This is a genomic window from Alkalisalibacterium limincola (assembly GCF_008017755.1).
Lineage (GTDB): Bacteria > Pseudomonadota > Gammaproteobacteria > Xanthomonadales > Xanthomonadaceae > Alkalisalibacterium > Alkalisalibacterium limincola.
Map to the genome: position 1 here is coordinate 1 of NZ_VRTS01000002.1, position 56,109 is coordinate 56,109.

Annotated in this window: 50 protein-coding genes and 4 pseudogenes (1 of these 54 only partly in view); 31 read left to right on the forward strand and 23 right to left on the reverse strand. The window is 69.4% G+C overall.

The window, feature by feature from the left end; all coding sequences use genetic code 11:
• Window positions 1-237: 237 nt before the first annotated feature.
• Together FU658_RS02970 and FU658_RS02975 are read right to left on the reverse strand one after the other, a co-directional pair.
• Entirely contained in the window at window positions 238-588 is a 351-nt protein-coding gene (locus FU658_RS02970; RefSeq protein ID WP_147890741.1) for a hypothetical protein, read from the reverse strand.
• A 334-nt stretch (window positions 589-922) separates the two neighbouring features.
• Complete coding sequence (locus FU658_RS02975; RefSeq protein WP_147890742.1) at window positions 923-1,336, reverse strand: hypothetical protein; 414 nt, start codon at window positions 1,334-1,336, stop codon at window positions 923-925.
• Between the two features lie 730 nt (window positions 1,337-2,066).
• Between FU658_RS02975 and FU658_RS02980 the strand changes: the two genes are divergently transcribed.
• The gene (locus FU658_RS02980; protein WP_147890743.1) at window positions 2,067-3,230 is read left to right on the forward strand and encodes a glycosyltransferase family 61 protein; all 1,164 of its coding nucleotides are present in this window, start codon (window positions 2,067-2,069) and stop codon (window positions 3,228-3,230) included.
• A 37-nt stretch (window positions 3,231-3,267) separates the two neighbouring features.
• Here the strand turns inward: FU658_RS02980 and FU658_RS02985 are convergent, their stop codons facing one another.
• Both FU658_RS02985 and FU658_RS02990 read right to left on the reverse strand, forming a co-directional pair.
• Window positions 3,268-4,272, reverse strand: coding sequence for a hypothetical protein (locus FU658_RS02985; RefSeq protein ID WP_147890744.1), 1,005 nt, complete (start codon window positions 4,270-4,272; stop codon window positions 3,268-3,270).
• The gene (locus FU658_RS02990) at window positions 4,269-4,574 is read right to left on the reverse strand and encodes an acyltransferase (RefSeq protein ID WP_147890745.1); all 306 of its coding nucleotides are present in this window, start codon (window positions 4,572-4,574) and stop codon (window positions 4,269-4,271) included. Before FU658_RS02990 ends, FU658_RS02985 begins: the two co-directional genes overlap by 4 nt.
• A 202-nt stretch (window positions 4,575-4,776) precedes the next feature.
• Here FU658_RS02990 and FU658_RS14645 point away from each other — a divergent pair, with 202 nt between their 5' ends.
• Together FU658_RS14645 and pyrC are read left to right on the forward strand one after the other, a co-directional pair.
• Window positions 4,777-7,062, forward strand: a complete 2,286-nt coding sequence (locus tag FU658_RS14645) for an aldo/keto reductase (protein ID WP_222708342.1) — start codon at window positions 4,777-4,779, stop codon at window positions 7,060-7,062.
• An 85-nt stretch (window positions 7,063-7,147) separates the two neighbouring features.
• Window positions 7,148-8,185: a dihydroorotase gene (gene pyrC / locus FU658_RS03005; protein WP_147890747.1), complete on the forward strand. Its 1,038-nt coding sequence runs from the start codon at window positions 7,148-7,150 to the stop codon at window positions 8,183-8,185.
• Window positions 8,186-8,206: 21 nt separating this feature from the next.
• Here pyrC and FU658_RS03010 read toward each other — a convergent pair whose 3' ends face one another.
• Together FU658_RS03010 and FU658_RS03015 are read right to left on the reverse strand one after the other, a co-directional pair.
• Complete coding sequence (locus tag FU658_RS03010; RefSeq protein ID WP_147890748.1) at window positions 8,207-8,410, reverse strand: dodecin family protein; 204 nt, start codon at window positions 8,408-8,410, stop codon at window positions 8,207-8,209.
• Window positions 8,411-8,532: 122 nt separating this feature from the next.
• The gene (locus FU658_RS03015) at window positions 8,533-10,482 is read right to left on the reverse strand and encodes an SLC13 family permease (RefSeq protein WP_147890749.1); all 1,950 of its coding nucleotides are present in this window, start codon (window positions 10,480-10,482) and stop codon (window positions 8,533-8,535) included.
• 116 nt (window positions 10,483-10,598) lie between these two features.
• On the opposite strand from FU658_RS03015, the gene FU658_RS03020 reads away from it, so the two are divergent.
• The 3 genes from FU658_RS03020 (at window position 10,599) to hemC (ending at window position 13,028) form a co-directional block, all read left to right on the forward strand.
• Window positions 10,599-11,270 (forward strand): alpha/beta hydrolase, encoded by a 672-nt coding sequence (locus tag FU658_RS03020; RefSeq protein ID WP_147890750.1) that lies wholly within the window; start codon window positions 10,599-10,601, stop codon window positions 11,268-11,270.
• Between the two features lie 81 nt (window positions 11,271-11,351).
• Window positions 11,352-12,074 carry a LytR/AlgR family response regulator transcription factor gene (locus tag FU658_RS03025; RefSeq protein WP_147890751.1) on the forward strand — a complete coding sequence of 241 codons (723 nt, stop codon included), beginning with the start codon at window positions 11,352-11,354 and terminating at the stop codon, window positions 12,072-12,074.
• 42 nt (window positions 12,075-12,116) lie between these two features.
• The gene (gene hemC, locus FU658_RS03030) at window positions 12,117-13,028 is read left to right on the forward strand and encodes a hydroxymethylbilane synthase (protein WP_147890752.1); all 912 of its coding nucleotides are present in this window, start codon (window positions 12,117-12,119) and stop codon (window positions 13,026-13,028) included.
• A 45-nt stretch (window positions 13,029-13,073) separates the two neighbouring features.
• Here hemC and FU658_RS03035 read toward each other — a convergent pair whose 3' ends face one another.
• The 6 genes and pseudogenes from FU658_RS03035 to FU658_RS15915 all read right to left on the reverse strand — a co-directional run.
• On the reverse strand, window positions 13,074-13,835 hold the full coding sequence (locus tag FU658_RS03035) for a DUF481 domain-containing protein (RefSeq protein WP_147890753.1): 762 nt from the start codon (window positions 13,833-13,835) through the stop codon (window positions 13,074-13,076).
• Between the two features lie 81 nt (window positions 13,836-13,916).
• Complete coding sequence (locus tag FU658_RS03040) at window positions 13,917-14,867, reverse strand: dimethyl sulfoxide reductase anchor subunit family protein (RefSeq protein WP_147890754.1); 951 nt, start codon at window positions 14,865-14,867, stop codon at window positions 13,917-13,919.
• The gene (locus FU658_RS03045) at window positions 14,864-15,625 is read right to left on the reverse strand and encodes a 4Fe-4S dicluster domain-containing protein (protein WP_147890755.1); all 762 of its coding nucleotides are present in this window, start codon (window positions 15,623-15,625) and stop codon (window positions 14,864-14,866) included. The genes FU658_RS03040 and FU658_RS03045 overlap by 4 nt, the downstream gene beginning before the upstream one ends.
• A gap of 4 nt (window positions 15,626-15,629) precedes the next feature.
• Window positions 15,630-17,396 carry an SLC13 family permease gene (locus tag FU658_RS03050; RefSeq protein ID WP_147890756.1) on the reverse strand — a complete coding sequence of 589 codons (1,767 nt, stop codon included), beginning with the start codon at window positions 17,394-17,396 and terminating at the stop codon, window positions 15,630-15,632.
• Window positions 17,397-17,426: 30 nt separating this feature from the next.
• Window positions 17,427-18,176 carry a molybdopterin dinucleotide binding domain-containing protein gene (locus FU658_RS15910; RefSeq protein ID WP_425477577.1) on the reverse strand — a complete coding sequence of 250 codons (750 nt, stop codon included), beginning with the start codon at window positions 18,174-18,176 and terminating at the stop codon, window positions 17,427-17,429.
• A gap of 352 nt (window positions 18,177-18,528) precedes the next feature.
• A pseudogene (locus tag FU658_RS15915) lies at window positions 18,529-20,262 on the reverse strand (molybdopterin-dependent oxidoreductase); the annotation flags it as partial.
• Between the two features lie 131 nt (window positions 20,263-20,393).
• Between FU658_RS15915 and FU658_RS03060 the strand changes: the two are divergent.
• From FU658_RS03060 to FU658_RS14655, 4 genes and pseudogenes are all read left to right on the forward strand, one after another.
• Complete coding sequence (locus FU658_RS03060) at window positions 20,394-20,861, forward strand: acyloxyacyl hydrolase (RefSeq protein WP_187265878.1); 468 nt, start codon at window positions 20,394-20,396, stop codon at window positions 20,859-20,861.
• A 54-nt stretch (window positions 20,862-20,915) separates the two neighbouring features.
• A pseudogene (locus FU658_RS03065) lies at window positions 20,916-21,888 on the forward strand (helix-turn-helix transcriptional regulator).
• Complete coding sequence (locus FU658_RS14650) at window positions 21,881-22,465, forward strand: patatin-like phospholipase family protein (RefSeq protein ID WP_222708344.1); 585 nt, start codon at window positions 21,881-21,883, stop codon at window positions 22,463-22,465. Before FU658_RS03065 ends, FU658_RS14650 begins: the two are co-directional and overlap by 8 nt.
• A complete protein-coding gene (locus FU658_RS14655) occupies window positions 22,414-22,827 on the forward strand; it encodes a patatin-like phospholipase domain-containing protein (RefSeq protein ID WP_222708345.1) in 414 nt (137 codons plus the stop codon). Before FU658_RS14650 ends, FU658_RS14655 begins: the two co-directional genes overlap by 52 nt.
• Window positions 22,828-23,245: 418 nt before the next feature.
• On the opposite strand, the gene FU658_RS03080 is transcribed toward FU658_RS14655, so the two are convergent.
• Window positions 23,246-24,721: a RimK family protein gene (locus FU658_RS03080; RefSeq protein ID WP_147890758.1), complete on the reverse strand. Its 1,476-nt coding sequence runs from the start codon at window positions 24,719-24,721 to the stop codon at window positions 23,246-23,248.
• Between the two features lie 114 nt (window positions 24,722-24,835).
• Here FU658_RS03080 and FU658_RS03085 point away from each other — a divergent pair, with 114 nt between their 5' ends.
• The 4 genes and pseudogenes from FU658_RS03085 (at window position 24,836) to FU658_RS03100 (ending at window position 31,546) form a co-directional block, all read left to right on the forward strand.
• Window positions 24,836-25,363, forward strand: coding sequence for a GNAT family N-acetyltransferase (locus tag FU658_RS03085; protein ID WP_147890759.1), 528 nt, complete (start codon window positions 24,836-24,838; stop codon window positions 25,361-25,363).
• An 82-nt stretch (window positions 25,364-25,445) separates the two neighbouring features.
• A pseudogene (locus FU658_RS03090) lies at window positions 25,446-27,594 on the forward strand (prolyl oligopeptidase family serine peptidase).
• A gap of 185 nt (window positions 27,595-27,779) precedes the next feature.
• Complete coding sequence (locus FU658_RS03095) at window positions 27,780-29,849, forward strand: S9 family peptidase (RefSeq protein ID WP_255505420.1); 2,070 nt, start codon at window positions 27,780-27,782, stop codon at window positions 29,847-29,849.
• A 119-nt stretch (window positions 29,850-29,968) separates the two neighbouring features.
• Window positions 29,969-31,546: a tetratricopeptide repeat protein gene (locus FU658_RS03100; RefSeq protein WP_187265879.1), complete on the forward strand. Its 1,578-nt coding sequence runs from the start codon at window positions 29,969-29,971 to the stop codon at window positions 31,544-31,546.
• 33 nt (window positions 31,547-31,579) lie between these two features.
• On the opposite strand, the gene FU658_RS03105 is transcribed toward FU658_RS03100, so the two are convergent.
• Window positions 31,580-32,227: a hypothetical protein gene (locus tag FU658_RS03105; protein ID WP_147890762.1), complete on the reverse strand. Its 648-nt coding sequence runs from the start codon at window positions 32,225-32,227 to the stop codon at window positions 31,580-31,582.
• Between the two features lie 39 nt (window positions 32,228-32,266).
• On the opposite strand from FU658_RS03105, the gene lptM reads away from it, so the two are divergent.
• From lptM to FU658_RS03160, 12 genes are all read left to right on the forward strand, one after another.
• A complete protein-coding gene (gene lptM / locus FU658_RS03110; RefSeq protein WP_147890763.1) occupies window positions 32,267-32,470 on the forward strand; it encodes an LPS translocon maturation chaperone LptM in 204 nt (67 codons plus the stop codon).
• Window positions 32,470-33,318 (forward strand): diaminopimelate epimerase, encoded by an 849-nt coding sequence (gene dapF / locus FU658_RS03115; RefSeq protein ID WP_147890764.1) that lies wholly within the window; start codon window positions 32,470-32,472, stop codon window positions 33,316-33,318. The genes lptM and dapF overlap by 1 nt, the downstream gene beginning before the upstream one ends.
• On the forward strand, window positions 33,315-34,001 hold the full coding sequence (locus tag FU658_RS03120) for a DUF484 family protein (RefSeq protein ID WP_147890765.1): 687 nt from the start codon (window positions 33,315-33,317) through the stop codon (window positions 33,999-34,001). The genes dapF and FU658_RS03120 overlap by 4 nt, the downstream gene beginning before the upstream one ends.
• Window positions 34,002-34,009: 8 nt before the next feature.
• Window positions 34,010-34,918: a tyrosine recombinase XerC gene (gene xerC / locus FU658_RS03125; protein WP_147890766.1), complete on the forward strand. Its 909-nt coding sequence runs from the start codon at window positions 34,010-34,012 to the stop codon at window positions 34,916-34,918.
• Window positions 34,919-35,057: 139 nt separating this feature from the next.
• Window positions 35,058-35,597, forward strand: a complete 540-nt coding sequence (gene hslV / locus FU658_RS03130; protein ID WP_147890767.1) for an ATP-dependent protease subunit HslV — start codon at window positions 35,058-35,060, stop codon at window positions 35,595-35,597.
• Between the two features lie 5 nt (window positions 35,598-35,602).
• Complete coding sequence (hslU, locus tag FU658_RS03135; RefSeq protein WP_147891068.1) at window positions 35,603-36,955, forward strand: ATP-dependent protease ATPase subunit HslU; 1,353 nt, start codon at window positions 35,603-35,605, stop codon at window positions 36,953-36,955.
• 23 nt (window positions 36,956-36,978) lie between these two features.
• Window positions 36,979-37,446, forward strand: coding sequence for a nuclear transport factor 2 family protein (locus FU658_RS03140; protein WP_147890768.1), 468 nt, complete (start codon window positions 36,979-36,981; stop codon window positions 37,444-37,446).
• A 2-nt stretch (window positions 37,447-37,448) separates the two neighbouring features.
• A complete protein-coding gene (locus FU658_RS03145; protein WP_147890769.1) occupies window positions 37,449-37,808 on the forward strand; it encodes a gamma-butyrobetaine hydroxylase family protein in 360 nt (119 codons plus the stop codon).
• 34 nt (window positions 37,809-37,842) lie between these two features.
• Window positions 37,843-38,634: a bifunctional demethylmenaquinone methyltransferase/2-methoxy-6-polyprenyl-1,4-benzoquinol methylase UbiE gene (gene ubiE / locus FU658_RS03150; protein WP_147890770.1), complete on the forward strand. Its 792-nt coding sequence runs from the start codon at window positions 37,843-37,845 to the stop codon at window positions 38,632-38,634.
• A gap of 149 nt (window positions 38,635-38,783) precedes the next feature.
• Window positions 38,784-40,688: a M1 family metallopeptidase gene (locus FU658_RS03155; RefSeq protein WP_147890771.1), complete on the forward strand. Its 1,905-nt coding sequence runs from the start codon at window positions 38,784-38,786 to the stop codon at window positions 40,686-40,688.
• Entirely contained in the window at window positions 40,685-40,939 is a 255-nt protein-coding gene (locus FU658_RS14270; protein ID WP_187265880.1) for a hypothetical protein, read from the forward strand. The genes FU658_RS03155 and FU658_RS14270 overlap by 4 nt, the downstream gene beginning before the upstream one ends.
• Window positions 40,888-41,619 carry an alpha/beta fold hydrolase gene (locus FU658_RS03160; protein ID WP_187265881.1) on the forward strand — a complete coding sequence of 244 codons (732 nt, stop codon included), beginning with the start codon at window positions 40,888-40,890 and terminating at the stop codon, window positions 41,617-41,619. The genes FU658_RS14270 and FU658_RS03160 overlap by 52 nt, the downstream gene beginning before the upstream one ends.
• A 27-nt stretch (window positions 41,620-41,646) precedes the next feature.
• Here the strand turns inward: FU658_RS03160 and FU658_RS03165 are convergent, their stop codons facing one another.
• The 4 genes and pseudogenes from FU658_RS03165 to FU658_RS03175 all read right to left on the reverse strand — a co-directional run bounded on the left by FU658_RS03165 (window position 41,647) and on the right by FU658_RS03175 (window position 45,069).
• Window positions 41,647-42,051 carry a hypothetical protein gene (locus tag FU658_RS03165; RefSeq protein WP_255505381.1) on the reverse strand — a complete coding sequence of 135 codons (405 nt, stop codon included), beginning with the start codon at window positions 42,049-42,051 and terminating at the stop codon, window positions 41,647-41,649.
• A gap of 9 nt (window positions 42,052-42,060) precedes the next feature.
• Window positions 42,061-42,195: pseudogene (locus tag FU658_RS15920) on the reverse strand (hypothetical protein); the annotation flags it as partial.
• Between the two features lie 325 nt (window positions 42,196-42,520).
• The gene (locus FU658_RS03170; protein ID WP_147890774.1) at window positions 42,521-44,281 is read right to left on the reverse strand and encodes a M28 family metallopeptidase; all 1,761 of its coding nucleotides are present in this window, start codon (window positions 44,279-44,281) and stop codon (window positions 42,521-42,523) included.
• Between the two features lie 125 nt (window positions 44,282-44,406).
• Window positions 44,407-45,069: a DUF4097 family beta strand repeat-containing protein gene (locus FU658_RS03175; RefSeq protein WP_255505383.1), complete on the reverse strand. Its 663-nt coding sequence runs from the start codon at window positions 45,067-45,069 to the stop codon at window positions 44,407-44,409.
• A gap of 120 nt (window positions 45,070-45,189) precedes the next feature.
• Here FU658_RS03175 and gpmI point away from each other — a divergent pair, with 120 nt between their 5' ends.
• From gpmI to FU658_RS03195, 4 genes are read left to right on the forward strand one after another with little or no spacing between them, the layout of a single operon-like run.
• Window positions 45,190-46,713, forward strand: a complete 1,524-nt coding sequence (gpmI, locus tag FU658_RS03180; protein ID WP_147890775.1) for a 2,3-bisphosphoglycerate-independent phosphoglycerate mutase — start codon at window positions 45,190-45,192, stop codon at window positions 46,711-46,713.
• A gap of 47 nt (window positions 46,714-46,760) precedes the next feature.
• A complete protein-coding gene (locus FU658_RS03185) occupies window positions 46,761-47,618 on the forward strand; it encodes a murein hydrolase activator EnvC family protein (RefSeq protein ID WP_147890776.1) in 858 nt (285 codons plus the stop codon).
• On the forward strand, window positions 47,567-47,908 hold the full coding sequence (locus FU658_RS03190) for a murein hydrolase activator EnvC family protein (protein WP_222708347.1): 342 nt from the start codon (window positions 47,567-47,569) through the stop codon (window positions 47,906-47,908). Before FU658_RS03185 ends, FU658_RS03190 begins: the two co-directional genes overlap by 52 nt.
• 52 nt (window positions 47,909-47,960) lie before the next feature.
• Window positions 47,961-49,322: a S41 family peptidase gene (locus FU658_RS03195; RefSeq protein ID WP_147890778.1), complete on the forward strand. Its 1,362-nt coding sequence runs from the start codon at window positions 47,961-47,963 to the stop codon at window positions 49,320-49,322.
• Window positions 49,323-49,337: 15 nt separating this feature from the next.
• Here FU658_RS03195 and FU658_RS03200 read toward each other — a convergent pair whose 3' ends face one another.
• From FU658_RS03200 to putA, 5 genes are all read right to left on the reverse strand, one after another.
• The gene (locus tag FU658_RS03200; protein WP_147890779.1) at window positions 49,338-50,036 is read right to left on the reverse strand and encodes a rhomboid family intramembrane serine protease; all 699 of its coding nucleotides are present in this window, start codon (window positions 50,034-50,036) and stop codon (window positions 49,338-49,340) included.
• Window position 50,037: 1 nt separating this feature from the next.
• Entirely contained in the window at window positions 50,038-50,847 is an 810-nt protein-coding gene (locus FU658_RS03205; protein WP_147890780.1) for a general secretion pathway protein GspB, read from the reverse strand.
• 17 nt (window positions 50,848-50,864) lie between these two features.
• Entirely contained in the window at window positions 50,865-51,281 is a 417-nt protein-coding gene (locus FU658_RS14275) for a peptidoglycan-binding protein (protein WP_187265882.1), read from the reverse strand.
• On the reverse strand, window positions 51,278-52,471 hold the full coding sequence (locus FU658_RS03215) for an ExeA family protein (protein ID WP_147890782.1): 1,194 nt from the start codon (window positions 52,469-52,471) through the stop codon (window positions 51,278-51,280). Before FU658_RS03215 ends, FU658_RS14275 begins: the two co-directional genes overlap by 4 nt.
• A 129-nt stretch (window positions 52,472-52,600) precedes the next feature.
• Window positions 52,601-55,795, reverse strand: coding sequence for a bifunctional proline dehydrogenase/L-glutamate gamma-semialdehyde dehydrogenase PutA (putA, locus tag FU658_RS03220; protein ID WP_425477570.1), 3,195 nt, complete (start codon window positions 55,793-55,795; stop codon window positions 52,601-52,603).
• A 54-nt stretch (window positions 55,796-55,849) separates the two neighbouring features.
• On the opposite strand from putA, the gene FU658_RS03225 reads away from it, so the two are divergent.
• Window positions 55,850-56,109: the 5' portion of a DUF2244 domain-containing protein gene (locus FU658_RS03225; RefSeq protein WP_255505385.1), read on the forward strand. It continues 373 nt past the right edge of the window; 260 of the gene's 633 nt are visible here — the first part of the coding sequence; its start codon is at window positions 55,850-55,852; its stop codon lies off the right edge, out of view.

The window sequence follows — 56,109 nt, forward strand, 5'->3', positions numbered from 1 at the left end:
AGATTAAAGCAGCGATCTTTGCGCGACGATAGATCACGGGATGGCCGAAAGGCGAGCTGGAATGGTGTTACAGCGAGGAGTCATGTGGGGGCTAACACCCAAGTTCAGCGGAACCGCGCAGCGGTTTCCGCTGAAACGCGCAGTTAGGCTGTCGCGGATGTGATGTAGAACGACGATTCATGGGAACTCCCTGCAGCGCCGACGCTTGAGACTATCCGAAGTGACCGGCGTAAGACCCTACAGATCGAGGGGGTGCCGCCTGTCTGTGGGTTCTCCTCGTGACACCTCAGTTACCGCCTTGCCTGTGGTTGCGTCGACGATCCAGAAGTCGCAGTACTCAAATTCGCCAAAAAACCTGGTTTTACAAGCAGACACGGCGTTGTATGAAGTGGATGCAGTTACGTCCAAGCGCACCTTAGCGAAGAGCATGTGGGCGCCCTTCTCGAAGCCAAGCGTGACATCTCGTGCTCCGGGCCGGATGAAGACCGGCTGGTCCCATTGCTCTTTCCTTAGCATGACCTTTTTTCCGTCGATGGCGTAGACGTAAGTATTGTCATGGTCGAAAAACGGAACCTTGTCGTCGATCATCGTCGCAGCAATTCTTGAGACTCCAGACTCACTCTCGCTTGGCATGACGTACCTCAGCTCATCCGGAAGCTGTGGTAGTGACATGCAGCCAGAAATCAAAATTGCAGCTAGTGCCCAGACTAGATGCTTCATGTGCGACACCCCTCTTAGGCAGCCTAAAACTCAAGTTCAGCGGAATCGCGCAGCGGTTTCCGCGGAAACGCGAAGTAAGGCCGCATGGTGGTGGAAGCATTTGCCATAAACTTTCGCGGTATTTCTGTTTGTTACGTCGATGGAAAAAATACCCCAGGCAAGCTGGGTCCAGGAAGCTCCTTAAGTTAGCCTCGACAAGTCTTTAGCGTCGCCGTGTGCCGGTAACCTTGCCCTGTTCATAGGCGTTCATAATATTATAGAAAACCCGAGCACCGTCAAAAGTTGAGCCGGAAACCTTGCCTGAGAACGACTTGTAATCGTCGCAAATATCGGTAAAAAGTAGGATCCGCAGTTCTCCGTTTTCGTACCGATAAGCTGGTTTGTACACAGACCCTTCCGGAGCAGCGCGAACCCTCACTCGATAATATACTTGTCCTTTGCAGGTTTCAGCGCGCGAATTCGTTAGGGTGAAGCGATAGAACTGCCGCTCTCCAGCCCAAGAAAGCTCGAAGTCCCAGGTCCCAGTTAGGGTCGCCGACGCTGTTTGCTGCGGCGCCAAGGCTGCACATCCAGTCATGAGAAGCGCAACAAGAGTAGTGAAGATCAGAATTTTCATTGGCCTAACACTTATTCGATGGCGAAACGGGGTGTAACCCTCGGGTGTAATCCCGAGAGGCAAGATGATCTGGGGAGACTGATTTCAAGCAAATCAACGCTTTCGCCTCTTTCGTGACGTGTAACACCCGGGTGTAATCCACACCCCCCTGCGGGGCCGCGGGAAGCTGGTGGCCAAGGTACAAGCTAGCTGGGGACTTCCGCAATTTCGCTCATGAGAACGATGGCTTCGGGTCATGAAGCCAAGCTTCATCGCCAGGCCGCTGGGGCCCCCGGCTGCGGAACGTCTGGCTGGTGGCGGCATGCCCGCCCCCTTCGACTGGTGCACCAGCACCGTCTAACCTAAGATGCCCCCCACGGGCCTATAGCTCAATGGTTAGAGCAGAGGACTCATCGAAAGGTGCCGCCACGCGGTAACGCGTGGACGGGAACGGGATGAATTCAGGGAAACCTCAGCGGGTGGAGCGATCCATGCCGGTGGCAATCCTGAGCCAAGCCGGCGGTACACCGCCGGAAGGTGCAGAGACTACCTGGGGGCTTTAGCGCCCTTGATGACAGGCTAGAGCGTCCCGCACCCCCACCGCCTCGGCGGCGGGTGAAGAGATAGTCCGCGCCGGGAGGAAACTTCCGGGTAACGTGAATCCTTTGGTTCCAGGTTCGAGTCCTGGTGGGCCCACCACCGTACCCGGCGGGTTCGGTGGCTCCGAACGTCGCGCGCAGGGATCAGGCCGATGCAGCAGCAACTGGAAGTCCCCCGGACACCCCTGCGGGACCACGCCGTGGCGTGCGCCGATGTCGATGCGCTCCTGGCCGTTCGCGAGGGGGTGGCCTGGCTTGAGGTCCACCCGGAGGGTGCCCAGCAGCTGCAGCCGGCCACGTGGAAGGGTGGGGCGGTGAGCAGCGAGTTCCACTCGCGCACGCGCCGGCTTCCCTCGGTGCGCATCTACAGCCTCAACGACGCCCCGATGGTGCTGGGCATCCTCGGGCTGGTGAACGCCGGCACGCTTCTGGACCTGGACTACCTGGACTTCTGCGAGACCTCGCGGCTGGCGGACTTCGCCCGCAGCTGCCCCGAAATGGTCGAAGCGCTTTCCGAAGACCGGGCCCGGTTCGCGTTGCCGGCCGCACACCTGCACGTGCGTGGTGACTGCGCGGTGCTCGTGCAGACCGGCGACCACGCGTGGGGCCATTGGCTGGTCGATGTCATTCCCCGGATCAAGGTGCTGCGACACCACCTTCCCGACGTCACGATCGCGGTCTCCAGCGCGCTGCGCCCCGCCCGGGAGCTTCTCGTGGAAGCCGGGATCAGCCTGCGCCAGGTGGTCTTCTACGACCCGGCGAAGACGGTGCTGAGCGCCGATCGCCTGTTCGTTCCCAGCTTCGTGCGCTTCGCGAACGCCTTTTCACCGCTGGCGAGGGACATCTTCCCGACCCTGTCGCGCCGCGCCCGCACGCGGGATCGGCGGCTGTACGTCACCCGATCGGCTACGCCGCTGGGTTCGAGCCTGACCAACAGCGGGGAGGTCGAGCGGGTCTTCGAGCGCCACGGTTTCGAGATCGTGTCCCCGGAAGCCTGGTCGGTCGAAAGGCAGGTCGGCACGTTCGCGCAGGCCTCCTTCATTGCCGGGGAGTATGGGTCGGGCCTGCACAATTCGGTGTATTCCGCGCGTGGCACCCGGGTGTTGTGCCTCCAGTCCGACGGGGTCGCGCAGTTCGTCCAGGCCGGCATCGGGGCGGTGATGGACCAGCCGACCGGCTTCGTGCTGGGTCGGCAGGTGGCGGCGCCCGATCCGTCCGTGCGCATGTCGCCATCGCAGCGACAACGCCTGTGCACGGTCAGCACCCGGGACGTCGAAGAGGCGTTGCAGGACATGCTGGCTGACGCGCCGGCCTGAGCCCGGGCCACGCCGGACCTCATCCGCGGCCCGAGGGCTAGCGTGGGTCCCGGGCGCTTCCGGGCGGCGGAGCAACGCGCAGCCACCACGAGGCCGCCGCCACGCCGACCACGCCCAGCAGGGCGCCAGGCCAGGCACCGAGTGCGAGCGCCACGGCGATGCCGGCCGACAGCGCCACGCCGCCCGCCACGATCGTGGCGGTGTCACGTGCCGCCTGCAGGTCGCGCCTGCGCCGCAGCTCGAAGCTGAGCACCGCCGCGATGACCGGGACCACCATCAGCAGGCACAACCCCAGCCACCACAGGCGCCCCATCCAGAAGCTGGAATCGCCCGGCAAGCCTGCGTCGATCGGCAGCTGCAGGCGGGCCCCCAGCCACGCGGCCGGCAGTTCGGCCAGTTTGTGCCACAGGTAGAGCGGCATGCCCATGGCCGCGACCAGCGCCACGGTCCTGCCGAGGTCCAGGCGGTCCAACAGCGCGTGGGCCGGCCGCTCCAGCAGCAGTACCGCGCCGACCTGCAGCCAGATGACGCCGACCAGCGCCAGGGTGGGCGGCAGCATGTTGCTGCGCCCTTCGAAGTCCACGCCCACCATGGCCGCCGGGTAGCCCAGGACGAAGGTGCCCAACAGCCAGGCGAGCCCGAGCAGCAGGAAACCCAGGCCGGTCCAGGGGCCGCTGAAGCGGCCTTTCCGCCAGGCGATTCCCAGCTGTTGGGGCAAAAGCCATACCGCGATGGCATTGATCCAGCCCAGGGCCTGGCCCGAGTCCGTGACACGCTCGCCCAGAACGGGCAGTTCCCCGGCCGCCAACGGCATGGCCCGGGCCAGGTCCACCAGCGCGGTCGCCAGCACCAACGCGGCCACCGCGCCCAGCCCGAACCGGCGGTCGGCCTTCAGGCTCAGCGGCAGCAGCGCCTGGGTGAACAGGAACATCAGCAGGAACCACAGGTGGATGGTCAGCGACTGGTTGAACTGCTCCAGCACGCGGCCACCGGCGAGCAGGGAGAAGATCGAAAGTGCGGCGATCACCGCCAGGTAGGTCACCGTCGGCCGTGCCAGTCGCAGCGCCCGACCTGCCCACCAGTGCCTCTGGGCGCCCGCCTCGCCAGTCGCTCTTCCACGCCGTTGGCGGCCACCGCGGCCGAGACGAACACGAACAACGGCACCACCTGCACCAGCCAGGTCAGGAAGCCGGCCTTGGGCCATTCCTGCAGCAGGTGGTCGGCAGCGACCAGTACGCCCTCGTCGAAGCGCGGCAGGGTCGCGACCCAGTGCCCCAACACCACGATGATCAGCGCGCCGGCACGAAGCGCATCCAGATAGGGATCTCTCGCGTCGGTATTCACGTCGCCATCGATTTCATGGCCACAGATCCGTAAGTGGGCCACCGCCGTGGCCCATGACTATCCTCACTGGCGTCACCCCCGGTGCTTGCATAGGTTCGGGAAACCCACCCTGTCCTGCGATGGTAGAGCGCCCGATGCCGATGCCGCCACATGCCCTCGCCGGACTGCGGGGAACCGCAAGCTTGCCGCGAGCGCCACGCTGATGTCGGCCTGGCTGCAACGCGTCTTCAACGTGCGCCGCGACGAGACGCTGCCGGTACTGCTGGCGGCCGGCTTCTTCTTCTGCATCCTGACCGCGTTAATGGTGCTGCGTCCGGCGCGCGACGCGCTGGGCATGGAGAGTGGCATCGAGGCCGTGCGCTGGCTGTTCATCGGCACCGCGTTGGCGACGCTGGCGGTGAATCCGGTCTTCGGCTGGCTGGTCAGCCGCTTCCGCCGCCTGCACTTCATCACCGCGACCTATGTGTTCTTCGCGCTGAGCCTGCTGGGCTTCTACCTGATGCTGGTGCTGGCGCCCGAAGCGACCGGCATCACCAGCGGGCGGGTGTTCTACATATGGTTCAGCGTGTTCAACCTGTTCGTCACGATGGTGTTCTGGGCGCTGATGGCCGATCGCTTCACGCTGGAACAGTCCAAGCGCTTCTTCGCGTTGATCGCCGTGGGCGGCACGCTGGGCGCCATTTTCGGCCCGTTGCTGGCCTCGATGCTGGCGCAGCCGCTGGGCACGCCCGCGCTGCTGCTGGTGGCGATCGGGTTCCTGCTGGCGGGTGTGGGGTTCGCCTGGGCGGTGGCCCTGACCCAGCCCAAGCGAGGCCCTGGCCCCGATGACGCGGATGCCGGGCACGTCGACGAGCGTTCGATCATCGGCGGCAGCGCCTGGGAAGGCTTCAAGGCGATCTTCCGCTCGCGCTACCTGGCCGGCGTGGCCGGCTACATCGTCATCCTCACCATCATGGCCACGTTCCTGTACTTCACCCGCCTGCAGATGGTGGCCGAACTCGGTGACGACACCGATCTGCGGACCACGATATTCGCGCGCATCGACCTGGTCACCCAACTGGCCACCCTGTTCCTCCAGGCCGTCATCGCCGGGCACCTGATGAAGCGCCTGGGCGTGCACGTCGTGCTGGCGCTGCTGCCGATCACCGTGGTGCTGGGCTTCATCGGCCTGGCCATCGTCGGCTCGCTGGCGATGCTCATCGTGTTCGAGGCCACCTACCGGGCGATCCAGCGTGCGATCACGCGCCCTGCGCGCGAGACGCTGTATACGGTCGTCAGCCGGGAGGACAAGTACAAGTCCAAGGCCTTCATCGACACCTTCGTCTACCGCACCGGTGATGTCGTCGGCGCACAGATCGACGGGGGCCTGGGGCGCCTGGGCCTGGGCCTGGGGGCGCTGGCCTCGGTCGCCTGCCGTTGGCACTGGTTTGGGCGGTGCTCGGGCTGTGGCTTGGCCGCACCCAGCAGCGCCTGGCGGCGGCCGGAGAGATCGAATCCACCCGCGTGGGCGTGGACCCGCGCACCCCATCGCAAGGAGGACACCATGATCACGCGTCGTGAATACCTGAAACTGTCGGTGGCGGCCGGCGTGGCGCTGTCGCTGAACCCGCGGCTGCTGCTGGCCGACGACAAGCCGATGTCGCTGATCACCCGGACCATTCCCGGCACCAGCGAGCGCCTGCCGGTGGTGGGGCTGGGCAGTTCGGCCACCTTCTCGCGGGTCGCCGGCAGCGAGGACGTCGCCGCGTTGCGCGAGGTGCTCCAGGCGCTCGACGCGAACGGCGGCAGCGTGTTCGATACCGCGCCGAGCTACGGCGCCTCCGAGGAGGTGGCCGGCCGGCTGGCGCGCGAACTGGGCCTGACCGAGAAGATCTTCTGGGCGACCAAGCTCAACGTCGCGCCGCGCGGCGGCGGTGCGGCCGACCCGGCCGAGGCGCGCGCGCAGCTCGATGCGTCGTTCCGGAAGATCGGCAAGGATCCCATCGACCTGGTGCAGGTGCACAACATGGGTGACCCGGACACCCAGCTGGGCCTGCTCAAGGAGCGCAAGGCCGAGGGCCGCATCCGCTACATCGGCATCACCACCACGTTCGCGCCGCAGTACGAGCACCTGGAGCAAGTCATGCGCGAGGAGCCGCTGGACTTCATCGGCGTGGACTACGCGATCGACAACCGCACGATGGAAGAGCGCATCTTCCCGCTGGCCCGGGAAAAGGGTATCGGCGTGCTGGTATACGCGCCCTTCGGCCGCACCCGTCTGTGGGAGGCGGTGCGCGGGAAGGAAGTGCCGGAATGGGCGGCCGAGTTCGACGCCAGCACCTGGGGCCAGTTCTTCCTGAAGTTCGTCGTCTCCAACCCGGTGGTGACCGTCGCCACGCCGGCCACCAGCCAGGCCCGCCACATGGTCGACAACATGGGCGCGGCGATGGGCCGGTTGCCCGACGAGGCGATGCGCCGGCGCATGATCGAGCACATCGAATCGCTGTGATCCACGCTGCCGGGGCGTCGCCACGCCCCGGCACGGCCCTGCCGGGCCTGCGATAATGGGGGCTGCTTCCAACCCGGCCCCCGGCATGCCCGACACACTCTCGATCGTCCGTCCCGACGACTGGCACCTCCACCTGCGCGATGGCGCGGCGCTGGCACACACCGTGGCACCCACGGCCCGCGTGTTCGCACGTGCCATCGTGATGCCCAACCTGGCGCCCCCGGTCACCAGCACCGACATGGCCGCCGGATACCGGCAGCGCATCCTCGACGCCGTTCCGGCCGGGATCGATTTCGAGCCGCTGATGGTGCTGTACCTGACCGACGACACCACGGTCGACGAGATCCGCCGAGCGCGGGCCTCGGGCTTCGTCCATGCCGCGAAGCTGTACCCGTCCGGGGCCACGACCAACTCCGCCTCCGGCGTCACCGACGTGCGTCGCCTGTGGCCGGTGCTGGAGGTCATGCAGGAGGTTGACCTGCCATTGCTGGTCCATGGCGAGGTGGTCGACGCCGACATCGATGTGTTCGACCGGGAGGCGGTCTTCATCGAGCGCCACCTGCAGCCCATCGTCGATACCTTTCCGCGCCTGCGCGTGGTGTTCGAGCACATCACCACGCAGGATGCCGCCCAGTTCGTGCTGGGGGCGCGCGAGCGCGTGGCGGCCACGCTGACGCCGCAGCACCTGCTGATGAACCGAAACCACCTGCTGGTGGGTGGCCTGCACCCGCACCACTACTGCCTGCCGGTCCTCAAGCGCCGCACCCACCAGGAGGCGCTGCGCGAGGTCGTGGCCAGCGGGAATCCGCGTTTCTTCCTGGGCACCGATTCCGCGCCGCACGCGCGCGGCGACAAGGAGTCCGCCTGCGGTTGCGCGGGCTGCTTCTCGGCACCCGCGGCGCTGCCGCTGTACGCGCACTTCTTCGAGGAGATGGGCTGCCTGGACAAGCTCGAAGCGTTCGCCAGCCACCATGGCGCCGACTTCTACGGCCTGCCGCGCAACACCGACACGGTCACGCTGGTTCGTGAAGACTGGCAGGTGCCGGGGTCGCTGGACTTCGGTGCCGGCGAGATCGTGCCGTACTGGGCCGGACGCACGCTGGGCTGGCGACTGGCCGGCTGACGCCGGCCAGCTGCACCGGGGTCAGTTGACGACGAAGCTGACGCGCAGGTTCACGCGCCACTCCTGCACTTTCCCGGCATCGTCGGTGACGACCTTGATCTCGTTCACCCACGCACCCTTGATGCCCTTGACGGACTCGGCGCACTTGCTCAGTCCCTGCTGGACCGCGTCCTCCATGCTCTTGGGGGACGAGGCGTTCAGTTCGATGACCTTGGCAACAGACATGGTGACCTCCTGTGTCGATGGGCTCCCCCGTACCCGCCTGGGCGGGTTGTTCCACGCTACGCCGATGGCCGCGCAGGCGCGACCCTGCGAGCGCCTGCGCTTCAGCTTGCCGACCGCCGAACTCAGCCCTGGAGCGGCCACACCAGCAGCAGCATCGGGATGCTGACCACGATCACCAGTAGCTGCACCGGCAGGCCCAGGCGCCAGTAGTCGCCGAAGCGGAAGCCGCCCGGGCCGAGGATCAGCGTGTTGTTCTGGTGCCCGATCGGCGTCAGGAACGCGCACGAGGCGCCCACCGCCACCGCCATCAGGAACGGGTCGGCGCTCACGCCGATCGCGCTGGCCGCGCCGATCGCGATCGGGCACATCACCGCGGCGGTGGCCGCGTTGTTCATCAGGTCCGACAGCGTCATCGTCACCACCAGGATCAGCGCGAGCCCGGCCACGGCATGGCCCTGGGCCACGGTATCGAGCAGGAAGCGCGCGATCAGGTCGGCGGTGCCGGTGGCCTCCATCGCCCCGGCCACCGGGATCAGGGCCGCCAGCAGGACGACCACCGGCCAGTCGATCGCGTTGTACACGTCGCGCGGCGGCACGGTGCGCAGCACCATCGAGGCCAGCACGCCGAGCGCGAAGGAGACGGCGGCCGGCACCAGGCCAAACGCGGCGCCGCCCACGGCCAGTGCCATGATCGCCGAGGCGGTGATCGCCTTGCGCTTGTCGGGGATGCGCAGCTCGCGCTCGGCCAGCGGGACGCCACCGAAGTCGGAGGCGAATTCGGAGATGGCTTCCGGCGTGCCCTGCACCAGCAGCAGGTCGCCGTCGCGGAAATCCTGTGAGCGCAGCCGCTTCATCGATCGTTCGCCCTCGCGCGAAAGGGCGAGCAGGTTGATGCTGTAGCGCGTGCGCAGGTTCAGGTCGCTGGCGCTGCGCCCGGCAAGGCGCGAGCCGGGCAGCACGGCGATTTCCTGCAGCACCACGGCGCTGCGGGTGGAGTCCTCGTCTTCTTCTTCGTCCTTGCCGTCAGTCTCGGCGCCGTCTCCATCCTCGTCCGGCCCCCCTTTGCTTACGGCTGCAGTGTCGTCGCGGGCGGATGCCCCGGCATGCCCCTCATCTGCGGTCGTGGGCGGACCGTCACCCGCTTCCTTCGCCTTCTTCGCGGCTTCTCCGAGGTCCTTCCTGCGCACTTCCTCCTCGAGCTTCAGGCCGAGGCTCGACAGCACGTCGGCCAGTGCGTCGGCCTCGGCCTCGACCACCAGGATGTCGCCCACGCGCAGGCGCCGGCCGGGGTTCGGGGCGTGGACGTGGAACTCGCTGCGGACGATGCCCACCACCTGGGCGTCATTCTCGTCCAGCACCACCTCGACCTCGCGCACCGACTTCCCGACCGCCTTGGAACCCTCCGGCACCCGGACCTCGGTCAGGTAGGCGCCGGTGTCGAAGCCTTCCGCGGCGGCGTTCTTGCGCCTGGGCACCAGCTTCCAGCCCCCGAGGATGATCAGCAGCACGCCGGCCACGGCCACCGTCACGCCGACCGGGGCGAAGTCGAACATCGCGAACGATCCATCGCCCGCCTCCTGGCGGAAGCCGGACACGATCAGGTTCGGCGGTGTACCGATCAGCGTGGTCATGCCGCCGAGGATCGAGCCGAAGGCCAGCGGCATCAGCACCTGCCCGGGCGCGAGCTCCTGCTTGCGTGCGATCTGGATCGCCACCGGCATCAGCAGGGCCAGCGCGCCGACGTTGTTCATGAAGGCCGACAGGAACGCACCCAGCGCGGTCAGTGCCGCGATCGCCAGCATCGGCCCCGACTTGGCGGGGAGGACCGTGCGCGTCACAGCGTCGATCGCGCCGGAGGTCTGCAGCCCGCGGCTGAGCACCAGCACGCAGGCCACGGTGATCACCGCAGGGTGGCCGAATCCGGCGAAGGCCCCGACGGCCGGCACCAGCCCGGCCAGCACGCAGGCCAGCAGCGCGCCGGCCGCCACCATGTCGTGCCGCCAGCGCCCCCACAGGAACATGCCGACGGTCGCGGCAAGGATGGCGAGGATGGTGATCTGGTCGAAGCTCATTGGGTGGCGTCCCTTCCCGCCGCGTCGATCGTGGTCCGGGGTCATCTTCCCATCGCCGGGCAGCGTTGGGAAAACGCGCGCGTCATAATGACGCCTCTCCCTTACCGAGATGCCCAATGACCCAGCTCGACACGATCGAACGCACCACCGGCGAAGCACCGCGATTCAGCATCCTCTGGCTGCACGGCCTGGGTGCGGATGGCAACGACTTCGCACCGATCGTGCCCGAGCTGGTCCGGCCGGGCTGGCCGGCACTGCGCTTCGTGTTCCCGCACGCCCCGATGCGGGCGGTGACGGTGAACGGCGGCATGCGCATGCGCGCGTGGTACGACCTGCTGTCGATCGATCTTGGCGAGCGCCGCGAGGACGAAACCGGCGTGCGCGAGTCGATCGCCCAGGTGGAGGCGCTGATCGATGCGGAAGTCGCGCGGGGCATTGCGCCCGAGCGCATCGTCCTGGCCGGGTTCTCGCAGGGCGCGGCGATCGCGCTGGCCGCTGGCCTGCGCCGTACCGCACCGCTTGCCGGCGTGGTGGCGCTGTCGGGCTACCTGCCGCTGCCGCAGGCCAGCCTGGCCGAGGCCACGCCGGTCGGCCTGTCCTTGCCGGTGTTCATGGCACACGGCAGCCAGGACCCGGTGGTTCCGGAGGTGTTGGGCACGCGCAGTCGCGATGCGCTGGTCCAGGCGGGCATGCAGGTGGACTGGCACAGCTACCCGATGCCGCATTCGGTGTGTGCCGAGGAAGTGCGTGACCTGGGCGACTGGCTGAGCGCGCGCTTTGGCGCCTGAGCGGGGCGGTCCGGGTTGCGGCACATGGCGCGTGCCGGTGTGCCTCGTTAAGATCGTCAGGGCTTGGCGCGGGGAACCGGCATGAAGACATTGATCGTCGATGACGAGGCGTTGGCCCGCGGGCGCATGCGCGGCCTGCTCGGGGAACTGGGCGACGTGGAGGTGGTCGGCGAGGCGGCCCATGGCCGGGAGGCGCTCGAGCAGGTGCAGGCCCTGCAGCCGGAGCTGCTGCTGCTCGACATCCAGATGCCCGGCATGGACGGCCTTGAAGTGGCGCGTCACGTGGCCGGTTTCGATCATCCCCCGGCGGTGGTGTTCTGCACCGCCTACGACGAGCACGCCCTGGCGGCCTTCGAGGCCAATGCGGTGGACTACGTGGTCAAGCCGGTGCGGCTGGAACGCCTTCGCGCGGCGATCGACAAGGCGCGCCGCTACGCGACGTCGGATCTCGAGCCGGTCAACGGCACGCGCCAGCGCACCCACCTGTGCGCACGCCTGCGCGGCACGCTGCGGCTGATCCCCGTCGAAGACGTGCGCTTCCTGCAGGCCGAGGAGAAGTACGTGGTCGTCTACCACGCCGGCGGCGAGGACCTCATCGAGGACTCCCTGAAATCGCTGGAGTCGGAGTTCGGCGAGCGCTTCCTGCGCATCCACCGCAACTGCCTGGTGGCGCGCAGCGAACTGGTGGAATTGCGCCGTACACCGGATTCGCAGGTGCGTGTCCAGCTGCGCCACCACGACGAGCCGCTGGAGGTCAGCCGCCGCTGCGTGTCCAGCCTGCGCGAGGCGATCCGTACAATGTAGGCCGCGCGGCCCATCGCCGTGTCGCCCCCACCTGGAGATGATGTGACCACGATCCGCCTGGCCACCCGAGAAAGCGCCCTGGCCCTGTGGCAGACCCGGCATGTGGCCGGCCTGCTGCGTGCCGCCCACCCCGGCGTGCAGGTCGAGCTGGTGCCGATGACCACCCGTGGCGACCAGGTGCTGGATACGCCGCTGGCCAAGATCGGCGGCAAGGGCCTGTTCCTGAAGGAACTGGAGGTGGCGATGCAGGAGGGGCGTGCCGACGCCGCGGTGCATTCGATGAAGGACGTGCCGATGGCGCTGGAGCCGGGCTTCATGCTCGCCGCCATCCTCGAGCGCGCCGATCCGTTCGATGCGTTCGTGTCGAACAGCCACGACACTCTGGCCGGGCTGCCGGCAGGGGCCGTGGTCGGCACCTCCTCGCTGCGCCGCCAGGCCCAGGTGCGCGCACTGCGCCCCGACCTGGAAGTGCGCGACCTGCGCGGCAACGTGCAGACCCGCCTGGGCAAGCTCGATGGCGGCGACTACGACGCGATCCTGCTGGCCTGCGCCGGCCTGGAGCGCCTGGGCCTGGGCGAGCGCATCCGCTCGCGGCTGGTGGCGCCGGACTGGGTGCCGGCGGTGGCGCAGGGCGCGATCGGCATCGAATGCCGTGACGGCGATACCGGGGTGGCCAGCCTGTTCGCGCCCCTGGTGCACGCCGAGACCACCGTGTGCGTCGGCGCGGAGCGCGCGATGAACCTGCGCCTGCACGGCAGCTGCCACGTGCCGGTGGCGGGTTTCGCGACCCTGGCGGGCGGTCGCCTGCACCTGCAGGGGCTGGTCGGGGAAGTCGACAGCGGACGCTGTGTTCGCGCCGAGGCCGAGGGCCCGGCCGAGGAGGCCGACGCACTTGGCCAGCGCGTGGCCGAGGCCTTGCTGGCGCAGGGTGCCGAGGCGATGCTGCGCGGTTGAGGCCGGGTCGCCGCGGCAAAGCTGCCCCGGCGCCACGTCACCGGATCAGAAGAACTTGTAGACCAGGTTCAGCGTGGTCAGGGTGTCGGTGCTCTTGCGGCCGGGGTCGGTCTGGGTGTTGTGCCGCGCCTGCAGGCCCACCTTGAGCGCCATCGAGGCATTGATCGCCACCGCCAGTCCGAGGTCGTTCTGCGCGAAGGTGTTGTCGCTGCCGGACTCCATCAGGAAGTCGTTGGTGACCTGCGTGGTCTCGGTGAGCTGGTGGGAGAACTCCAGCGTGCCGCGCACGATCATCTCGTTCTCGATCGCCTGCGTGCTGGCGTAGCGCGCGCGGCGGTAACCCGGGCCGATCGACGTGGCCAGCTTGGTCTCGTCGGTGTCGATGAACTTGTGGCCGTAGCCGACCGCGATCGTGGCCTGGTAATCGTAGGCGGCGAAGTCGTCACGCTCGTAGCGCAGCGAACTGATCCACGACGAGCGCTCGGTCAGGTTGAGTGCGCTGGAACCGGCCACCTGGTAGCGGTTGGCGGTGGTCTGCAAGCGCGTCTCGGGGATGCCGTCGCCATCGAAGTCGGCCGTCACCTCGCCGCGTGCACGCAGTCCCGCGAACGAGAAGCGGTGGGTCCAGTCCGCGTCCTCCTTCTTGAACGCCAGGCGCGCGTTGAGGTTCTCCGCGCGCGAGTTGCCGCGCGCCATCGACAGGCCGAGCTCGCCGGTGCCCGACCAGCCTTCTTCGGCCAGTGCGGGGGCAGCGGGAAGCACCAGGGCCGCGGCGACGGCCAGCAGGGTGGGGAGGGGGTGGCGCATCGTGGATCCTTTGCGGGGCTCGAATCAGCCCGCAAGGATAGGGGGAGGCCGATGGCGGGGCAAACGCGGTCCGCGCGGGATTCAGCCGGCAGTCGGGTAGTAGCGCGACACCACGTGGCGGGCCTCGGCGAAGAACAACCAGCGCTCCAGCAGCGCCCCGCCCTGGAAGCACAGCACCGCCAGGGCCAGGGCCGGAAACGCCAGGCCGGGCAGGGCCCAGGCCAGGGCGAAACCGCCTGCCGGCAGTGCCACCCCCAGCACCAGCGCCGCCAGGCGCATGACCCCGGCGTGCTTGCGCGCGAACACGAAGACCATCTCGCGGGTGATGTAGTTCGCCTCGCTGTGGGGCGCCTCCAGGCCGGTGACGCGGGCGTCGGCGGGCACCTGGCCCTGCAGGCCGACCGCGCTGGTCGCGCTGCCCGGCAGGGGCATCGCTGCAATTCGACGCCAATAGGCCAGCTTCACCACGCCGAGCGCCACCGCCGCGAGCAGCAGCGGCGCCAGGGCACCGCTGCCCATTGGCACGCCGCCGGCGACCAGCACGCCCCAAAGCCACAGCCAGCCACCCAGCAGCGCGAACGCCATGAAGGCCGCCGGCACCAGCGGATTCGCCCAGGCCGGTATGGTGCGCAGCGAGGCGTAGATCATGGCGGTGGCGAACAGCGTGGCCACCGCCAGCACGATCAACACCACGCCCAGCACCGACACCCACACCCCGGCATCGCGCCAGACCAGCCAGGCGGCCAGCAGGGCGACGGGAAACAGCAGCAGCGCCAGCACGCCCTCGCGTGAAAGCCAGGAACTGCGCCACTGGCTCAGCGCCCGCCACGCCCGCTGCGGCTGCCCCAGGTGGCCGAGCGAGCACAGCAGCCCCGCCGCCGTCAGCACCAGGCCGGTGGCAAACGCCGGCAGCAGCACGGCCGCGCCGGGCGCCGTGTCGATGAAGGCCAGCACGAACCCGAGCCAGGCCAGCAGCCCGAGGCCGGAGCCCGACAAGGTCGTGAAGAACAGGATGGACAGGGCGGGCTTCATCGGCTCAGCACCCGGTCGAGCCAGCGCAGCACCGGCGGCAGCTGGCCGGCGTCGAGTGACGCCTCGCGCTCGGGCTGCGCGGCCCCGCCGGATGCGCCGCCGCCCCGGCGTGGGCGGGGTGGCAGGTAGCGGTTCACCGGTGCATAGCCCAGTTCCGGCATCAGCGCCTGGCCACCGCGCCGGGCCACCAGCTGCGAGACCGCCGAGTCCGGGTCGCCCAGGTCGCCGAAGTGCCGTGCACGCGTGGGGCAGGCCTGCACGCAGGCGGGCTGGCGATCGACTTCCTCCAGCTGCTCGTTGTAGATGCGGTCCACGCACAACGTGCACTTCTTCATGACCCCATCCACCGTGGAGTACTCGCGCGCGCCGTAGGGGCAGGCCCAGCTGCACAGCTGGCAGCCGATGCACTTGTCCGCATCCACCAGCACGATGCCGTCCTCGGCGCGCTTGTAGCTGGCCCCGGTCGGGCACACCGTCACGCAGGCGGCGTTGTCGCAGTGCAGGCACGAACGCGGGAAGTGCAGCGTCAACGGCGTGGGCGAATCGCCCGGCGCAGGCGAGACCTCGTAGCTGTGCACGCGGTTGAGCCACACGCCCAGCGGTTCGACCCCATGGACGTCCTCGTCGACCAGCGGGCCGGCGAAACCCCCGTCGTTCCATTCCTTGCAGCTCACCGCGCAGGCATGGCAGCCCACGCAGGTGTCCAGGTCGATCACCAGGCCGAGCTTGCGGCGGGTCGTGGCGGGAAGGTCGGTCATGTGCTCAGAACGGGAAGAAGCGTGGAATCAGCCACACCGTCAGGAACAACAGGATGATGTTCAGCGGCGTGCCGACCTTGACGAAATCCATGAAACGGTAGCCTCCGACGCTGTAGACCATGGTGTTGGTCTGGTATCCCACCGGCGTGGCGAAGGCGGTGGACGCGGCGAAGGTCACCGCGACCAGGAAGGGCTTCGGGTCCAGCCCCATGCCCACGGCGGTGGAGATCGCGATCGGTGCGAGCAGCACCGCCGCGGCGTTGTTGCTCATCATCGAGGTCAACACCAGGGTGATGAAATACAGCATTCCCAGCACGACGTGTGGACCCAGGCTGCCTACCGCGCGCAGCGTGCCTTCGGCGATCAGGCTCGCCGCACCGGTGTTCTGCATCGCGATGCCCAGCGGCAGGATGCCGGCCAGCAGGATGATGACCTTCCAGTCGATCGCCTCGTAGACCTCCTCGGTGTCCAGGCAGCGCAACAGCACCAGGGCCAGGCAGCCCAGGATCGCCGAGGCCACGATCGGCAGCAGGCCCAGGCCGGCCACCGCCACGACCGCGGCCATCACCCCGATCGCCATCCAGCCCTTGCGCTTCGACCCGGGGTCCTCTTCGCGCTCGCTCATCACCACGATATTGGTATTGCGGCGCAGCGACGGCATCTCCTCCTCGGGCGCGATCATCAGCAGGATGTCGCCGATGGTCAGGCGCACGTCCTTGAGCTTCTCGCGAAGCACCTGGCCGCGGCGGCTGATGGCCAGTACGGTGGCGTTGTAGTGCCAGTTGAACTCCAGCTCGGCCAGCGTGTGGCCGATCAGGCGCGAGCCCGGCGACACCATCACTTCCGCCAGCACCTGGTCGTCGTCGACGAACTGTTCGTCGCGCAGGTCGAACTCCGGCTCGAAGTCCAGCTTCAGGCGGTCCTTGAGGTCGGTGATCTTGCTCCAGTCGCCGCGAACCAACAGCACGTCGTCCACTTCAAGCTTCTGCGCCCGCGGCGACCACGATTTCTCCTCGCCGCGCAGCAGTTCCAGCACGTAGATGCCATGCTTCTCGCCGAGCTTGGCCTCGGCGACCGAGCGACCGATCAGCGGCGATTCGGGCAGCACCCGCAGCTCGGTGATGTACTTGCCCAGTTCGTAGGTGGCGGTGAGTTCCTCGCCACGGTGCTCTGGAAGGATCCAGCGACCCACCAGCATGATGTAGGCGATGCCCACGGCCATGCAGATCAGGCCCAGTCCGGCGAACTCGAACATCGTGAAGCCGTCGTAGCCCATGTCGCGCGCGATCGCGTGCACCAGCAGGTTGGTCGAAGTGCCGATCAGCGTGCACACACCACCCATCTGGGCGGCATATGACATCGGGATGAGGACCTTGGAGGCGGAGAACTTGTTCGCCGCCGCCACCGCCAGCACGATCGGCAGGAAAACCGCCAGCGCCGCGGTGTTGTTGATGAAGGCCGACATGCCGCCGAGCATCACCATCACCAGCAGGGTCAGCAGCCACGGTTGGCGGATGCGGGCCAGCAATCGCCCGATGGGCCGGAGTGCGCCGGTCTGCTGGAGGCCGGCGCTGAGCACGAACATCGCAGCCACGGTCACGGTGGCCTGGCTGGAGAAGCCGGTCAGCGCCTCGGCCGGGGTGACCAGCCCGAACACCATCACCGAGGCCAGCACCAGCATCGCGACCACGTCCACGGGCAGCCGCTCGGTCGCGAACAGGACCACCGCTCCGACCAGGATCAGCAATGTGAGGATCAGCTCAAAGCCCATCGGGCGGCGTCCAGTGCGTGCGTGCGGAGGTCATTGGCCGCCGGTCCGGCCGTTGCCCGACGGGGCGCCGGTCCGGCCCACCGGCAGCGGGGCAAACATCGGAGAGGGTACGGCATCGCGGGTGGCCGGCGACAGCGCGATGCGCAGGTCGAACCACGCCGCCTGCCCGGTCACGGGGTCGGCGTTGGCGTAGCGGCCATCCGGCGTCACGTCGGAGATCAGGTGGTTGAGCAGGAAGCCCTCGCGACCCTCGGGGGCGCCGGGGTCGAGCCGCCACGCGCCGCGACGCTTGCCGATCGCGTTCCAGGTCCACACCGTGTCCGGGTGCACGCTGGCGCTGGTCTTCACCGGCACCGTCATCGTGCCCAGGTGGCTGCGGATGTCGGCCATGCCGCCATCGGCCACGCCGTACAGCGCAGCGGTGTCGGGGTGCACGAACAGCGTGTTCTTCGTGGCGATCTGCCGCAGCCAGGCGTTCTGCGAGCCCCAGGAGTGGTACATGAACATCGGCCGCTGGGTGACCGCCGACAGCGGGAACGGATGGCTGGCGTCGCTGCCGGCCGATTGCGCGCCCTCGAAGGGTTCGTACCAGATCGGCAGCGGATCGAAGTAGGTGGCCACGCGCTCGCGGTGCTCGTCGGGGGGCTGGTGCTCGCCATGCCCCTGTGCGGCCAGCCGGAACTTCTGCAAGGTCTCCGAATAGAGCTGCAGCACGATCGGTTCGGCCTTGCCGATGAAGCCCATGCCGGCCGACCAGTCCAGGTAGCTGCGGTTGGCCATCTTGAAATAGCGCGCGTCCTCCGGGACCTCCTGGCGCCAGAAACTGCCGTTGGCGATGTAGCGCGCCAGCTGCTCCGGGTTGGGCGCGCCCTTGCCGTGTTCGCTGCCGTTGCCGCGCCAGCCGGCCAGCAGGCCGACGCCGGGGGGCGCGCTCGTGGCGCTGGATGTAGTCGGCGAAGTCGGCGTAGCGCGGGCTGCCGTCGGCGTTGACCAGGCCGGGCAGGCCCAGCCGCGCGCCGAGCTCGATCAGCACCGACTGGAACGGGCGCACGTCGCGCTCCGGGTCGTCGGCGCGGGTGTCGAGCACCGGGTGGCGGATGCCGTCCGCGGCGCCGTCGGCATCGGAGATCGGCCGGTCCAGCAGGCTGATGCAGTCGTGGCGCTCCAGGTAGGTGGTGTCGGGCAGCACGAGGTCGGCGTAGGCCACCATCTCCGAGGCGTAGGCGTCGGAGTAGATGATGTGCGGGATGCGGTACTCGCCGGCCTCGTCGCGGTCGGTCAGCCACTGCATCGTCTGCCGGGTGTTCATCGCCGAGTTCCAGCTCATGTTGGCCATGAACATCAGCACGGTATCGATCTTGTACGGGTCGCCCGCCCAGGCGTTTCGGATCAGCGTGTGCATCATGCCGTGCGCGGCCAGCGGGTAGGCCCAGGAATAGGCGTGGTCGATGCGTTGCGGTTGCCCGTCGGCATCGACCAGCAAGTCCTCGGGACCATGCACGAAGCCCAGCGGCGCGGCATCCAGCGTGCCGTCCTCGCGGCGCGTGCGCCCGGGGCGGTTCGCCGGCGGCACCGGGCGCGGGAACGGCGGCTGGAAGCGGAAGCTGCCCGGCGCGTCGACCGCACCCAGCAGCAGCTGCAGCAGGTGCAGCGCGCGGCAGGTGTGGAAGCCGTTGGAGTGCGCGGAGATGCCGCGCATCGCGTGGAAGCTGACCGGCCGACCGATCATCTCCTCGTGGCGCTGGCCGTGGGCGTCGGTCCAGGCGATCGGCAGACGCAGGTCCGAGTCGAACGCGGCCGCGGCGATCTCGCGGGCCAGCCGGCGGATCGTGTCGGCATCGACGCCACAGCGTTTGGCCACCGCATCCGGCGAGTACCGCGGGTCGAGGTAGCGTTCGGCGACCAGCTGGAACGCGGGCACCGCGCGGCGGCCATCGGGCAGCGTCACCTCGCCGACCACCGTGGGCGACAGCCCGGTGCCCTCGGCCGGCAGTGCGGTGGCACGCTCGCGGTCCCAGCACAGCGCTCGACCCTGCTCGTCACGTGCGAACAATCCGTCGTCGGCGCCACCGGGATTGCGCAGCACCAGCCAGTGCGCGTTGGTGAAGCGCACCAGGTAGTCCAGGTCGATGCGGTCGGCGTGCAGCAGTTCGTGGATCAGCGCGAAGGCCAGCAGCCCGTCGCTGCCGGGGCGGATGCCGATCCACTCGTCCGCGATGGCGCCGTAACCGCTGCGCACCGGGTTGATCGCGACGACCTTCGCGCCGCGCCCCTTCAGCTTGCCCAGGCCCAGCTTGATCGGGTTGGAGTCGTGGTCCTCGGCCACGCCCCACAGCACCAGGTAGCGGCTGTGGTCCCAGTCGGGCTCGCCGAACTCCCAGAAGCTGCCGCCCAGCGTGTACAGCCCGCCGGCGGCCATGTTCACGCTGCAAAAGCCGCCGTGCGCGGCGTAGTTCACCGTGCCGAACTGCTGCGCCCACCAGCCGGTCAGTGCCTGGGACTGATCGCGGCCGGTGAAGAAGGCCAGTTCGTTGGGGTCGCGCTCGCGCACGTCCCCCAGCCACTTCGTGGCCAGCGCCAGCGCCTCGTCCCATTCGATCTCGCGGAACTCGCCGCTGCCGCGCTCGCCGACGCGCAGCAGCGGCTTGCTCAGCCGGGCCGGCGAATAGTGCTGCATGATCCCGGCCGATCCCTTCGCGCACAGCACGCCGCGGTTGACCGGGTGGTCGGGGTTGCCCTGGATGTAGCGCAGGCGCCCGTCGCGCAGCCACACCTTGATGCCGCAGCGGCAGGCGCACATGTAGCAGGTGGTCGTCTCCACCCGGTCGCCGGGGCTGGGTGAGGTGTCGAGGTGGTCGTGGGGCATGGGCGAAGTGTGCCTTGACCCAAGGGCCGTGTCGCGCCCGCAACGCTGTGTCGCGCATGCCGGGATCGCGCACCCGGGCGGTTGCGGAGTAAATTTGCGTTCCCCCCGACATGCCACGATGGAATATCCGCATGCGCCTCCCCCGCGCCGGCCTGGCCCCGCTGCTGCTCTCGGCCAGCCTCCTCCTTTCCTCCACCCCGGCTTCGGCAGGCGTCGAGCTGGGCGTGGCCTACGTCGACGAGATCGAAGGCCAGTCGACCCACGCACTGACCGTGAGCTACCTGACCGGGGGTACCCACCCCTGGGAATTCATGGCCGGCCACATCCAGGCGCGCAGCCGCTACAGCCCGGTGTACTCGCCGCATGTGGCCTTCGTTGCGCTCGGCAAGCGACTCACCTGGCAGGGCTGGTTCGTGCAGGGCGGCATCGCCTGGACGGATTCCGACACCGAGGTGCTGTCGAGGAAGTGGCAGTTCATGACCGGCGGTGGCTACCGCTTCAATGCGCGCTGGTCGCTGTCGCTGCGCCACCTGTCGAACGCCAACACCGGCGGCCGCAACCGTGGCGAGAACCTGCTGCTGCTGCAGTACGGGTTCTAAGCGCGCCCGGCAGGGCCTAGACTCGGGGCCGGCAGCCCCTGCATCGAGCCCGCAATGGACCGTTACGAACGCATCCTCGCCATCCACCGCCGGCTGAAGTCGTCACGCTACCCGGTGCCGATCCGCAGCCTGATGGACGAACTGGGCTGCTCGCGCGCCACGCTGTACCGAGATATCGCCTTCCTGCGCGACGCGCTGGGGGGCGCCGATCGGCTCGGAAGGCGACGGGGCGGCGGCGATCCGCTACGAGGTGGCCGACGGCGAGCGCTTCGAGCTGCCCGGCCTGTGGCTGAGTTCGGACGAGCTGCATGCGCTGCTGGCCGCGCACCAGTTGTTCGAGTCGACCGGCTCGGGCGTGCTGTCGAGCGCGCTGGCGCCGCTCAAGGGCCGCATTGACGCGCTGCTGTCGCAGCAGGCCGGCGGCAAGCGCTGGCCGGTGGAGCGGGTGCGGGTGATCTCCAGCGGAAGCCGCCGCATCGACGAGCACGCGTTCAAGATCGCCGCAACCGCGGTGCTAGACCGCCGCCAGCTGGGCTTCGACTACCTCGCGCGCTCGACCAACGAACGCACCCACCGTCGCGTCTCGCCGCAGCGCATGACCCACTACCGCGACAACTGGTACATCGACGCCTGGGACCACGACCGCGAGGCCCTGCGCAGCTTCGCCGTGGACCGCATCGCCTCGGCCCGAGTGCTGGAGGAGGCCGCACGCGACCTGCCCGATGCCGAACTCAACCAGCACCTGGCGTCGAGCTACGGCATTTTTTCCGGTGCGCCCAAGGCCTGGGCCACGATCCGCTTCTCGCCCAAGGCCGCGCGCTGGGTGGCCGACGAGCACTGGCACTCCAAGCAGGAGGGCCGCTTCCTGCCCGATGGCCGCTACGAGCTCAAGGTGCCCTACAGCCACGCCCGCGAGCTGCTGATGGACGTGCTGCGCTATGGCGCGGACGCGGAGATCGTCGAGCCGGAGTCGCTGCGCCAGCAGGCACGTACGCTGCTGCAACTGGCGCTGTCGGCGTATGACTGACCCGGTCCTGCCGCTGGCGGACACCGGGGGCGACCGCATCGTCGGACCCAAGGTGGCGCTGGTGCTGGGTGCGGGAGGTGCGCGCGGCCTGGCGCACATCGGCGTGCTGGAGGTGCTCGGCGAGCGCGGTTACCACGTGAGTGCGCTGGTCGGTTCATCGATGGGCGCGCTTGTGGGTGGCATCTTCGCCGCCGGTCACCTGCACGAGTACCGTGAGTGGTCGCTGGCGCTCGACCGCGGCAGCGTGATCCGGCTGGTCGACTTCGTCTTCGGCCACCCCGGGCTGATCAAGGGCGAACGCGTGATCGGCGCGCTGCGCGAGCTGGTCGGCGAGCACCTGATCGAGGAGCTGCCGATTCCCTACACCGCCGTGGCCACCGACCTGGGCAGCCAGCGCCAGGTCTGGCTGAGTCGGGGCAAGCTGTTCGACGCGATCCGCGCCTCGATCGCGATCCCGATGCTGCTTACGCCACATCGCATCCACGGGCGCGACCTGGTGGACGGAGGCCTGCTCGCGCCGTGCCGATGGCGGCCACCCGCCAGGCCTTTGCCGACCTGGTCATGGCGGTCGACGTGAATGCGCGACCGAGGCATGCGCGTCACGAGCAACCCGTCACCGAAGACGACGCCGAGCCCGACGCCCCGGCCGAAGGCATGCGGGCGCGCGTGGCGGGGCTGTTCGAGGCGCTTGTGGACTGGCGCGCCAAGCCCGAGGAAACAGGCCCGCCGGCACCGGGCCTGGTCAGCCAGATGTCGCGCTCGCTCGATGCGATGCAGGGCCAGCTCTCGCGCGTGCAGCTGGCGATGGATCCGCCCGACATCCTGGTCAAGGTGCCGCGCGACAGCTGCGAGTTCCACGAGTTCTGGCGCACCGCGCACATGATCGAGGCTGGACGGCAGGCGGCGACGCGCGCCATCGACGCCTGGGAAGCGCGCTAGCCGTGCGGTGGCCCTCGTTTCCAGGGCGTCTCAGTCCGTGAGAAGCGGCCCCGGCAGCATCGACTCCATCGAACCCGAGGAGTCCCGCCATGCCCCGCCTGCGCCCCGACCCTGAATTCCTGAGCCTTGAGCAGCGCCTGACCCGCGCCCTGGTGCAATGCCTGCTGGTGGGCCTCGCCCTGTGCCTGCTGTTCCCCGCCGCCCGCGGCCACAGCGTCCTGCTGGGCTGGATGCCGCTGTGGCTGGTCGGTGCGCCGGCCTTCTCGCTGCTGGTGCTCAAGCGCCACGCGCTGTTTTCGACGCGCGACCCGGACCCCGGACCTCGTCCCCGGGGCCGGTCGCCGCCGTCATTTCGTCCGCGGGCAGGCACGGCGGGTGCGCCGCGCGATCGGCGGGGCCGGCGTCCGCCCGCTGCGTGTCAGTCGCGGCTCCCCAGCCGCTTGCGCTCCATGCGCCGCAGGAACTCGTCCATGATCCGCCGGTACAGGTCCTCGCCCAGGTAGGCGTCCTCCACCCCGGCGTCGATGCTGGGGTTGTCGTTGACCTCGATGACGGCCACCCGGTCATCCGTGGCCTTGATGTCGACGCCGTAGAGGCCGTCGCCGATCACCGCGGTGGCCTTGACGGCCAGCTTCACCACCTCGGCAGGCGCGTCGCGCACCGGCAGCGTGCGGAAGCCGCCTGATTTCGCGGTGCCCTTGGCGCCATGGTCGTAGATCTGCCAGTGCCCGCGCGACATGAAGTACTGGCAGGCGTACAGCGGCTGCCCGGCCAGCACGCCGATGCGCCAGTCGAACTCGGTGTACATGTATTCCTGCGCCAGCAGCAGTGCGGTGTGCTCGAACAGCTTGGCCGCCGCTGATTTCAGCTCTTCCGGCGTGGACACCTTGGAGATGCCCCGCGAGAAGCTGCCGTCGGGGATCTTGAGCACGATCGGGAAGCCCAGGACGTCCGGCAATGCGGCCAGCTTCTGCGCATCGTCGCGGAACACCACCTCGGTGCGCGGCGTCGGCAGCTTCTTCGACGCCAGCAGGTCGTTGAGGTAGATCTTGTTGGTGCAGCGCAGGATCGAGGTCGGGTCGTCGATGACCACCATGTCCTCGCGCTCGGCGCGGTGGGCGAAGCGGTAGGTGTGGTGGTCGAGCGCGGTGGTCTCGCGGATGAACAGGCCGTCGTATTCGGCCAGCCGTGCGAAATCGTTGCGGCCGATCGGGTCGACCTCGATGTCGAGCGACTTGCCGGCTTCGATGAAGTGCCTGAGCGCCTTCGGGTTGGACGGCGGCATCGGCTCGGCCGGGTCCTGCAGCATCGCGATGTCGTAGCGGTACTTGCGCTTGGCGCGCGGCTTGCGCCAGATCCTGCGGCTGAAGCTGTCGAGCGCGGCGGCGAACAGGTCTTCCTGTGCCTCGTTGAGCGTGTTCAACCCGGCCGGCTTCACCGCGCTGATCTGCCACACCTTCTGCCGGGTGAACTCCAGCTTCAGGATCGGGCAGGGGAAGGCCTCGAACACCTGTCGCGCCAGGTCGGCCAGCGGCGCGTGCCGGGTCTGGCCGAAGAACACGGTGGCGGCGAATTCGCTGGTGTCGCCGCCGGGCAGGTGACGGTCGAGCTTCTGGTTGAGGTCTTCGATGTCGATGCCGTACAGCGAGCGGCGGCGCAGGTCGTTGATCGTGCGCACCGACGGGATGACCTTGTGCCCGCGCGCCTCGGCCAGCAGCGAGACGTAGTAGCCGATGCCGAGGTAGCGGTAGCTGCGGCACAGGTTGATGACCTGGGCGCGCTCGCCGTCCACCAGCGGGCGCTTGAGGTAGTCGGTGGCGCTGATGACATTGTCCGAGGGGTAGTAGGCACCCCAGTCGGCGGGCTTCTCGACAACGATCAACAGGCGACTCATTCAGGGGCTCCTTGGCTGGCGAAAGTCTGACAGGTTCGCGGCGCTGCGGAAGGGGGGTGCTGGGGGCGGTTGCCGCGCGTTTAGCTGCGCATTGCCGGTGCGGGCCCGACCGGGATGGCGTTCCCGGCAGGGGCTGTCGCCCCACGTGCCCGTTGGCGCATCATCCGGCTGCATGGAACCGACCGACCCCTGCTGCGCGACGCCGTGGCCGACGACCTGCCTGCGCTCGTGGCGCTGGAGTCGACCTTCCCCGGCGATCGCCTCAGTGCGCGCCAATACCGCCACCACCTGCGCAGCCCGCGCGCACGGCTGCGAGTGGCGGTGTCGGAAGGTCGGGTGGTCGGCGCCAGCCTGCTGCTGACCCGCTCGGGCAGTCGCCGGGCCCGGCTGTATTCCATCGTCGTCGACCCGGCCTGCCGTGGGCGCGGCCTGGGTCGGGTCCTTCTGGAAGACGCCCTGGTACAGGCGGGTCGGGCGGGCTGCGGGCGGCTCGGGCTGGAGGTGCGCGCCGACAACAGCGGGGCGCTCGCGCTTTACCGCGGGCTGGGCTTCACCGAGCAGCAACGCCTTCCCGCCTATTACGACGACGGGATGGACGGCCTGCGGCTGGACAAGGCCACGGACCCGGACGGCATGCCTTAAGTCACGGGCTGGGGCAGGCCCGGGCATGGTAGTTTCCGGGGGCTGTGCGGCCCGGCAGCCGATCCGCCACCTGGAGAACCCGATGTCGAAGACCCCGATCGCATGGATGCTGGCCGGCCTGTTCGCCGCCGCCCCCATGGCCCACGTGGCCCACGCCCAGGAAAGCAGGGCCCAGGAGAACAGGATCTCAGACGTGAGTGAAACCGAAGACCCCCATCTGTGGCTCGAGGACGTAGAGGGCGCGCGTGCGCTGGACTGGGTGCGCGAGCGCAACGCCATCTCGCAGTCGCATTTCGAGGCCCAACCGCGCTTCATCCAGCTGCGCGACGACCTGCTGGCGATCCTCGACTCCGACGACCGCATCCCATACGTGGAGAAGCGGGGCGAGTACTACTACAACTTCTGGCGTGACCGGAACAACGAGCGCGGTGTCTGGCGGCGCACGACGCTGGAGGAATACCGCAAGCCCAGCCCGCGATGGGAGACGGTGCTGGACCTCGACGCGCTGGCCGCCGCCGAGGAAGAGAACTGGGTCTGGGCCGGCAACTCGTGTCTGCGTCCGGCCTACGAGCGTTGCCTGGTGAACCTCTCGCGCGGTGGCGCGGATGCGACGGTGACGCGCGAGTTCGACCTGCCCTCGCGCAGTTTCGTCGAAGGCGGCTTCCAGCGGCCGGAGGCCAAGGGTGGCCTGCAGTGGATCAACGCCGACAATGTCTACGTCTACACCGACTTCGGCGACGGCTCGATGACCGAGGCTGGCTACCCGCGCACGGTGCGCCAGTGGGTGCGCGGCACGCCGATGTCCGAGGCCGAGATCGTGTTCGAGGGCCGGGCCGACGACATGTACATCGCCGGCTACCACGACCACACGCCGGGCTTTGAGCGCGATTTTGTCTCGCGCACGCTGGCCTTCTACAACGACGAGCTATACGTGCGCGGCGACGACGGCGCGCTCGAGCGCATCGACGCGCCCAACAGCGCCAACAAGGGTGTGTTCCGCGAACACGTGTACTTCGAGCTGCGCCAGCCCTGGGAAGTTGGTGGCCGCACCTACGCCGCCGGTTCGCTGCTGCTGGCCGACCTCGATGCGTTCATGGCCGGTGGACGGGAGTTCCAGGTGCTTTTCGAGCCCACCAGTACTACCTCGCTGGCAAGCTTCGGCGCGCTCAAGGACCATCTCTACATCAACGTGCTGGAGGACGTGAAGAACCGCATCTACATCCTCACGCCGGGCGAGGACGGCTGGAGCCGCGAGCCGCTGCAGGGCGCGCCGGGGATCGGCACGGTCAGCATCAGCGCGATCGATGCCGACGCGTCCAACGCCTACTTCCTGACCGTCACGGACTACGTCACGCCCACCACGCTCTATATCGGTGAAGTGGGCAGCGATCCGGAGCCGCTGCGCCAGCTGCCGGCGTTCTACGATGCGCAGGGCCTGGCGATCAGCCAGCATTTCGCGACCAGCAAGGACGGCACCCGCGTGCCGTACTTCATGGTCGCGCGCGAGGACCTCGACCTCGACGGCGACAACCCGACCCTGCTTTATGCCTACGGCGGCTTCGAGATCTCGCTGACGCCGGGCTACAACGCGTCCGCCGGCCGCGCTGGACCAGCCAGGGTGGCGTCTACGTGGTGGCGAACATCCGTGGCGGTGGCGAGTATGGCCCGCGCTGGCACCAGGCGGCGCTGCAGGAGAACCGCATGCGGGCCTACGAGGACTTCGCCGCGGTGGCCGAGGACCTGATCGCGCGTGGCGTCACGAAGCCGGCGCGCCTGGGCATCCAGGGCGGCTCCAACGGCGGCCTGCTGATCGGCAACATGATCACCCACTGGCCGCAGCTGTTCGGCGCGGCGGTGATCCAGGTGCCGCTGCTGGACATGAAGCGCTACCACCGCCTGCTGGCCGGTGCGTCGTGGATGGCCGAGTACGGCAATCCGGACATCCCGGAGCAGTGGGAGTTCATCCAGACCTTCTCGCCGTACCAGAACCTGCGCGAGGACGCGGACTACCCGGCCACGCTGTTCACCACGTCCACCCGCGACGACCGGTGCACCCGGGGCATGCGCGCAAGATGATGGCGCGCATGGAGGCCCAGGGCCACGACGTGACCTACTACGAGAACATCGAGGGTGGGCACGGCGGCGCCGCGAACAACCGCCAGGCGGCCTACATGCAGGCGCTGGCGTACAGCTTCCTGCACGAGCGCCTGTTCGGCGACACCGCGGAATGAGTTCCGGCCGCGCCAACGGCGCCGGCTTCCTTCAATTTTCATGCTGGAGCGACCATGCTTCCCCGACGACCTCTCCTGTTCCTGGCCCTGGCCGCCAGCCTTGCCATGACCGCGTGTTCCGACACCACCGGCACCCCCGCGAGCGCGCGCAGTCCGCGCCGTCGACGCAACGCGTCGAGTCGCGCCTGGCCGCGGTGGCCGACCTGCCGGCACCGCCTGTGGCCCAGAAGCGCGACTACCAGGTCGAGGCACCGCACGGCGCGGTGCGCAACGACGAGTACTACTGGCTGCGCGACGACACCCGCGAAGACCCGGACATGCTGGCCTACCTCAATGCCGAGAACGCCTATGCCGACGCGGTCATGGCACCGCTGGCGGAGTTCGAGGAGCACCTGTTCCAGGAGCTGGTGGGGCGCATCAAGCAGGACGACTCCAGCGTGCCGTTCCAGTACAAGGACTACTGGTACTACACCCGCTTCGAGACCGGCCAGGAGTACCCGATCCATGCCCGCCGCAAGGGCGACATGGATGCGCCGGAAGAAGTGATGCTCGACATCAACGAGCTGGCCGGCGACAAGGCCTTCTACCAGGTGGCGAACTGGGAGCTGAGCCCCGACCAGAAGTTGCTGGCCTTCGCCGAGGACGACGTCGGCCGCCGCCAGTACACGATCCGCGTGAAGAACCTCGAGACCGGCGAGATGCTGCCGGTCGAGGTGCGCGGGGCGTCGGCCTCGATCGCCTGGGCCGGTGACGGCCAGAGCTTCTTCTGGGTCGAGAACGATCCGGTGACGTTGTTGACCAAGCGCGTGCGCCGCCACGTCATCGGTGCCGACCAGTCCGAGGACGCGCTGGTCTACGAGGAGACCGACGACAGCTTCTACATGGGCGTGGGCCTCACCCGCTCGGAGCAGTACGTGTGCATCTTCGTGCGCTCGACCGTGTCGAGCGAGCAGCGCTGCGCCCCGGCTGCGGAACCGACCGACTTCACGGTGATGGCCCCGCGCGAGCGCGACTTCGAGTACTCCGCCGACCACCTGGCCGGCCGCTGGGTGATCCGCACCAACTGGGACGCGCCCAACTTTCGCATCATGCAGGTGGCCGACGACCAGGTCGGCGACCGGTCGAAGTGGCGCGACCTGGTGGCCCACGACGAGGACGTGTTCATCAGCCGCGTCGAGTTGTTCGACGACTTCATGGCGATCGGCGAGCGCTCCGGCGGGCTGACCCGGGTGCGCCTGCTGCCGCGCGAGGGCGAGCCGAATTACGTCAGTGCCGACGAGTCGGCCTACACGATGGCGCTGTCCACCAACGCCCAGCCCAACACCGACTGGCTGCGCTACACCTACACCTCGCTGACCACGCCGGCGACGACCTACGAGCTCAACATCGCCACCGGCGAGCGCCGCATGCTCAAGGAGCAGGAGGTGCTGGGCGGTTTCGACAAGAACGACTACGTGACCGAGCGGCTGTGGGCGCAGGCCCGTGACGGCACCCGAATCCCGGTGTCGGTCGTCTACCGCCAGGGCTTCGAGAAGGACGGCAGCGCGGCGATGCTGCAGTACGCCTACGGCTCCTACGGCAGCAGTTCCGACCCGGCGTTCAACTCCAACATCATCAGCCTGCTCGACCGCGGCATGGTCTATTCGATCGCGCACATCCGTGGCGGCCAGGAGATGGGTCGGCACTGGTACGAGGACGGCAAGCTGCTCAACAAGGTCAACACCTTCACCGACTTCATCGACGTCACCCGCTTCCTCGTGGCCGAGGGCTACGCCGCGCCCGACCGCGTGGCGGCGCTGGGCGGCAGTGCCGGCGGCCTGCTGATGGGCGCGGTGGCGAACATGGCGCCCCAGGACTACCGGGTGATGATCTCGCTGGTGCCGTTCGTCGACGTGGTGACGACGATGCTGGACGAGTCGATCCCGCTGACCACCAACGAGTTCGACGAGTGGGGCAATCCGAAGGACCCGCAGTTCTACGAGTACATGCTGTCGTATTCGCCCTACGACAACATCGAGGCCAAGGACTATCCGGCCACCTTCGTCGGCACCGGCCTGTGGGATTCGCAGGTGCAGTACTGGGAGCCGGCGAAGTACGTCGCGCGCCTTCGTGCGCACAAGACCGACGACAACCTGCTGGTGTTCCGCACCCAGATGGAGGCCGGCCACGGCGGGCGCTCGGGCCGCTTCCAGCGCTACCGCGAATGGGCGGAGAGCTACGCGTTCATGCTCGACCAGCTGGGCGTGCGCGAATAGAGGCCTGCACACATGCCGACTTGAAGGGCCGCCTGCTGGCGGCCTTTCTTTTTCCCCGGCAAGCGCACCGTAGTGCAAATCGGCTACGCTCCCCCGCGGGCAGACAGGGGGCTGTGGGGATGCGCAAGGCTTGGGGTGTCGGCGTGCGGCCGTTGGCCGCGGGTGTGTGCGGGTTGTTGCTCCAGTTGGGCAGCGTGGCGATGGCCACCAGCGGGAGCGAGCAGGACTGGGAACGCCATCTGGATGCGCTCGAGCGCATCGAGGCGATCCAGGACCCGCTGGAGCGCTGCCTGGCCATGCCCGCACCGCCGGAGACCCATTGGCCGGAAGGCCTGTGGAACGACAGTTGCCGCTTCGACCTGGCGCCGCGCCAGGTCGTGCAGGTGGACGACATCTATCGCATGCTCGACGCCGGAGAGCTCGAGACCCTCGACGCGCTGTTCCGTGGGTACCAGGCGCAGGACGAAGCCCACCCGGACGGGTCCCTGACGCTGCGCGCCGCCCTGAAGCTGTTCCGTCGGCTCGACGCGATAAGTGCCGGGGAACGCTGGGCCCGGCTGGCTCCCGACAGCGTGTACGCACGCATGGCAGGGGCCAATGCGGCGCTCGAGCGCGCATGGCGCGCGCGCGGCACTGCCTTCGCCCAGCAAACCTCGCGACAGCAGTTCCGTGAGATGCGCCGGTTCATGGACACGGCGCTCGCCCATGCGACCCGGGCGCTGGAACTCGACGAGGGGCTGGTGCAGGCCTGCGCGTTGAAGGCCCAGGTGGGGCGGGTCGACAGCCGGCCGGACGTGCGGGAGCGTGCCCTCGCGCACTGCCTGCGGGTGGCACCGGATTCGTTCCAGGTCTGGAGCGAGATCTACGACGGCGCCGAACCCAGGTGGGGCGGCTCGGTCGAGGCGCTGGCCGGGGTGGCCGCGGAGGCCCGCAGCCGGGTCGCACGCAATCCCATGCTGGCGAGGCTGGCCCGTGACCCGGAGGTGCTCGCCCTGGTGTCTTCGGGTGACGTGCGCAGGGAACCGGATCTGGCGGACGCCCGCTACCCGCTCCTGCGGCCCGAGGCCTTGGCCTCCACGAACCGCAGCATCGCCGATGCGTTCGCATCGACTGCGCGCCGGACGGAACGCTATCGCGAATCCGTGGCATTCCTCAGCATGGCACTGCTCCGCGAGACGGACGAGGACAGGCGCCAGCACGATCTGTACGAGCGCGGGGTCGACCTGCAGCGGCTGGGACGGTACGCCTGGTCCCTGCGCGACTGGGACCTCCATGTCGCCAAGGTGCCCACCGGAAGCTGGAACCACTTCTACCGCGGCCAGGCCCTGTTCGCACTGGAACGCCACGACGAAGCGCGCGATGCCTATGAGGACGCCTACCGCTTCTTTCCCGACTCGCGGCGCCGGTCCCTGGAGCGGCTCTGGGAGCTGGAGATGTCGCAGGAACGGGTGGACGCCGCCGTGCTGGTCCTCCGGCGCCTGAACCGGCTCGCGCCGCAGGATGCGCGGTACTGGTTCACGCTGGCCGAATTGCTCTACGACCTCGATCGCGACGGATTCGAGGAGGCGGCGAACCAGTTCGTCGAGCGCGCACCGCGGGATCCGGGCAACGAGCGCCTGATGGCCGCACACGCGACGATGGCCGACATGCGCGCCGAGTGGGGGCGCCGGCGTATCGAAGGCCCGCCCGAGGGCTGAGGCGGTGCTGGCGGACGTCGGCCTGTCGGAGCGCTACCAGCCCGCCTCGCGCAGCAGCCGCTCGGAGGCGGGGTCGGCGGGTCGGGCCACCAGGCCGCCGCGCGGATTGAACACCACCTCGTAGCGCGCCCCATCGATCATCGGCATGTAGGCACCGCTGCCCCAGCGGGCGTCGACGAACGGCAGCCAGCGTGGATAGCGCTGGCGCAGTTCGGCCAGGCCCGGCAACGGGCTGTCGGCGAGGGCGTGGGCACTGCGCGGACTGCCAAGTTCATCGGCCGTGGTGGCGTAGCGGCCGGAGAGGCGTTCGAGCCGGTACACCGGGGGTGCGCCGGCGAGCAGCGCGGGCAACTGCCAGCGCACCACCTGGGCATCGAGCTGCCACTGGTCACCGTGCAGCGTGTAGTTGCGGTCGATGCCGTCGGCCAGCAAGTGCACCGCGAACTGCCGTGGGGCTTGCTCGGTGACGAGGATCAAGGCCACCGGCACGTCCTCGGCCATGCGCTTGAACTGGACCAGGCTCAGTGCCAGCAGGCCCAGCGACAGCGCCAGCACCACCATGACCAGGCCCGCCAGCATGCGCAGGGCGCGTGCCCTGGGGCGGCGTGGCTTGCGCAGCAGCGCAATGGCCAGCGCCGCGCACAGCAGGGCTGGAATACCGAGGATCCATAGTGGCGACATCAGGCACTCCGGTGCGGTTCGCGCCAGTATACTGGCGCGATGAAGACGGCCCCCCTGCGATACCTGCTTCCGCTCCTCCTCGTGCTGGCCCTCGCCGCGTGTGGCAACAAGGGCCCGCTGGTCATGCCGCCATCGCCGGTGCCCGCCGACCAGCCGAGGCAGGTGGACGAGCCCCTCGACGAGGACGAGTTCATCGAGGACGACGCTCCCGACGACGCCTCCGGCGCCCGCCGGGGCACGTGATGCCGGGCGTCGTACCGCCGCTGCGCTTTGCCAAGATGCATGGCGCCGGCAACGACTTCGTCATGCTCGACCTGCGAGGTGGCCGCGAGGCCCCCGACGCCGCGCTGCGCCGGCGCCTGGCCGATCGCTATTTCGGGGTGGGCTGCGACCAGCTCATCGCGATCACCGACCCGAAACGCCCCGAAGCCCTGGCCGGCTACCTTATCTGGAACGCCGACGGCTCCGTGGCGGGGCAGTGCGGCAATGGCGCACGCTGCGTGGCGGCCTGGCTGGTGCGCGACGGAGCGGCCAGGTCGCAGCAGTTCGAGCTCGATTCCCCGGCCGGGCCGATCCGCGTCGAGGCCCTGGCCGAGGGTGGGTTCCGCCTCGGCATGGGCCGGCCACGATTCGATGCCGCCGCGATCCCCCTTGCCTTGCCCGGCACGGGTCCGACCTGGCAGCTGGAAGGCCCGGGGGGGATGGTGACGTTCTCGGCGGTGTCGATGGGCAATCCGCATGCGGTCATCGAAGTGGACAGCATCGTGTCGGCGCCGGTGGCGCAGCTGGGCCCGTGGCTGCAGGCGCAGGCCTGTTTCCCGCAGGGCGTCAACGTGGGGTTCGCCCAGGTGCTGGCGCGCGATGCGGTCGCGTTGCGCGTGCACGAGCGCGGCGCCGGCGAGACGCTGGCGTGCGGCAGCGGGGCCTGTGCCGCGGTCGTGGCGCTGGCGCGACTGGGGCGTATCGACCGTCGGGGCGTGCGCGTGCGCCTGCCCGGGGGCGAACTGGTGATCGACTGGCCGGATGATGCGGCCGAGGTGATGATGGCCGGACCGGCCGAATTTGTTTTCGAAGGAGAGTTCATCGCATGAGTGCCGATCCGCGAGAGGGCATCGACGCCGACCAGGTGGCCGCCTGGCTGCGCCGTCACCCGCGTTTCCTGGAGCAGTTCTCCGACCTGGCGCAGTCGCTGGTGGTGCCGCGTGATTCCGGCCAGGCCACCTCGCTGGCCAGCTACCAGCTCGACGTGCTGCGCGACAAGAACCGCGAGCTCAACCGCCGCCTGCATGAGCTGTTCGCCAACGCCGAGGAGAACGAGCGCCTGGTCCAGCGCACGCACCGCCTGACCCTGACGCTGATGCGCCAGCGCAGCGCCGCCGACACGCTGCGCGCGATGGTGGCCAGCCTGCGCGAGGACTTCGACGGGGAACTGGTGCGCGTGGTGCTCTACGCACCGGTGCCGGGCCTGGAGGCAGATGCCGACTGGCTGATCACGATTGCCCGCGATGCGGCGGCGCTGTCGCCGTTCGCGCCGTTCCTGGCCACGGGTGAGGCGCTGTGCGGCCGCCTGCAGCCGGAAAAGATGGACCTGCTGTTCGGCGACGCGCAGTCCGACGTCGGTTCCGTGGCACTGCTGCCGCTGGACCCGATCGGCATGCTGGCCGTGGGCAGCCGTGACGGCTCGCGCTTCTACCCGGGGATGGGCACGCTGTTCCTGCGGCTGATGTCCGAGGCGCTGGTCGTTGCGATGGGCCGCTTCGGCGCGGACGAATAGGCGGCGGCATGGGCGCAGACAGCGCAGGCCTGGCACCGTCGGTGGAAGCCTGGTTGCAGCACCTCGCCGTCGAGCGCCGGCTGGCGGCCAACACGCTTGCCGCGTACCGGCTGGATCTCGAAGCGTTGGCGGCGTGGATGGCGCAGGCCGGCGTGGAGCGCCTTGAAGCGCTCGACAGCGAACACCTGCGCCGTTTCATCGCCGATGGCTATCGTCGGGGCCTGGCCGGGCGAAGCCTGCAGCGACGGCTTTCCGCCTGCCGCGGACTGTTCGGCCATCTGCTGCGGCACGGACGCATCAAGGCCGACCCGACCACCGGCCTGAAGGCCCCGAAATCGCCGCGCAAGCTGCCGCAGGTCCTGGACGCCGACGAGACCGCGCAACTGGTCGAGGTCGACACCGCCACGCCGCTGGGTTTGCGTGACCGCGCGATGCTGGAACTGTTCTATTCCTCCGGCCTGCGCCTGTCGGAGCTGTGCACGCTGCGCTGGGATGCTCTGGACCTGGCCGATGGCCTGGTGCGTGTGCTGGGCAAGGGCGGCAAGACCCGCCTTGTCCCGGTGGGACGCCATGCGCGCGAGGCCCTGGCGGCCTGGCGGGCCGAATCGGGCGGTCGCAACCCCGATCCGGTGTTCCCCGGCCGGGGCGGGCGGCCGATCGCCCCGCGCACGGTGCAGCAGCGCATGAAGCTTCTGGCGCAGCGCCAGGGCGTGTTCAAACGCGTGCACCCGCACCTGCTGCGGCACAGCTTCGCCAGCCACATGCTGGAGTCCTCCGGCGACCTGCGCGGCGTGCAGGAGCTGCTGGGCCACGCCGACATCGCCACGACCCAGGTCTACACCCACCTCGACTTCCAGCACCTGGCCCGGGTGTACGACGACGCCCACCCGCGGGCGAAGCGCCGCAAGGACGACTGAGGCGACCCGGTCCGGCAGCCGCCCGCCTCGCCGGCCGGGTGAATCCCGTTGCAATGCCGGCCGTGGCCGCCGGGGCCGGCCCTTGTCCCGGGCGCGCAATGCCCCCAGAAAGTGGGTTCGTCCCGAAGCGAGCCGCCGCATGTCCGACACCTTCCATGCCACCACCATCATCAGCGTGCGCCGCAACGGCCGGGTCGTCGTCGCCGGCGACGGCCAGGTGACGCTGGGCAACACCGTCATGAAGGGCAATGCGCGCAAGGTGCGGCGCCTGGCCGACGGCCGGGTGCTGGCCGGCTTCGCGGGTGCCGCGGCCGACGCGTTCACGCTGTTCGAGCTGTTCGAGGCGCAGCTGTCCAAGCACAACAACCAGCTGGTGCGCGCCGCGGTCGAACTGGCCAAGGACTGGCGCACCAACCGCCGCCTCGGCAAGCTCGAGGCGCTGCTGGCGGTGGCCGACAAGGACACCTCGCTGATCATCTCCGGCAACGGCGACATCATCGAGCCCGAGGACGGCCTCATCGCGATCGGCTCCGGCGGGCCGTTCGCGCTCTCCGCGGCCCGTGCGCTGATGGCGCACACCGAGCTCGACGCGCGCCAGGTGGCCGAGGAGGCGCTCAAGGTGGCCGGCGACATCTGCATCTACACCAACAACAACATCACCGTGGAGGCGCTCGAGTGAGCAACATGACCCCGCGCGAGATCGTCCAGGAGCTCGACCGCCACATCGTCGGCCAGTCCGATGCCAAGCGCGCCGTGGCGATCGCGCTGCGCAACCGCTGGCGGCGCATGCAGCTCGACGAGACGATGCGCAACGAAGTGACCCCGAAGAACATCCTGATGATCGGCCCCACCGGCGTCGGCAAGACCGAGATCGCCCGCCGGCTGGCGACGCTGGCCAATGCGCCGTTCGTCAAGGTCGAGGCGACGCGCTTCACCGAGGTTGGCTACGTCGGCAAGGACGTGGAACAGATCATCCGCGACCTGGCCGACACCGCGGTGAAGATGTTCCGCGAGCAGGCCAAGCAGCGCGTGCGCACCCGCGCCGAGGAGCGCGCCGAGGACAGGATCCTGGATGCGCTGCTGCCGCGTCGCCAGGCCGCGCCGATGGGCATGAACCTGGGTGATCCCGACGACCCGGCCGCGCAGCCCGACCCCTCGGACTCCTCGACCCGGCAAAAGCTGCGTCGGCAGCTGCGCGAGGGTGCGCTGGACGAGCGCGAGATCGAGCTCGACCTGCAGATGAGCATGGGTGGCGTGGACATCATGGCGCCGCCGGGCATGGAGGACATGGGCGCCCAGCTCAAGCAGATGTTCCAGGGCCTGGCCGGCGGCAAGACGCAGAAGCGCAAGCTGAGCATCAAGGTCGCGCGCCCGCAGCTGATCGAGGAGGAGGCCGGCAAGCTGGTCAACGAGGACGAGATCCGCCAGCAGGCCGTGGAGGCCTGCGAGCAGAACGGCATCGTGTTCATCGACGAGATCGACAAGGTCGCCAAGCGCAGCGAAGGCGTGGGTGCGGACGTCAGCCGCGAAGGCGTGCAGCGCGACCTGCTGCCGCTGGTGGAGGGTTCCACCGTGAACACCCGCCATGGATCGATCAAGACCGACCACATCCTGTTCATCGCCTCGGGCGCATTCCACGTCGCCAAGCCCTCGGACCTGATCCCGGAGCTGCAGGGCCGCTTCCCGATCCGCGTCGAGCTCTCGGCGCTGGGGCAGAAGGACTTCGTGCGCATCCTGACCGAGCCGCACTGCTCGTTGTCCAAGCAGTACCAGGCGCTGCTGGGTACCGAAGGCGTGAGGCTGGAATGGACCGACGACGCGATCGAGCGGTTGGCGGAGATCGCCTTCGAGGTCAACGAGCGCCAGGAGAACATCGGTGCCCGCCGCCTGCACACGGTGCTGGAGCGGCTGCTCGACGAGCTCAGCTACGCCGCGCCGGACCGCGACGGCGATACCGTGAGCGTCGATGCCGCCTACGTCGAAAAACACCTCGGCGACCTGGTAAAGGACGTCGACCTGAGCCGCTACATCCTCTGACCGCAAGGGCGAGCCCGACACACATGAAAATCCGCACGATCTTCCCGACCCTGCTTGGCCTGCTGGTGCTGGCCGGCCCGACCGAGGCCAGCAACCCCGACGAGGTGGCCGAGCGCGTGCGCGGCCTGATCCAGGCCAGCAACGCCCAGGACGTCGATTCGATCCTGGCCTCCACCACCGAGGACTTCCGCTGGATGATGGTCAAGGGCGACCGCGTCGAGGTGGAGGTCGATGGCCGCACCGACCTGGAAAGCTGGTTGCACGCCTACTACGGCGCCACGCCCGGTGCACGTTCGGAAATCGGCGAGGTGCTGGTCGACGGCAGCTACGCCACGACCATCGAGACGATGCACTGGAGCACCCCGGAAGGCGACGAGCGCAAGCAGTCGGCCACCAGCGTCTACCACGTCAACGACGAGGGGCTCATCCGGGCAGTGTGGTACTTCCCGGCCCAGGGCCCGGCCGATGGCCCGGCGACGGGCGGCGAGTGAGCATGGCCACGCCGCGGCCCACCGACATCACGCTGCACCGCGCCTCGCACCGGCTGGAGGTGGCCTTCGACGACGGCAGCCGCTTCGAGCTGCCCTGCGAGTACCTGCGCGTGGAGTCGCCCAGTGCGGAAGTGCAGGGCCACGGCCCCGGACAGAAGGTGCTGGTGGCCGGCAAGCGCGACGTCAACATCAACGCGATCGAACCGGTGGGCCAGTACGGCGTGAAGCTTGTCTTCGACGACGGGCACGACAGCGGCATCTTCAGCTGGACGACGCTGCACGAGCTGGGCACGCAGCACGAGCAGCGCTGGGCGGACTACCTGGCGGGCCTGCAGGCGCGCGGCCTGTCGCGCGAGCGCTGAGCACGGCAGCGCACCTCCTGCGATAATCCCCGCCATGAACGACACCGAAAAGCATCCCGGGCCCGGCCCGGACGCCGAGCGCCGCGACCCGACCACCCACTTCGGCTTCCGCGACGTGCCGGTCGGCGAGAAAAAGAAGCTGGTCGACCAGGTGTTCTCCTCGGTGGCGGGGAAGTACGACCTGATGAACGACTTGATGAGCTTCGGCATCCATCGGGTCTGGAAGCGCTATTTCGTCGGCACCTCCGGGGTCAGGCGCGGCGACCGCGTGCTCGACCTGGCCGGCGGCACCGGCGACATCGCCGCGCTGATGCACGAGCGCGTCGGCAGCGACGGCGAGGTGGTTCTGGGCGACATCAACGCGGGCATGCTGCGCGTGGGGCGCGACCGCCTGACCGACCGCGGCCGCGTCGCCGGACTGCGCTACGTGCAGCTCAATGCCGAGGCCTTGCCGTTTCCCGACGCCAGCTTCGACCTGGTCACGATCGCGTTCGGGCTTCGCAACGTCACCGACAAGCAGGCGGCGCTCGGCGAGATGCATCGCGTGCTCAAGGTGGGCGGGCGTGCCCTGGTCCTGGAATTCTCGGAAGTGAAGTCCGACGTGCTGCGTCCGCTTTACGACTTCCACAGCTTCAGCGTGCTGCCCCGCCTGGGCAAGCTGTTCGCCAACGACGCCGAGAGCTACCAGTACCTCGCCGAGTCGATCCGCAAGCATCCGCCGCAGGACGAGCTCAAGGCGATGATGGAGGCGGCGGGTTTCGCGCGCTGCAGTTACCGCAACCTGTCCGCCGGCATCTGCGCGATCCACAGCGGCTACCGGATCTGAGCCCGGAGCCGGGGCGGCGTCCCCGGTCGGCACGCAGCCCGGGGCCGTGCAGCTGCGGGCCGCACGAGCGGACTGAGCGCGGTCGGGACCGCTCCGGCAGGGTCGGGTCAGACTGTTAAACTCAGGTTATTGCCCACGGACACACGCTCATGACCCGGACCCTTCTGCTGGCGCTTGCTCTGCTGTTCCCGGCCCCTTTGCTGGCCGACGCTTCCGAGGCCACGGTCGCGGGAGAGGCGGTCGACACCAGCCGTCGCGCCGATGAGCACTCCCATGCCGAGCCCGACCGGGTCCGGGTACGCCACCTGCATCTCGACCTCGCGGTCGATTTCGAGGAGCGGCGACTGGCGGGTTTCGTCGACCTGCACCTGGACTGGCAGGACCCGCGTTACCGCCGGCTGCACCTGGATACGCGCGAGCTCGAGGTCGAGCGCGTCGTGGGCCGCAATGGCGATGGCCCCTGGCGCCGCCTGCGCCACACCATCGAGCCGCATGACCCGGTCTTCGGCAGCCGCATGGTGGTGCGCATGTCGCGGCAGTACGACCTGGTCCGCGTGCACTACCGCACCTCGCCCGGCGCGTCGGGTCTGCAGTGGCTGGAGCCGTCGATGACGGCCGGCCGCGAGCACCCGTTCCTGTTCAGCCAGTCCCAGGCCATCCACGCGCGCAGCTGGGTGCCCTTGCAGGACACGCCTTCGGTGCGCTTCACCTACAGTGCCCGCATCCGCACGCCGGCGGAACTCATGGCGCTGATGAGCGCGGACAACGACCCGCAGGCACGGCGCACGGGCGATTATCGCTTCGTCATGCCGCAGCCGATCCCCGCCTACCTGATGGCGATCGCGGTCGGCGACGTGGTGTTCGAGCCGATTTCAGCGCGAGCCGGCGTGTGGGCCGAGCCCTCGGTCGTGCAGGCGGCGGTCGAGGAGTTCATCGACACCGAGCGCATGATCGAAGTGACCGAGGCGCTGTATGGCCCCTACCGCTGGGAGCGCTACGACCTGCTGATCCTGCCGCCCAGCTTCCCCTACGGCGGCATGGAGAACCCGAGGCTGAGCTTCATCACGCCGACGGTGATCGTGGGTGATCGGTCGCTGACCGCCCTGATCGCCCACGAGCTGGCGCACAGCTGGTCGGGCAACCTGGTCACGAATGCCAGTGCCAAGGATTTCTGGCTCAACGAGGGCTTCACCCGTTATGTCGAGAACCGCATCGTCGAAGCGGTCTATGGCACGGAGCGGGCCGCGATGATCCGGGTGATCGGCAAGAACCGCGTGCGCGGCGTGATGCAGGGCATGGACGAGGAGGAGCAGCGGCTGGTCAGGGCACCCCTGCCGGGGCAGGATCCGGACGACGCGCTCTCCGCGGTGGCCTACGACAAGGGCGCCTGGTTCCTGTACTTCCTGGAGGAGCGCGTCGGGCGCGAGGCGCTGGATGGCTTCCTGCGCGGCTATTTCGACCACTTCGCCTTCCAGAGCATCTCCAGCGACGACTTCATCGCCTATTTCCGCCAGCACCTGATGGCGGCCCACCCCGAGGCGATCAGCGAGGACGAGTTGCAGGAGTGGCTTTATGGCAGCGGCATCCCGGACTCGGCACCGGTGACGCGCAGCGAGCGCTTCGACGCGGTCGACGCCGCGCGCTCGGCCTGGCTGTCGAGCGAACAGGCGGCGCGTGAGCTCGACTCCGGGGAATGGTCGACGCAGGAGTGGATCCACTTCCTGGAAGGCCTGCCCCGCGAGCTCGAGCCGAACCAGCTCATCGAGCTCGACGAGGCCTTCGGCCTGACCGGTACCGCCAACGGCGAGCTTGCCGAGCGCTGGTATCCGCTGACCGTGCGCAGCGGCTACTTCGAGGCGCGTCCAGCCCTGGCGGCGTTCCTGCGCAAGAACGGCCGACGCAAGCTGATCATGCCGAGCTACCAGGCTTTGGCGCAGTCCGAGGAAGGGCGGGCGTTCGCCCGCCAGGTCTTCGAAGAGGCGCGCCCGGGCTACCACCCGATCACGATCGCTTCGGTCGAGGCGGTCCTGGCCGGGCCGGAGTCGGCGGATTGAGCCCGCCACGGCGACGCGCGCTGGCAGCCCTCTTCGTGCTGCTGGTGGGCGTGCTTGCGCTGCTGGCCTGGCGGCCAGAGCTGGCGCTGGAGGCGGAATTTGCGCGCCAACGCGCTGCCGCCGGGGCCGACCGGTTCGAAATCGATGCCGCCGGCCATCGCTGGTCGGTGCTGGCGTCCGGCCCGAACGCGCGCCGCTGGTGGTGCTGGTCCACGGCTTCACCGGCAGCAAGGAGAACTGGCTGCCCCTGATGGCCGAGCTGGGCGACGGCTTCCATGTGCTCGCACCCGACCTGGCGGGCTGGAACGAAAGCTCGCGCGTGGAGGGTGGGGACTACGGCGTGGTCGCCCAGGCCGCGCGTCTGGAGGCCTGGCTGGATACGCTGGGCGCCCGTCCGGTCGTGCTGGTGGGGCATTCGATGGGCGGGCACATAGGCGGGCTGCTCGCCGTGCGGCGCCCGGACCTGGCCCCGCGGCTGGTGCTCATGTCCGCCGCCGGCGTGGAGTTCAGCGAGAACGATTTCGCGCGCCTCGTGCTGCAGGGCGGCAACCCGTTCCAGGTCACCTCGCGCGAGGAGCTCAAGCGCCAGCTGGATCTCGTGTTCAGCGACCCGCCCTGGGTGCCTTGGCCGGTCGATGCCGCGATGGTGCGCCGCCGTGCGGCGGATGCCGGCTTCGAGTCCGACGTGCTGGACCGGGTCGGGCGAGGGCCCGAGGCCTTCGCGCTGCAGGCGCAGCTGGGCCGGATCGAACAGCCGACACTGCTGCTGTGGTGCCGAGGGGACCAGGTCATCGACGTATCCGCGGCCGACATCATGGCCGCGGGCCTGCCGGATTCGCGCAAGGTGGTGCTGGAAGGCTGCGGCCACATGCCGTTGATGGAGGAGCCACGCCGCGTGGCCGCGGCATTGCGGGCCTTCATCGCCGAATAGGCACGTCCGCGGGCGGGTAAGGGCGGCTCAGTCCCAGAGGAAACGACCACAAGCCCGGTAGGTGTCGCCTTCGAAGTCCAGCGTCGCACTGGCCTCGAACGCTTCCCCGCTCATCGGGTCGGCGCAGTCCTCGCGGCGGATCGTGAGTTCGACCGCCTCGCCGTCGACCTCGCCGCGGTAACCGGTGACGCCGTTGTCGCCGGTGAACGGCTCGCTGCGTTCCACCGTCACTTCGCGCTGGCCGTAATCGAGCGCCAGGCGCATCTGCGGCGCCTCGCCCATGTCCACTTCGACATGCCAGCCGGGCTCGCTCCCCACGGCCCGGAAGCCGACGTCGCGTTCACGGGCTTCGGCCCAGGGCGAGCGCGCATCCGCGTCCAGCGCGGTGCAGTCGAAGGTCTCGCCGTTGAGCGTCAACCGGGCCTCGTCCACGCCGCGGGTCCAGAACTCGGGATCGCCTTCGCCGTAGCGGGCACCGGAGGCGGAGACGTTTGCGGCAGGTGGAGTTCGCGGCCGCTGATGTCGAGCAGGACGCCCTGCGGGGAGAAGCGCGCTTCGATGCGCATCTCCCCGCACAGGTAGGTCTGGCGGACGTCGGCCACGACCGGCGGTTCAATGGGCTCGGGGGGCATGTCCGGCGTGGCGGCCGGCGCCGGCTGCGTGGCCGGTGCGGCGGTGCGATCGTCGGGTGTCTCGCGTTGGCAGCCGGCCAGGAGGACGGCCAGGGCGATGGCGGCGAGCAGAGGGGGCGCAATATTGCGCGAGGGTGCGGGGGGCATGCAGGCTCTCCTTTCCCGGGCGCTGTCCCGGGCCACCCGTCGATCCTACGACAGCGGGCCGGCATTGCAAATGACGACGGCGCCCGCAGGCGCCGTCGTCGGTCTCGACCGGGGAACTGTCCTCAGTCGGCCATCATTTCCTCGCGGGCGGCACGGAACGGGTTGCCCTCGTACCAGTTCGGCCAGCGATCGGAGTTCGCCAGCTCCCAGCCCACGCCGTAGAGCGCCTGCAGGTCCAGCATCACGCCGCTGAGGTCCCACTCGGGGTCGAAGTGGTCGCCGGGCTTGTGGTAGCGGTTGACCCGGTAGTCCTCCTCGATCGCCGCCACGTGCTCGCGGCCGTGCTCGACGTGCTCGGTGCCGCCCTTCGCGTAGAGCGCGGGCACGCCGGCCTTGGCGAAGTTGAAGTGGTCGGAGCGGAAGTAGTAGCCCGCGTGCACCGCGGCCTCCGGCACCAGCGTGCGGTTCTGCAGCGCCGCGAGCGGCTCGAGGATGTCCTCGAGCTCCGAGTTTCCCTTGCCCACGACGATGAAGTCGGTGGTTTGCCCGACCGGCAGCATCGCGTCGATGTTGATCGCGGCGACGGTCTTTTCCAGCGGCACCACCGGATCGGCGACGTAGTAGGCCGAGCCCAGCAGGCCCGACTCCTCCAGCGTCACCATGAGGAACAGCACCGAGCGCTTGGGCGGCTCTTCCGCGGCCTTCATCTGGGCGGCGATCTCCAATAGCGCGGCCACGCCGGTGGCGTTGTCGATCGCACCGTTGTAGATGCGGTCGCCGACGCCGCCGAACACGCGGCCCAGGTGGTCCCAGTGGGCCATGTACACGACGACCTCGTCGGGCTTCTCGCTGCCGCGCAGCAGGCCCATGACGTTCGGCGACTCGCCGCGGCGGCTGACGCTTTCGACCGTCGCGTTGAGCTTCGCGTCCAGCGGTACCGCGGTGAAGCCCGCCGTGCCGGCGGCGGTGTACTGCTCCTGCAGGTCCAGGCCGGCATGGGCGAACAGGTCGCGGGCCACGTCGGCACTGATCCAGCCCTGCAGCGGCAGGCGCGGGGCGGTGTCGACGTCGGGCGGCAGGTCGAACTGCGCGCCGGTCCAGCTGTTCTCCACCACGCCCCAGCCGTAGCCCGCGCCGCGGTCGTCATGAACAATCAGTGCTGCGGCGGCGCCCTGGCGGGCGGCTTCCTCGTACTTGTAGGTCCAGCGACCGTAGTAGGTCATCCGCTCGCCCTCGAACATGTCCGAGTCGATGTGGAAGCCGGGGTCGTTGACGAAGATGACGACCGTCTTGCCCTCGACGTCGAGGCCTTCGTAGTCGTTCCAGTTCTGCTCGGGCGCATTCACGCCGTAGCCGACGAACACCAGCTCGCTGTCCTCGACGCTGACGGTGGACTGGCCGGTGCGGGTGCCGATCACCATCTCGCTGCCGGAGGCCAGCGTGCGGGTCTCCTCACCCATCACCAGGTCGATCGTGGTGTCGGGGGCGGCGGTGGTTTCGACCATCGGCACCGTCTGGTACCAGCTGTCGCCGTTGCCGGGCTCCAGGCCGATGCGCTCGAAATGCTCGCGGATGTAGTTGATCGTCAACTCTTCACCGCGGCCGCCCGGGGCACGGCCCTCGAACTCGTCGGAGGCCAGCGTCTGCACGTGCGCGGCGAAGTCCTCCTCGCGCATCTGGCTGCTGAACTCGTGGCCTTCGACGGGCGGCAGGGCGCCGTTCGCTGGGCCCCTCGGCGGCGCGGTGCCTTCCGCAACCGCGGGCGCGTCGGCCTGGCTTGGCGTGGTCTCGGTGCCGGCCGGCGGCGTTTCGCTGGAGCAGGCGGCCAGTCCCAGTCCGGCCAGTGCGGCCAGCAGGGCGGTGCGAAGCTTCGGTGTGGTCATTGTGCGTGGGTTCCCTCGGCGGAATGATCCCCCGATTGTAGCCACAACCGGCCCGTGGCCGGGCCGGCTGTTACTGTGTAACGCATTGATCGGAAAGCAAACAGGCTTCCGCGACTGGCGACAGCTCAGGGGCGGTCACCGCTGAAGCGCTGCGGCTGCGCGCCCTCGACCTCGCCGATGCGGGCGCTCTCGTGGACGTGCAGTTCGACCTCGCGCTTGAACACCAGGCGGCCGCGCACCTCGCTGTCCGGGCCAATGATGATCGTCGGCGTGCGGTTTTCGCGGCTGCCCCAGCTGATCAGTCGGCGCGGTGCCTCGGCGACGGTCAGGTCGCCATCCACGCGCGTGCCCGGGCCGAGGTCGACACCGCCGTTGACGGTCTTGATTCCGCCGTTGACCTCGGTCCCGACCAGCTTGATCTGGCCGTTGACCGTGCCCACGTCGCCGCCGATGCGGCTGCCCTGGCCGAAGGTGATCGCCCCGTTGACGGTCTCGATGTCGCCGGACACTTCGACCCGGTCGCCGGCGCGCACCGCACCGTTGACCGTTTCCAGTCCGCTGGCGCGGGCACCGTCGGCAATGGAGATCGCGCCGTTCACGGTGCTGGCCGCCCCGACGGTGGCATCGGCCTCGATGCGGACGGATCCGTTGACGGTGCTGAGCTTGCCGTACTCCTGGCCCGCCTCGGCGGTGACCGAGCCATTGACCTTGCTGATGTCCTGCGGCTGTGCGATGGCCGGACCGATGGCCATGGCGCCGATCGCCAGACTGAGAATGATGTTCTTCATGCGAATCCTCCCTGGAACGCTGGATTGGGCCGGCATTGGGGCCGGCTTGGATACAATCGACCTTTCCGCGCCGCGTTTCCCGTGCCGGAATGCACCCCCCGACGCAACGACGGAGCCGACGTGAGCCGACCCAAACCCATCGTGCTGCTGATCCTGGACGGCTGGGGCCATCGCGAGGATGCCCCCGACAACGCGATCGCCCAGGCGGATGCACCGAACTGGCGGCGTTTGCTGGAGGAATGCCCGCATACCCTGATCCACACCGAGGGGCGGCACGTCGGCCTGCCGGACGGGCAGATGGGGAATTCCGAAGTCGGGCACATGAACCTGGGCGCGGGACGGATTGTCTACCAGGACCTCACCCGCGTGGATGCCGCGATCGAGGACGGCAGCTTCGCCCGGAACCCGGAGCTGGTGGCGGCCTGTTCGGCGGTCTCCGATGGACACACCCTGCACGTGATGGGCCTGCTGTCCCCGGGCGGCGTGCACAGCCACGAAAACCACATCCTGGCGATGCTCGACATGGCCAAGGCGCAGGGCGTGGCCCGGGTGGCCGTGCACGCCTTCCTGGATGGTCGCGACATGCCGCCGCGCTCGGCACGCGCGAGCCTGGAGCGGCTGCAGGCGGCCTGCGAGCGGCTCGGCAATGCGCGTATCGCCAGCGTATGCGGCCGTTACCACGCGATGGACCGCGACCAGCGCTGGGACCGCCTGCGCACCGCCTGGGACGCGATCGTCGAGGGTCGGGGGCAACAGCAGGCCGCGACGGCGCTGCAGGCGCTCGAGGCGGCCTACGCGCGCGATGAGAACGACGAGTTCGTCGCCGCGACCGTGATCGGGGACGGCCAGCCGATGGCCGACGGCGACGCCGTCGTGTTCATGAACTTCCGCGCCGACCGCGCCCGCCAGCTCTCCGCGGCCTTCGTCGATCCGGAATTCGAGGGTTTCGATACGCGCCGTCCGGACCTGGCCCGCTTCGTCTGCCTGACCCAATACGATGCGCGCCTGCCGGCACCGGTGGCGTATCCGCCCGAGGACCTGCGCAACACGCTGGGCGACGTGCTGGCCGAGAACGGCCTGAAGCAGCTGCGCATCGCCGAAACCGAGAAGTACGCGCACGTCACGTTCTTCTTCTCCGGCGGGCGCGAGCAGCCGCTGCAGGGCGAGGAGCGGATCATGGTGCCGAGCCCGCGGGTGGCCACCTACGACCTGCAGCCGGAGATGAGCCTGCCGGAACTCACCGCCAAGCTGGTCGAGGCGATCAACAGCCAGCGCCACGATGTCGTGGTGTGCAACATCGCCAACCCCGACATGGTCGGCCATACCGGGGTGCTGGCTGCGGCGATCAAGGCCGTGGAGGCGGTCGACGTCGCCCTGGGCGAGATCCGCTCGGCGGTCGCGTCGGTGGGCGGCGAGCTGCTGGTGACCGCCGACCACGGCAACCTGGAGCAGATGAGCGATCCCGGGACCGGGCAGGCCCACACCGCGCACACCGTGGGACCGGTCCCGCTGGTTTACGTGGGGCGCGGCGCGAGCTTGCGTGGGGGTGGGGCATTGCGCGACGTGGCGCCGACCGTGCTGGCCCTGATGGGCATCCAGGCACCGGCCGAGATGAGTGGCCGGTCGCTGGTGGCGTTGGCCTGAACGCGGTGCGGGCCCCCTCCAGGCCGCGCGCCTGGCTTGTGCTGGCAGTGCTCGCACTGCTCGTGCCGCTGGCCGGTCTTCCCGCGCAGACGCCGCAATCGGCCCAGGAGCGCGCCCGCGAGGAGGCGCGCGCGGAGGGCGAACTCGAACGGATACGCTCGGAGCTTCGCGAGCTGGCCGAGGCCCAGCAGCGCCTGGAAGGCCAGCGCAGCAGTGCGTCCCAGGCCCTGCGCGAGGCCGATGCCGCGGTTGGAACCGCCGTGCGCGGACTGCGCGACACCGAGGCGGGCATCGCCACCCAGGAAGGACGCCTGCGCGAGCTCGAGGCCGAGGCCAGCGCATTGGAAACGCGGCTTTCCGGCCAGCGCGAGGCGCTTGCGGCGCTGGTGCGCTCGGCCTATGCCCTGGGCCGCCACGAACAGCTCAAGCTGCTGCTCGCCCAGGACCGCATCGGCGACCTGGCGCGGGTGCTGGCCTACCACCGCTACGTGCAGGAGGATCGCAGCGAGCGCATCCGCGGCCTGCTCGACGAGTTGCAGGTGCTGGCGGAGCTTTCCGAGCAGGTGCGCGAGCGCCGTACGGCCCTGGCCGCCAGCCAGCTGCGGCAGCAGCAGCAGCTCGCCGAGCTCGAGGCGCAGCGCGGCGAGCGTGCCGGCGTGGTGGCCGAACTCGAAGCCCGCCACCAGGCCGGTGCCGAACGCATCGCCGCGCTCGGCCGCGACCAGGAGGCCCTGGGGAAATTGCTGGAACAGCTGCGCGACGTGCTGGCCGACGTGCCCCGGCAGCTCGACGACGCCACGCCACTGTCGCAGCGGCGTGGGCAGTTGCCGTGGCCGCTGATGGTGCGCGGCTGGTGGCCTTCGGCGGGTCGATGCCCGACGGCCGGGCGGCCCAGGGCTGGTTGATCGCCGGTACCGCCGGTGCCGAGGTGCGTGCGATCTCGCATGGCCGGGTGGCGTTCGCCGACTGGCTCAAGGGCTACGGCTTGATCGTCATCGTCGACCACGGCGATGGCTGGATGAGCCTGTATGCGAACAACGACGCCCTGCTCAAGGATGCCGGCGACTGGGTGAGGGCGCGCGAGCCGGTGGCCACCGTCGGCAGTTCAGGTGCCCAGGGCCGGCCGGCGCTGTATTTCGAGCTGCGCCGCGAAAGCAGGCCGGTGGACCCCGCCAGCTGGCTGCAGCGCCGCTGATCGGCGCCCGGCGGCGCTGGCAACCGGGGGCGGTGGCCCACATAATCGGTCCATGCCAAAACTGCTGCTGTCGGGTTCCGCCCTCCACGTCGTACTCGTCGCGTCGCTTGCCGCGGGGCCCGCGTGGGCGGCCGATCCGGCCCCGCCGGACCAGCTGGCGCCCGCCGATCCGGTGACCGCCGGGCCACGGCAGGTGTTGGCCGAGCCGCTGCCGATCGAGGAGATCCGGCGCTACGTGTCGGTGTATCGCACCGTGCAGCAGGCCTACGTCGAGGAGGTCGACGAGGCCGACCTGATGCAGTCCGCCATCCGCGGCCTGCTCACCGACCTCGACCCGCACAGCGCCTACCTCGAACGCGAGGCGGCCGAGGCGATGACCGAGCAGGCCACCGGCACCTACGACGGCATCGGCGTGGAGCTGCAGCAGCAGCCCGACCGCAGCCTGCTGGTGATCGCACCGATCGACGACACGCCGGCCGCGCGCGCCGGCCTGCGCAGCGGCGACGTGATCACCGAGATCGACGGCGAGCCGATCCGCGCCGACAACGTCGACGGCGCGGTGCAGACGCTGCGCGGGCCGCCCGGGACGGCGGTGGAGCTCACCGTGTTGCGCGACGGCGAGCCCGGCCCGATCACGCTGAGCGTGGTGCGCGAACGCATCCAGGTGGCCAGCGTGCGCTCGCGCCTGCTCGAGCCGGGCTTCGGCTACCTGCGCATCAGCACCTTCCAGGCCGACACGTCGCGCCAGGTCGTGCGCGTGCTCGACGAGCTCGCCGAAGCCAGCGGCGGAACCCTGTCCGGCCTCGTGCTGGACCTGCGCTCGAACCCGGGCGGCCTGCTCAACTCCGCGGTCGAGATCGCCGACACCTTCATCGACGAGGGCGTCATCGTCTCGACCCGCGGACGCCTTCCCTTCTCCAACACCGAATTCAGTGCCTCGCCGGGCGACCGGCTCGATGGCGCTCCGATCATCGCGCTGATCGACAGCGGCACGGCCAGTGCGTCGGAGGTGCTCGCCGGTGCGCTGCGCGACCATGGCCGTGCCCGGCTGATGGGCAACCGCAGCTTCGGCAAGGGCTCGGTGCAGACGCTGCTGCCACTGGACAACGGCGACTCCTTGAAGCTGACCACCGCCCGCTACTACACGCCCAACGGCACCTCCATCCAGGCCCGCGGCCTGCGTCCGGACCTGCCGGTGGTGTCGCGAAACGGTGCGGGCCGGCGCAACCTGCGTGAATCCGACCTGCCACAGCACCTGGGGCGCGACCCGGCCGAGGTCGAGGAAGGCCTCGACGAAGAGGACGAGGACCGGGTCATCGAGGCGGCGCTCGACGCCCTCAAGCAGCTTTCGGCGGGTGGCACGCTGCCCCAGGCCGACGCGCGCGCGCGCCGTCGCGCGCAGCAGCGCGGCTGATAAAGCCGCCCCGCTTCAGCTCCCCCAGGCGCTGCGCAGGCGTCGCGCCACCGCATCGCGCTGCGACAACGCGAACGCGATGCCGAAGCCGAAGCCGGCCACGTGCGCCCACCAGGCCACGGCGCCGAAGGCCGGGCCGACCGTGGTGAAGATGCCCTGCACCAGTGCCCACAGGCCGATCAGCAGGAAGGCCGGCACGCGCACGAACTCCAGGAACAGGCCCAGGGGCACGACGATGCCCAGGCGGGCGCGCGGAAACAGCGCCAGGTAGGCACCGATCACCGCCGATACCGCGCCGCTGGAACCGATGATGATGCGGTTGGGCGCATCCATCAGCGCCGCGGCGGCCAGGTTGGCCAGGGCGCCGCCGAGCACGAACAACACCAGGAAGCGCCACGGCCCCATCGCCCGCTCCGCCGGCAGTCCGAAGATCATCAGGAACAGCAGGTTGCCGAGCAGGTGGATCCAGTCGGCATGGATGAACAGGGCACTCACCAGGCTGAGCAGGCGCCCGCTGCTGGCCGCTTCGACCCAGCCCGAAAGACCTTCGGGCAGCGCGCCGGAGAGGGCGCCCCAGCGCAGCAGCAGTGCGTGGCGCGCGTCTTGCGATTCCGGGCGCAGCATCAGCACGAACGCCACCACCGCGGAAATGACCAGCAGTGGCGTGGCCCACCGGATCCCGACGCGGCGGCGGCTGGGGATGCCGACGAACATGTCAGGGGCGGGGCAGCAGCACGCGGCGGCCATCGAAATCCACGACGATGCCGTCGCGGCGGATCGCTTCGACGACGCCCTGGCCCTCCAGCAGGCCCCCTTCGCCGATGCGGCGGCCGTCGATGATCGCGAAGCGGCGCGATGGATCCTCGGCGAACACATGCATGCTGATGCGCAGTTCGGGCAGGGAGGCGCGAGTGGCGGCGGGCAAGTCGGCCAGGCGCAGCAGGCCCTCGTCGTCGTCCGCGGCCGGTGCCGTGGTCGGCGGGACGGCTTCGGGTGCCGGCTGGGCGGCCTGCGCTGGCGGAGTGGCGATCACCGGAGTCGCCGCGCTCGCGCGGGGCGCTGGCGGAGCGACCGACGCCGGGTCGGGCTCGGCTGCGGCCACCGGGGTCCGCGTTGGCTCGACGGCGGACGTAGCGGGGGCTGGCACCGGCGCCGGTACGGGCCGGGGTGCGGGGCGTGGTGGAGAAGCGGGCGCTGCGGCGGGGCGGTCCGGCACCGCCGAGGCGCGGGACGCATCCAGGCCGGTGTCGCCACGCCCGGTGGCGAGGCCTTCGCCGACTTCCAGCGGCAGCGCGACCGGATCGACCACGGCTTCGGTCGCCGTGCCGTTGGACGGGTCGGGAACCGCCATGCGTCCGAGCCACCAGGCCCCGGCACCGACCAGCATCAGCGCCAGCGCCGGCAGCAGCCAGCGTGGCACGCGGCTGCGCGGGGCGGTCGCGACCACCGGTGAATGCAGGTCCGGCGCCTGGCCGAGCCGCCGTTGCGCCTCGGACTTGCGCAGGGCTTCGAGGATCAGGGACATCGCGTCGCCCCCCCTGCTCACAGCCGACGCCGCAGCAGTGGGCCGTCCTCGCCCTCGCCGGTCAGCGCCAGCAGGGTTTCGAGGCCAAGGATGCCGTCGGGCTGCAACCCATGCGCGGTCTGCAGCCGACGTACCGCCGCCACCACGTCGTCGTCGTACTGCGCCGGGCCGACCAGCGGCGCGAGCTGTCCGCTGCCGAGCAGCTGCGTGTGCAGCCAGTCCATGCCCGGCCCCCGGTCGCCCCGGCGCAGGGGCAGGTCGAGCCACGGCTGCGCCTTCCACAGGGCCACGAAGTCGCCGTTCCAGATCCGCTCGAGCTGCCGCCGGTCGATGTCGAAGCTGTCGCCACCCATGCCCAGTCGCACCCGCAGCACGTCCACGCCCAGCAGCACCGCCCAGCTGGTGCCGGACTCGCCCCGCAACGGGACGATCACCGGCCGACCGATGGCCGCCAGCTTGTCGAGGTTGCCCCGCGAGCGCAGGCAGTAGATCCCGGGGATGATCTCCGGCGGGCATTGCGCGGCCTGTTCGGCGTCGACCTCGTCGGCGCGCAGCAGCCACAGCGCCAGCAGCCGGTTCCATGCCGAGGCCTCCGTGGCCCGGGTCTCGGCCAGACGCAGGTCGAGCGCTCGGCATCGAGGTAGGGCACGCTGCGGGCAGGCGTGGTGTCGGTGGCGACGCTGGCGGCCGGGTCGATGCCTTCGGACTCGGGCGCCGTGCTGCGCGGCCAGAACCAGAACGCCAGCAGGATCGCCGCCAGTATCGCCGCCACCACCCATCCCGGCTCCGGCATCGGCAGGCGGCGGATCGGATGCGAGAGGGCCTCGCGCGCGGCCAGTTCCACCAGCGCCTCGCTGATCTGGTTCTGTTCGCGTGCATAGCCGGCGATCAGTGCGCGCTCGGCGATCACGTTGATCAGCCGGGGCACGCCACCGGAGTGGTTGTGCAGCCGACGCAGCGCCAGTTTGGAGAACGGCTGGCGCGCACAGCCCGCCACCGACAGCCGGTGGCGCACATAGGCATCGGTCTCCTCGGCGCTCAGCGGGGTGAGGTGGTAGCGCGCGGTGATGCGCTGGGCCAGCTGGCGCAGGTCCGGGCTGTCGAGCATGTCGCGCAGTTCCGGCTGGCCCAGCAGGATGATCTGCAGCAGTTTCTGGGTCGCCGTTTCCAGGTTGGTCAACAGGCGCACCTGCTCCAGCGCCTCGCGCGAGAGCTCCTGCGCCTCGTCGATGATCAGCACGATGCGAAGGCCCTGCGCGTAGGCATCGAGCAGGTAGGCGTTGAGCCGGTCGACCAGGCCCTTGAGGCTGCCGTGGGCGCCGCTGATGTCCAGGCGCAGCTCTTCGCAGATCGCCTCGAGCAGCTCCACCGGCGAAAGCTTCGGATTGAGCACCAGCGCGACCCGGGCGTTGTCGGGCAACTGTTCCAGCAGCAGCCGGCACAGCGTGGTCTTGCCGGTGCCCACCTCGCCGGTGAGCTGCACGAAGCCGCCGCCGCCGCCCTGGCCGATGCCGTAGAGCAGGTGCGCCAACGCATCCCGGTGGCGCTCGGAGAGGTACACGAAGCGCGGATCGGGTGTGATCGAGAACGGCGGTTCGCGGAGACCGTAGAACTCGAGGTACATGCAGGGCTCGCTGTGGTGGTCGGGCACTGTAGCGCGCGGTGTCCGGTGGGCGGGTTAGCGATCGGTTAAGCCGCCCCCATGGTACGTGACCGGGCCGGGACGCACCCGCGCCGGCCGGGGTCGCCACGGCTAGTCGTCGAGCGTGAGCAGCGAGGCGTTGCCACCGGAGGCGGTGGTGTTGACCGTGCGGGTGCGCTCGGTGACGAAGCGCGCCAGGTAATGCGGGCCGCCGGCCTTGGGGCCGGTGCCCGACAGGCCCTCGCCACCGAAGGGCTGCACGCCCACGACCGCACCGATCTGGTTGCGGTTGACGTAGCAGTTGCCCACCCGGACCGAGCCCATGATCTTGTCGACCGTCTCGTCGATGCGGCTGTGGATGCCCAGCGTCAGGCCGTAACCGGTGGAATTGATCTGGGCGATGATCTTGTCGAGGTCGTTGGCGTGGATCCGGATGACATGCAGGATCGGTCCGAAGATCTCCTTTTCCAGCCGGTTGATCGAGTCGATCTCGTAGGCCCGCGGCGCGAAGTAGGTGCCGTTGGCGGTCTCCTCGCCCAGCGTAGCCGCACGGATCAGCCGGCCCTCGCGGTCCATGCGGCCGGCATGCTCGGTGAGCATCTCCAATGCGTCGTCGTCGATCACCGGGCCGACGTCGGTCGAAAGCAGACCGGGGTCGCCGACCTTGAGCTCGTCGATCGCGCCGGCGAGCATCTCGATGACCCGGTCGGCGATGTCCTCCTGCACGAACAGGATGCGAGCGGCCGAGCAGCGCTGGCCGGCGGAACCGAAGGCCGACACCACCGCATCCTTGACCAGCTGCTCGGGCAGCGCCGAGGAGTCGGCGATCAGCGCGTTCTGGCCGCCGGTCTCGGCGATCAGCACCGCGATCGCGGCATCGCGCGCGGCCAGCGTGCGGTTGATCGCGCGCGCGGTGTCGGTGGAACCGGTGAACACGACGCCGGCGATGCGCGGATCCTTGGTCAGGGCCGCGCCAACCGTGGCGCCGTCACCCGGGACGAACTGCACGATGTCCTCCGGGATGCCGGCCTCGTGCAGCAGCTTCACCGCCGCGTGGCCCACCAGCGTGGTCTGCTCGGCGGGCTTGGCGATGACCGCGTTGCCGGTCACCAGCGCCGCGGCCACCTGGCCGATGAAGATCGCCAGGGGGAAGTTCCACGGGCTGATGCAGACGAACACGCCGCGACCGGAGAGGACCAGTTCGTTGGTTTCGCCGGTGGGGCCGGGGAGCTGCTCGGGCTGGGCCATCATCTGCCGGCCCTGCAGCGCGTAGTAGCGCAGGAAGTCGACCGCCTCGCGCACTTCGGCGACACCGTCGGGAATCGTCTTGCCGGCTTCCTTGGTGCACATCGCGATGAACTCGGCCATGCGCGATTCCAGCAGGTCGGCGGCATGCTCGAGCAGCTTGCCGCGACTGGTGGAGGGCAGGCGGTCCCAGCCACGCTGGGCGGCCAGGGCGTTGTCGATCGCCCGGGTGGCGGTCGCCTCGTCGGCGCCGATCCACTCGCCGACCTTCTCGCGGCGGTCGGCCGGGTTGGTCACGCTCACCGGCGTGCCCGAGGCCTTGGTGCCCGGCACCAGCGGGCCCGCCTTCCACTGCGTGAGCGAGGCGTTGATCCTGTCGGCCAGGGCCTTCAGGTCGATGTCGTTGGCGAGGTTCACGCCCATGGAATTCTTCCTCTCGTGGCCCTGGCTGGTGAACAGCTCCACGGGCTGCGGGATCTTGGGATGGGGAATGGCGGCGTAGGCGTCGACGGTGGCGACCGGATCGGCCACCAGCTCGGCGGCGCTCAGCCGGTCGTCGCTGATGCGGTTGACGAAGCTGGTGTTGGCACCGTTCTCCAGCAGGCGCCGCACCAGGTAGGCCAGCAGGTCCTCGTGGCTGCCGACCGGGGCGTAGACGCGGCACGGCACGTCGAGCTGGTCCTTGCCGATCACCTCGGCGTAGAGGTCGGCCCCCATGCCGTGCAGGCGCTGGAACTCGAACGGCCTGCCCGCGGCATGGTGGTGCACGGCCGCGATCGTGTGCGCGTTGTGGGTGGCGAACATCGGGTAGATCGCGTCGCTGGCCTCGAGCATCGCGCGGGCACAGGCGAGGTAGCTCACGTCGGTGTTGGCCTTGCGCGTGAACACCGGGTAGCCGTCGTGGCCCTCGACCTGGCCACGCTTGACCTCCGAATCCCAGTACGCGCCCTTGACCAGGCGCACCGGGATGCGGCGGCCGTGGCGCCGGGCCAGTTCGGCCACGCGCGCCAGCACCCGCGGCGCGCGCTTCTGGTAGGCCTGCACGGCCAGGCCGAAGCCTTCCCAGCCTTCCAGGCTGGCATCGGCGTACACGCCCAGGATCACGTCGAGGCTCATCTCGAGCCGGTCGGCTTCCTCGGCATCGATCGTGAAGCCGATGCCGCGGCTGCGCGCGCGCTGGGCCAGGTCCAGCACCCGCGGCGCCAGCTCGGCCATGACGCGGGCGCGCTTGGCGTGCTCGAAACGCGGGTGCAGCGCGGAGAGCTTGACCGAGATGCTCGGCGCGGCGAACACATCCGGGAACGGGCCGCCGGCGCCGATGGCCTCGATGGCCTGGGCATAGGCGTCGAAGTAGCGCTTCGCATCGCCCGCGGTCAGCGCCGCTTCGCCCAGCATGTCGAAGGAGTAGCGATAGCGGGCGTTGTCGCCCTTCCTGGAGCGCTTGAGCGCCTCTTCGATGTTGCGGCCCAGCACGAACTGGTGGCCCATGATGCGCATCGCCTGGCGCACGGCCATGCGGATGACCGGCTCTCCGGCGCGGCCGGTCAGGCGCCGCATCGCGTTGGAGGCGTCGCGGCGGGTTTCGTCGTTGAGCCTGACGATGCGCCCGGTCAGCATCAGGCCCCAGGTCGAGGCGTTGACGAAGATCGAGTCGCTGCGGCCCAGGTGCTTCTGCCAGTCGGCCTCGCCCAGCTTGTCGCGGATCAGTCGGTCGGCCGTGGTCTGGTCGGGGATGCGCAGCAGGGCCTCGGCCACGCACATCAGCAACACGCCTTCCTCGCTGGACAGGTCGTACTCGCGCATGAAGGCCTCGATCGCGCCCTGGTCCTCGGCGCGGCGGCGCGTGCCGTTGACCAGGCGTTGGGCGACGGCTTCGACCGCGGCCGCCTCGTCCTCGGGCAGCCGGGCGAGCTCGAGGAGCTCCCTGACGTGTTCGGATTCGTCGCGCAGCCAGGCCTCGGTGATCCGCGCATGCGCGGCATCGCCGTCCTGGGGCAGTTCGGGGCTGAGGATGGCTTTCACAAACACCTGGGTTTGGAGGGGGAGGGCGCGCTCACGCACGCTTGAGGCCGCCAAGTGTAAGTAGGAGGCAGGCTGCGGTATAGCCGTGGCGCGTTGATCTTCCTGAAGCGCGTCGGGACGCGGGCTTGCTTGCCCCTGTTTGCCGGCGAACGGTATCATTCACGGGTTTCTCCGACCATCGGGGGAATCGCCAGCAAGGCCATCGACATGATCGAGCCTTATCCACCCGCGAACGGCGAGGGGTCGGGAACCTGCCTGGTTCTCCGCCCCAACCGCGCGCTCACGGTGTGGCAGTGGGTCGCGGTGTTCGGCGTGCTGGCGACGGTTTCGATGGGGGTGGCGGTGTACAGCTT

What these genes read in the sequence shown, in the direction of transcription:
- FU658_RS02970 (WP_147890741.1), bottom strand. Translation starts at nt 588, where the DNA reads ATGATCGACGACAAGGTTCCGTTTTTCGACCATGACAATACTTACGTC.
- FU658_RS02975 (WP_147890742.1), bottom strand. Translation starts at nt 1,336, where the DNA reads ATGAAAATTCTGATCTTCACTACTCTTGTTGCGCTTCTCATGACTGGA.
- FU658_RS02980 (WP_147890743.1), top strand. Translation starts at nt 2,067, where the DNA reads ATGCAGCAGCAACTGGAAGTCCCCCGGACACCCCTGCGGGACCACGCC.
- FU658_RS14645 (WP_222708342.1), top strand. Translation starts at nt 4,777, where the DNA reads ATGTCGGCCTGGCTGCAACGCGTCTTCAACGTGCGCCGCGACGAGACG.
- pyrC (WP_147890747.1), top strand. Translation starts at nt 7,148, where the DNA reads ATGCCCGACACACTCTCGATCGTCCGTCCCGACGACTGGCACCTCCAC.
- FU658_RS03010 (WP_147890748.1), bottom strand. Translation starts at nt 8,410, where the DNA reads ATGTCTGTTGCCAAGGTCATCGAACTGAACGCCTCGTCCCCCAAGAGC.
- FU658_RS03015 (WP_147890749.1), bottom strand. Translation starts at nt 10,482, where the DNA reads ATGAGCTTCGACCAGATCACCATCCTCGCCATCCTTGCCGCGACCGTC.
- FU658_RS03020 (WP_147890750.1), top strand. Translation starts at nt 10,599, where the DNA reads ATGACCCAGCTCGACACGATCGAACGCACCACCGGCGAAGCACCGCGA.
- FU658_RS03025 (WP_147890751.1), top strand. Translation starts at nt 11,352, where the DNA reads ATGAAGACATTGATCGTCGATGACGAGGCGTTGGCCCGCGGGCGCATG.
- FU658_RS03035 (WP_147890753.1), bottom strand. Translation starts at nt 13,835, where the DNA reads ATGCGCCACCCCCTCCCCACCCTGCTGGCCGTCGCCGCGGCCCTGGTG.
- FU658_RS03040 (WP_147890754.1), bottom strand. Translation starts at nt 14,867, where the DNA reads ATGAAGCCCGCCCTGTCCATCCTGTTCTTCACGACCTTGTCGGGCTCC.
- FU658_RS03045 (WP_147890755.1), bottom strand. Translation starts at nt 15,625, where the DNA reads ATGACCGACCTTCCCGCCACGACCCGCCGCAAGCTCGGCCTGGTGATC.
- FU658_RS03050 (WP_147890756.1), bottom strand. Translation starts at nt 17,396, where the DNA reads ATGGGCTTTGAGCTGATCCTCACATTGCTGATCCTGGTCGGAGCGGTG.
- FU658_RS15910 (WP_425477577.1), bottom strand. Translation starts at nt 18,176, where the DNA reads ATGGCCAACCGCAGCTACCTGGACTGGTCGGCCGGCATGGGCTTCATC.
- FU658_RS03060 (WP_187265878.1), top strand. Translation starts at nt 20,394, where the DNA reads ATGCGCCTCCCCCGCGCCGGCCTGGCCCCGCTGCTGCTCTCGGCCAGC.
- FU658_RS14650 (WP_222708344.1), top strand. Translation starts at nt 21,881, where the DNA reads ATGACTGACCCGGTCCTGCCGCTGGCGGACACCGGGGGCGACCGCATC.
- FU658_RS14655 (WP_222708345.1), top strand. Translation starts at nt 22,414, where the DNA reads ATGGCGGCCACCCGCCAGGCCTTTGCCGACCTGGTCATGGCGGTCGAC.
- FU658_RS03080 (WP_147890758.1), bottom strand. Translation starts at nt 24,721, where the DNA reads ATGAGTCGCCTGTTGATCGTTGTCGAGAAGCCCGCCGACTGGGGTGCC.
- FU658_RS03085 (WP_147890759.1), top strand. Translation starts at nt 24,836, where the DNA reads ATGGCGTTCCCGGCAGGGGCTGTCGCCCCACGTGCCCGTTGGCGCATC.
- FU658_RS03100 (WP_187265879.1), top strand. Translation starts at nt 29,969, where the DNA reads ATGCGCAAGGCTTGGGGTGTCGGCGTGCGGCCGTTGGCCGCGGGTGTG.
- FU658_RS03105 (WP_147890762.1), bottom strand. Translation starts at nt 32,227, where the DNA reads ATGTCGCCACTATGGATCCTCGGTATTCCAGCCCTGCTGTGCGCGGCG.
- lptM (WP_147890763.1), top strand. Translation starts at nt 32,267, where the DNA reads ATGAAGACGGCCCCCCTGCGATACCTGCTTCCGCTCCTCCTCGTGCTG.
- dapF (WP_147890764.1), top strand. Translation starts at nt 32,470, where the DNA reads ATGCCGGGCGTCGTACCGCCGCTGCGCTTTGCCAAGATGCATGGCGCC.
- FU658_RS03120 (WP_147890765.1), top strand. Translation starts at nt 33,315, where the DNA reads ATGAGTGCCGATCCGCGAGAGGGCATCGACGCCGACCAGGTGGCCGCC.
- xerC (WP_147890766.1), top strand. Translation starts at nt 34,010, where the DNA reads ATGGGCGCAGACAGCGCAGGCCTGGCACCGTCGGTGGAAGCCTGGTTG.
- hslV (WP_147890767.1), top strand. Translation starts at nt 35,058, where the DNA reads ATGTCCGACACCTTCCATGCCACCACCATCATCAGCGTGCGCCGCAAC.
- hslU (WP_147891068.1), top strand. Translation starts at nt 35,603, where the DNA reads ATGACCCCGCGCGAGATCGTCCAGGAGCTCGACCGCCACATCGTCGGC.
- FU658_RS03140 (WP_147890768.1), top strand. Translation starts at nt 36,979, where the DNA reads ATGAAAATCCGCACGATCTTCCCGACCCTGCTTGGCCTGCTGGTGCTG.
- FU658_RS03145 (WP_147890769.1), top strand. Translation starts at nt 37,449, where the DNA reads ATGGCCACGCCGCGGCCCACCGACATCACGCTGCACCGCGCCTCGCAC.
- ubiE (WP_147890770.1), top strand. Translation starts at nt 37,843, where the DNA reads ATGAACGACACCGAAAAGCATCCCGGGCCCGGCCCGGACGCCGAGCGC.
- FU658_RS03155 (WP_147890771.1), top strand. Translation starts at nt 38,784, where the DNA reads ATGACCCGGACCCTTCTGCTGGCGCTTGCTCTGCTGTTCCCGGCCCCT.
- FU658_RS03170 (WP_147890774.1), bottom strand. Translation starts at nt 44,281, where the DNA reads ATGACCACACCGAAGCTTCGCACCGCCCTGCTGGCCGCACTGGCCGGA.
- FU658_RS03175 (WP_255505383.1), bottom strand. Translation starts at nt 45,069, where the DNA reads ATGAAGAACATCATTCTCAGTCTGGCGATCGGCGCCATGGCCATCGGT.
- FU658_RS03195 (WP_147890778.1), top strand. Translation starts at nt 47,961, where the DNA reads ATGCCAAAACTGCTGCTGTCGGGTTCCGCCCTCCACGTCGTACTCGTC.
- FU658_RS03200 (WP_147890779.1), bottom strand. Translation starts at nt 50,036, where the DNA reads ATGTTCGTCGGCATCCCCAGCCGCCGCCGCGTCGGGATCCGGTGGGCC.
- FU658_RS03205 (WP_147890780.1), bottom strand. Translation starts at nt 50,847, where the DNA reads ATGTCCCTGATCCTCGAAGCCCTGCGCAAGTCCGAGGCGCAACGGCGG.
- FU658_RS03215 (WP_147890782.1), bottom strand. Translation starts at nt 52,471, where the DNA reads ATGTACCTCGAGTTCTACGGTCTCCGCGAACCGCCGTTCTCGATCACA.